Origin of the sequence: Rhizobium mongolense subsp. loessense, assembly GCF_900099775.1 — a bacterium.
Classification (GTDB): Bacteria; Pseudomonadota; Alphaproteobacteria; order Rhizobiales; family Rhizobiaceae; genus Rhizobium; species Rhizobium loessense.
This window is the reverse complement of the sequence record NZ_FMTM01000008.1, coordinates 56,407-113,027: the sequence shown is the minus strand read 5'-3', so window position 1 is coordinate 113,027 and position 56,621 is coordinate 56,407. Positions and strand designations below refer to the sequence as shown.

55 protein-coding genes, 1 tRNA gene and 2 pseudogenes (2 of these 58 only partly in view) are annotated in these 56,621 nt (G+C 59.6%); 44 read left to right on the top strand and 14 right to left on the bottom strand.

Annotated elements, in window-relative coordinates; translation table 11 throughout:
• The 9 genes from BLP23_RS23360 to lpxB form a co-directional block, all read left to right on the top strand.
• Positions 1-681, top strand: partial view of an isoprenyl transferase gene (locus tag BLP23_RS23360; RefSeq protein ID WP_092587155.1) — the 3' portion only. The gene continues 63 nt to the left of window position 1, outside the view; only the last 681 of its 744 coding nucleotides appear in the window; its start codon lies off the left edge, out of view; its stop codon occupies positions 679-681.
• Positions 682-684: 3 nt separating this feature from the next.
• Positions 685-1,521: a phosphatidate cytidylyltransferase gene (locus BLP23_RS23355; protein WP_092587154.1), complete on the top strand. Its 837-nt coding sequence runs from the start codon at positions 685-687 to the stop codon at positions 1,519-1,521.
• A 29-nt stretch (positions 1,522-1,550) separates the two neighbouring features.
• Positions 1,551-2,684, top strand: a complete 1,134-nt coding sequence (gene rseP / locus BLP23_RS23350; RefSeq protein WP_092587153.1) for an RIP metalloprotease RseP — start codon at positions 1,551-1,553, stop codon at positions 2,682-2,684.
• A 194-nt stretch (positions 2,685-2,878) separates the two neighbouring features.
• Positions 2,879-5,221, top strand: coding sequence for an outer membrane protein assembly factor BamA (gene bamA / locus BLP23_RS23345; RefSeq protein WP_092587345.1), 2,343 nt, complete (start codon positions 2,879-2,881; stop codon positions 5,219-5,221).
• Positions 5,222-5,258: 37 nt separating this feature from the next.
• A complete protein-coding gene (lpxD, locus tag BLP23_RS23340; protein ID WP_092587344.1) occupies positions 5,259-6,320 on the top strand; it encodes a UDP-3-O-(3-hydroxymyristoyl)glucosamine N-acyltransferase in 1,062 nt (353 codons plus the stop codon).
• Complete coding sequence (gene fabZ / locus BLP23_RS23335) at positions 6,317-6,784, top strand: 3-hydroxyacyl-ACP dehydratase FabZ (protein WP_022715492.1); 468 nt, start codon at positions 6,317-6,319, stop codon at positions 6,782-6,784. Before lpxD ends, fabZ begins: the two co-directional genes overlap by 4 nt.
• Positions 6,781-7,599 carry an acyl-ACP--UDP-N-acetylglucosamine O-acyltransferase gene (gene lpxA / locus BLP23_RS23330; RefSeq protein ID WP_092587152.1) on the top strand — a complete coding sequence of 273 codons (819 nt, stop codon included), beginning with the start codon at positions 6,781-6,783 and terminating at the stop codon, positions 7,597-7,599. The genes fabZ and lpxA overlap by 4 nt, the downstream gene beginning before the upstream one ends.
• A gap of 2 nt (positions 7,600-7,601) precedes the next feature.
• Positions 7,602-8,483, top strand: a complete 882-nt coding sequence (locus BLP23_RS23325) for an LpxI family protein (protein WP_092587151.1) — start codon at positions 7,602-7,604, stop codon at positions 8,481-8,483.
• Positions 8,468-9,643, top strand: coding sequence for a lipid-A-disaccharide synthase (lpxB, locus tag BLP23_RS23320; RefSeq protein WP_092587150.1), 1,176 nt, complete (start codon positions 8,468-8,470; stop codon positions 9,641-9,643). The genes BLP23_RS23325 and lpxB overlap by 16 nt, the downstream gene beginning before the upstream one ends.
• Positions 9,644-9,670: 27 nt before the next feature.
• On the opposite strand, the gene gltA is transcribed toward lpxB, so the two are convergent.
• Positions 9,671-10,960, bottom strand: coding sequence for a citrate synthase (gltA, locus tag BLP23_RS23315; RefSeq protein ID WP_022715495.1), 1,290 nt, complete (start codon positions 10,958-10,960; stop codon positions 9,671-9,673).
• A 763-nt stretch (positions 10,961-11,723) separates the two neighbouring features.
• On the bottom strand, positions 11,724-12,440 hold the full coding sequence (gene lexA, locus BLP23_RS23305; RefSeq protein WP_092587148.1) for a transcriptional repressor LexA: 717 nt from the start codon (positions 12,438-12,440) through the stop codon (positions 11,724-11,726).
• Positions 12,441-12,645: 205 nt separating this feature from the next.
• On the opposite strand from lexA, the gene BLP23_RS23300 reads away from it, so the two are divergent.
• Together BLP23_RS23300 and kdsA are read left to right on the top strand one after the other, a co-directional pair.
• Complete coding sequence (locus BLP23_RS23300; protein ID WP_092587147.1) at positions 12,646-13,524, top strand: VOC family protein; 879 nt, start codon at positions 12,646-12,648, stop codon at positions 13,522-13,524.
• Positions 13,521-14,366 carry a 3-deoxy-8-phosphooctulonate synthase gene (gene kdsA, locus BLP23_RS23295; protein WP_092587146.1) on the top strand — a complete coding sequence of 282 codons (846 nt, stop codon included), beginning with the start codon at positions 13,521-13,523 and terminating at the stop codon, positions 14,364-14,366. Before BLP23_RS23300 ends, kdsA begins: the two co-directional genes overlap by 4 nt.
• Positions 14,367-14,388: 22 nt before the next feature.
• Here the strand turns inward: kdsA and BLP23_RS23290 are convergent, their stop codons facing one another.
• The gene (locus tag BLP23_RS23290; protein WP_092587145.1) at positions 14,389-16,224 is read right to left on the bottom strand and encodes a methyl-accepting chemotaxis protein; all 1,836 of its coding nucleotides are present in this window, start codon (positions 16,222-16,224) and stop codon (positions 14,389-14,391) included.
• Between the two features lie 443 nt (positions 16,225-16,667).
• Between BLP23_RS23290 and eno the strand changes: the two genes are divergently transcribed.
• The 13 genes from eno (at position 16,668) to BLP23_RS23225 (ending at position 27,822) form a co-directional block, all read left to right on the top strand.
• On the top strand, positions 16,668-17,942 hold the full coding sequence (eno, locus tag BLP23_RS23285) for a phosphopyruvate hydratase (RefSeq protein WP_092587144.1): 1,275 nt from the start codon (positions 16,668-16,670) through the stop codon (positions 17,940-17,942).
• Positions 17,943-18,080: 138 nt separating this feature from the next.
• Complete coding sequence (locus BLP23_RS23280) at positions 18,081-18,401, top strand: FtsB family cell division protein (protein WP_092587143.1); 321 nt, start codon at positions 18,081-18,083, stop codon at positions 18,399-18,401.
• Between the two features lie 145 nt (positions 18,402-18,546).
• A complete protein-coding gene (pdhA, locus tag BLP23_RS23275) occupies positions 18,547-19,593 on the top strand; it encodes a pyruvate dehydrogenase (acetyl-transferring) E1 component subunit alpha (protein ID WP_092587142.1) in 1,047 nt (348 codons plus the stop codon).
• A 15-nt stretch (positions 19,594-19,608) separates the two neighbouring features.
• Complete coding sequence (locus tag BLP23_RS23270; RefSeq protein WP_092587141.1) at positions 19,609-20,982, top strand: pyruvate dehydrogenase complex E1 component subunit beta; 1,374 nt, start codon at positions 19,609-19,611, stop codon at positions 20,980-20,982.
• 18 nt (positions 20,983-21,000) lie between these two features.
• On the top strand, positions 21,001-22,386 hold the full coding sequence (locus BLP23_RS23265; protein ID WP_092587140.1) for a pyruvate dehydrogenase complex dihydrolipoamide acetyltransferase: 1,386 nt from the start codon (positions 21,001-21,003) through the stop codon (positions 22,384-22,386).
• A 19-nt stretch (positions 22,387-22,405) separates the two neighbouring features.
• Entirely contained in the window at positions 22,406-23,047 is a 642-nt protein-coding gene (locus BLP23_RS23260) for an SGNH/GDSL hydrolase family protein (RefSeq protein WP_092587139.1), read from the top strand.
• A gap of 2 nt (positions 23,048-23,049) precedes the next feature.
• Positions 23,050-23,631, top strand: coding sequence for a GNAT family N-acetyltransferase (locus BLP23_RS23255; RefSeq protein ID WP_092587138.1), 582 nt, complete (start codon positions 23,050-23,052; stop codon positions 23,629-23,631).
• Positions 23,632-23,646: 15 nt separating this feature from the next.
• Positions 23,647-25,095: a dihydrolipoyl dehydrogenase gene (gene lpdA / locus BLP23_RS23250; RefSeq protein WP_092587137.1), complete on the top strand. Its 1,449-nt coding sequence runs from the start codon at positions 23,647-23,649 to the stop codon at positions 25,093-25,095.
• A gap of 54 nt (positions 25,096-25,149) precedes the next feature.
• Positions 25,150-25,404 (top strand): GlsB/YeaQ/YmgE family stress response membrane protein, encoded by a 255-nt coding sequence (locus tag BLP23_RS23245; protein ID WP_092587136.1) that lies wholly within the window; start codon positions 25,150-25,152, stop codon positions 25,402-25,404.
• A 14-nt stretch (positions 25,405-25,418) separates the two neighbouring features.
• A complete protein-coding gene (locus BLP23_RS23240) occupies positions 25,419-25,667 on the top strand; it encodes a GlsB/YeaQ/YmgE family stress response membrane protein (RefSeq protein ID WP_092587135.1) in 249 nt (82 codons plus the stop codon).
• Between the two features lie 94 nt (positions 25,668-25,761).
• A complete protein-coding gene (gene lipA, locus BLP23_RS23235; protein WP_022715512.1) occupies positions 25,762-26,733 on the top strand; it encodes a lipoyl synthase in 972 nt (323 codons plus the stop codon).
• A gap of 66 nt (positions 26,734-26,799) precedes the next feature.
• A complete protein-coding gene (locus BLP23_RS23230) occupies positions 26,800-27,366 on the top strand; it encodes an AAA family ATPase (protein WP_092587134.1) in 567 nt (188 codons plus the stop codon).
• Between the two features lie 9 nt (positions 27,367-27,375).
• Positions 27,376-27,822 carry a type II toxin-antitoxin system RatA family toxin gene (locus tag BLP23_RS23225; RefSeq protein WP_092587133.1) on the top strand — a complete coding sequence of 149 codons (447 nt, stop codon included), beginning with the start codon at positions 27,376-27,378 and terminating at the stop codon, positions 27,820-27,822.
• A 27-nt stretch (positions 27,823-27,849) separates the two neighbouring features.
• Here the strand turns inward: BLP23_RS23225 and BLP23_RS34685 are convergent, their stop codons facing one another.
• The 3 genes from BLP23_RS34685 to BLP23_RS23210 all read right to left on the bottom strand — a co-directional run bounded on the left by BLP23_RS34685 (position 27,850) and on the right by BLP23_RS23210 (position 29,953).
• Positions 27,850-28,158, bottom strand: a complete 309-nt coding sequence (locus tag BLP23_RS34685) for a hypothetical protein (protein ID WP_092587343.1) — start codon at positions 28,156-28,158, stop codon at positions 27,850-27,852.
• A 71-nt stretch (positions 28,159-28,229) separates the two neighbouring features.
• A complete protein-coding gene (locus BLP23_RS23215; protein WP_092587132.1) occupies positions 28,230-28,730 on the bottom strand; it encodes a CinA family protein in 501 nt (166 codons plus the stop codon).
• Between the two features lie 2 nt (positions 28,731-28,732).
• Complete coding sequence (locus BLP23_RS23210) at positions 28,733-29,953, bottom strand: bifunctional 2-C-methyl-D-erythritol 4-phosphate cytidylyltransferase/2-C-methyl-D-erythritol 2,4-cyclodiphosphate synthase (RefSeq protein ID WP_092587131.1); 1,221 nt, start codon at positions 29,951-29,953, stop codon at positions 28,733-28,735.
• 145 nt (positions 29,954-30,098) lie between these two features.
• Here BLP23_RS23210 and dusB point away from each other — a divergent pair, with 145 nt between their 5' ends.
• The 8 genes from dusB to hflX all read left to right on the top strand — a co-directional run bounded on the left by dusB (position 30,099) and on the right by hflX (position 40,240).
• Positions 30,099-31,121, top strand: a complete 1,023-nt coding sequence (dusB, locus tag BLP23_RS23205) for a tRNA dihydrouridine synthase DusB (RefSeq protein WP_208603186.1) — start codon at positions 30,099-30,101, stop codon at positions 31,119-31,121.
• Positions 31,118-32,263 carry a two-component system sensor histidine kinase NtrB gene (locus tag BLP23_RS23200; protein ID WP_092587129.1) on the top strand — a complete coding sequence of 382 codons (1,146 nt, stop codon included), beginning with the start codon at positions 31,118-31,120 and terminating at the stop codon, positions 32,261-32,263. Before dusB ends, BLP23_RS23200 begins: the two co-directional genes overlap by 4 nt.
• On the top strand, positions 32,260-33,711 hold the full coding sequence (gene ntrC / locus BLP23_RS23195; protein WP_092587128.1) for a nitrogen regulation protein NR(I): 1,452 nt from the start codon (positions 32,260-32,262) through the stop codon (positions 33,709-33,711). The genes BLP23_RS23200 and ntrC overlap by 4 nt, the downstream gene beginning before the upstream one ends.
• A gap of 223 nt (positions 33,712-33,934) precedes the next feature.
• A complete protein-coding gene (locus BLP23_RS23190; protein ID WP_092587342.1) occupies positions 33,935-36,205 on the top strand; it encodes a sensor histidine kinase NtrY-like in 2,271 nt (756 codons plus the stop codon).
• A complete protein-coding gene (ntrX, locus tag BLP23_RS23185) occupies positions 36,195-37,559 on the top strand; it encodes a nitrogen assimilation response regulator NtrX (protein WP_022715522.1) in 1,365 nt (454 codons plus the stop codon). The genes BLP23_RS23190 and ntrX overlap by 11 nt, the downstream gene beginning before the upstream one ends.
• A gap of 61 nt (positions 37,560-37,620) precedes the next feature.
• Positions 37,621-38,484, top strand: coding sequence for a D-amino-acid transaminase (locus BLP23_RS23180; protein WP_092587127.1), 864 nt, complete (start codon positions 37,621-37,623; stop codon positions 38,482-38,484).
• 110 nt (positions 38,485-38,594) lie between these two features.
• Positions 38,595-38,837, top strand: a complete 243-nt coding sequence (gene hfq, locus BLP23_RS23175) for an RNA chaperone Hfq (RefSeq protein WP_003539403.1) — start codon at positions 38,595-38,597, stop codon at positions 38,835-38,837.
• A 77-nt stretch (positions 38,838-38,914) separates the two neighbouring features.
• Positions 38,915-40,240, top strand: coding sequence for a GTPase HflX (gene hflX / locus BLP23_RS23170; protein WP_092587126.1), 1,326 nt, complete (start codon positions 38,915-38,917; stop codon positions 40,238-40,240).
• Between the two features lie 431 nt (positions 40,241-40,671).
• On the opposite strand, the pseudogene BLP23_RS23165 reads toward hflX, so the two are convergent.
• Positions 40,672-41,143, bottom strand: a pseudogene (locus BLP23_RS23165) (LysR substrate-binding domain-containing protein); the annotation flags it as partial.
• Positions 41,144-41,145: 2 nt separating this feature from the next.
• On the opposite strand from BLP23_RS23165, the pseudogene BLP23_RS23160 reads away from it, so the two are divergent.
• Positions 41,146-41,519 (top strand): annotated as a pseudogene (locus BLP23_RS23160) (transposase); the annotation flags it as partial.
• Here BLP23_RS23160 and mazG read toward each other — a convergent pair.
• Positions 41,504-42,385: a nucleoside triphosphate pyrophosphohydrolase gene (mazG, locus tag BLP23_RS23155; RefSeq protein WP_092587124.1), complete on the bottom strand. Its 882-nt coding sequence runs from the start codon at positions 42,383-42,385 to the stop codon at positions 41,504-41,506. The pseudogene BLP23_RS23160 and the gene mazG sit on opposite strands and share 16 nt — an antisense overlap.
• Before the next feature lie 6 nt (positions 42,386-42,391).
• On the bottom strand, positions 42,392-42,979 hold the full coding sequence (locus BLP23_RS23150; RefSeq protein WP_092587341.1) for a nucleoside deaminase: 588 nt from the start codon (positions 42,977-42,979) through the stop codon (positions 42,392-42,394).
• 248 nt (positions 42,980-43,227) lie between these two features.
• On the opposite strand from BLP23_RS23150, the gene cysG reads away from it, so the two are divergent.
• The 5 genes from cysG to BLP23_RS23125 are packed head-to-tail and all read left to right on the top strand — an operon-like array spanning position 43,228 to position 48,428.
• The gene (cysG, locus tag BLP23_RS23145) at positions 43,228-44,664 is read left to right on the top strand and encodes a siroheme synthase CysG (protein ID WP_092587123.1); all 1,437 of its coding nucleotides are present in this window, start codon (positions 43,228-43,230) and stop codon (positions 44,662-44,664) included.
• A gap of 2 nt (positions 44,665-44,666) precedes the next feature.
• Positions 44,667-44,981: a DUF2849 domain-containing protein gene (locus BLP23_RS23140; RefSeq protein WP_092587122.1), complete on the top strand. Its 315-nt coding sequence runs from the start codon at positions 44,667-44,669 to the stop codon at positions 44,979-44,981.
• An 8-nt stretch (positions 44,982-44,989) separates the two neighbouring features.
• A complete protein-coding gene (locus BLP23_RS23135; protein ID WP_092587121.1) occupies positions 44,990-46,660 on the top strand; it encodes a nitrite/sulfite reductase in 1,671 nt (556 codons plus the stop codon).
• A gap of 10 nt (positions 46,661-46,670) precedes the next feature.
• Complete coding sequence (locus BLP23_RS23130; RefSeq protein ID WP_092587340.1) at positions 46,671-47,183, top strand: DUF934 domain-containing protein; 513 nt, start codon at positions 46,671-46,673, stop codon at positions 47,181-47,183.
• Between the two features lie 36 nt (positions 47,184-47,219).
• Positions 47,220-48,428: a UbiH/UbiF family hydroxylase gene (locus BLP23_RS23125; protein WP_092587120.1), complete on the top strand. Its 1,209-nt coding sequence runs from the start codon at positions 47,220-47,222 to the stop codon at positions 48,426-48,428.
• Positions 48,429-48,487: 59 nt separating this feature from the next.
• On the opposite strand, the gene BLP23_RS23120 is transcribed toward BLP23_RS23125, so the two are convergent.
• Positions 48,488-49,237, bottom strand: a complete 750-nt coding sequence (locus tag BLP23_RS23120) for a cytochrome c biogenesis CcdA family protein (RefSeq protein WP_092587119.1) — start codon at positions 49,235-49,237, stop codon at positions 48,488-48,490.
• A gap of 194 nt (positions 49,238-49,431) precedes the next feature.
• Here BLP23_RS23120 and BLP23_RS23115 point away from each other — a divergent pair.
• Positions 49,432-49,507 (top strand) — tRNA-Lys (locus BLP23_RS23115).
• An 817-nt stretch (positions 49,508-50,324) separates the two neighbouring features.
• On the opposite strand, the gene BLP23_RS34680 is transcribed toward BLP23_RS23115, so the two are convergent.
• Together BLP23_RS34680 and BLP23_RS23100 are read right to left on the bottom strand one after the other, a co-directional pair.
• Positions 50,325-50,510, bottom strand: a complete 186-nt coding sequence (locus BLP23_RS34680; RefSeq protein ID WP_092587117.1) for a hypothetical protein — start codon at positions 50,508-50,510, stop codon at positions 50,325-50,327.
• A 179-nt stretch (positions 50,511-50,689) separates the two neighbouring features.
• A complete protein-coding gene (locus tag BLP23_RS23100) occupies positions 50,690-50,872 on the bottom strand; it encodes a DUF3606 domain-containing protein (protein WP_092587116.1) in 183 nt (60 codons plus the stop codon).
• Positions 50,873-50,905: 33 nt separating this feature from the next.
• Here BLP23_RS23100 and BLP23_RS23095 point away from each other — a divergent pair, with 33 nt between their 5' ends.
• Both BLP23_RS23095 and BLP23_RS34095 read left to right on the top strand, forming a co-directional pair.
• Positions 50,906-51,247 carry a hypothetical protein gene (locus BLP23_RS23095; protein WP_092587115.1) on the top strand — a complete coding sequence of 114 codons (342 nt, stop codon included), beginning with the start codon at positions 50,906-50,908 and terminating at the stop codon, positions 51,245-51,247.
• Positions 51,244-51,600 carry a hypothetical protein gene (locus tag BLP23_RS34095; RefSeq protein WP_208603185.1) on the top strand — a complete coding sequence of 119 codons (357 nt, stop codon included), beginning with the start codon at positions 51,244-51,246 and terminating at the stop codon, positions 51,598-51,600. Before BLP23_RS23095 ends, BLP23_RS34095 begins: the two co-directional genes overlap by 4 nt.
• Before the next feature lie 649 nt (positions 51,601-52,249).
• Here BLP23_RS34095 and BLP23_RS23085 read toward each other — a convergent pair.
• Together BLP23_RS23085 and BLP23_RS23080 are read right to left on the bottom strand one after the other, a co-directional pair.
• Complete coding sequence (locus BLP23_RS23085) at positions 52,250-52,453, bottom strand: hypothetical protein (protein ID WP_022715545.1); 204 nt, start codon at positions 52,451-52,453, stop codon at positions 52,250-52,252.
• Between the two features lie 454 nt (positions 52,454-52,907).
• Positions 52,908-53,093 (bottom strand): hypothetical protein, encoded by a 186-nt coding sequence (locus tag BLP23_RS23080; RefSeq protein ID WP_092587113.1) that lies wholly within the window; start codon positions 53,091-53,093, stop codon positions 52,908-52,910.
• Between the two features lie 1,702 nt (positions 53,094-54,795).
• Here BLP23_RS23080 and BLP23_RS23065 point away from each other — a divergent pair.
• From BLP23_RS23065 to BLP23_RS23055, 3 genes are all read left to right on the top strand, one after another.
• Positions 54,796-55,005, top strand: coding sequence for a hypothetical protein (locus tag BLP23_RS23065; protein WP_022715550.1), 210 nt, complete (start codon positions 54,796-54,798; stop codon positions 55,003-55,005).
• Positions 55,005-55,379: a GFA family protein gene (locus BLP23_RS23060; protein ID WP_092587110.1), complete on the top strand. Its 375-nt coding sequence runs from the start codon at positions 55,005-55,007 to the stop codon at positions 55,377-55,379. The genes BLP23_RS23065 and BLP23_RS23060 overlap by 1 nt, the downstream gene beginning before the upstream one ends.
• A 146-nt stretch (positions 55,380-55,525) precedes the next feature.
• Positions 55,526-56,621 carry the 5' portion of an efflux RND transporter periplasmic adaptor subunit gene (locus BLP23_RS23055; RefSeq protein WP_092587109.1) on the top strand. It continues 200 nt past the right edge of the window, so only the first 1,096 of its 1,296 coding nucleotides appear in the window; it begins with the start codon at positions 55,526-55,528; its stop codon lies off the right edge, out of view.

The following is a 56,621-nucleotide window of genomic DNA, read 5'->3' as shown; positions in this document are numbered from 1 at the left end:
CGTTGGGCAAAGCAGCGAGGGCTGCCGCGCGCGATGGGTCACCGCAAAGGTGTTGAAGCCGTTCGCGAGACCGTGCGCGCCGCAGGCGATGCCGGCATCAAGTACCTGACGCTTTTTGCCTTTTCTTCGGAAAACTGGCGCCGGCCGGAAGCGGAGGTCTCGGACCTCATGGGATTGCTTAAGGCCTTCATCCGGCGCGACCTCGCCGAGCTGCATGCGCAGAATGTGCGGATCAGGATCATCGGCGACCGGCATGGTCTTCGCAGCGATATCCTCAACCTCCTGCTCGAAGCCGAAGAGACGACGCGGGACAATACCGCGCTGACGCTGGTCATCGCCTTCAACTACGGCTCGCGCGACGAAATCGCCAGAGCAATGGTGAGCCTTGCCGAGGATGTCGAGGCCGGACGGCTGCGAGCCCAGGAGATCACACCCGAGCTCGTCAATACCCGGCTGGATACGGCCGGCATTCCCGATCCCGATCTAATCATTCGCACCAGCGGCGAGGAGCGCCTTTCGAACTTCCTTTTGTGGCAGGCCGCTTATTCCGAGTTCGTCTTTGTGCCGGAATTCTGGCCGGATTTCGGTCGGGAGCTCTTCTATGCCGCGCTCGAGAAGTTCGCGGCGCGCGACCGTCGATTCGGCGGCCTGTCGCCGCAGGCCGCGGCAGTAGGCACCTGATTGATGCAGCAGGAATTGAAACTCCGCATTTTCTCCGGTGTCATTCTGGCGATCGTCGTGCTCGCGGTGACCTGGTACGGCGGCTTCGCCTTCCGCCTGCTCTCGGCGGCAATTACCCTGCTTGTCTATTATGAATGGTCGACAATCACGCGGCTGCAAACCGAACAGCCGATCGCGAATGTGGCAGGCTGGGTGGGGCAGGCGGCCATCGCGGCCGCAATCCTGCTCGGGCGCTTCGATTTTGCCTTGAGCCTGCTTGTCTTCTTTTTTGCGATTGCTGTCGGCTTCGTGGCGGCGCAGAGCGCCAGCCGATGGTTTCCGGCAGGCATCGTCTATGCCGGACTGACCGGCATCGCACTTGCCGAAATCCGGGGCGGGGACGCTGCAGGGCTGCAAGCCATGCTCTTTGTCTTCGCGGTGGTCTGGGCAACCGACATCCTTGCCTATTTCGTCGGCCGAGCGGTCGGCGGGCCGAAGCTCGCACCGAGGATTTCACCGGGAAAGACGCAATCCGGTGCTTTGGGCGGCGCAGTTTCGGCTGTGATTGCGGGCAGTGTCATCGCCTACTTCTTCATTCCCGAGGCGGACTGGCTGATGGCGGCGGCCGTCGCCTTCATTCTTTCCGTCTGCAGCCAGGCAGGCGATCTCTTCGAATCCTTCATCAAGCGGCGATTCGGCGTGAAGGATTCCAGTCATCTCATTCCAGGACACGGTGGCGTGATGGATCGCGTCGACGGGCTGATATTCGCTTGTTTTGCAGCCTTCTTGCTCGCGACACTATTTTCCCTGATAAAGGGTGACGGCATGGCGCCGCTTGGCGCCGCTTTGTTCGGGTTCTGATATCTGCGCTGGGCGCAGCGGAAGGATTTATGGAAGGCATGACCGGTATATTCGGCTTTCTGACGGGTTATATCATTCCGTTCGTTCTGGTCCTCTCGCTGCTCGTTTTCGTGCACGAGATGGGTCACTATCTGGTCGGCCGCTGGAGCGGCATCCGCGTGCTCGCTTTTTCTGTCGGCTTCGGACCAGAGCTTGCGGGCTTTACCGATCGGCATGGAACGCGCTGGAAGATCTCGGCGATCCCGCTTGGCGGCTATGTGCGGTTCTTCGGCGACGAGGATGCCTCGAGCAAGCCGGACATGGATAAGCTCGAAGCGATGTCGGAAGCGGATCGGGCGCGCTCATTTGCCGGCGCAAAGCTCTGGAAGCGCGCAGCGACGGTGGCCGCAGGTCCCATCGCCAACTTTCTGCTTGCGATCATCATCTTTGCGGTTCTTTTCTCGATCTACGGCCGCTCGATCGCCGATCCGGTCGTCGCCGAAGTGAAGCCGGAGAGCGCTGCCGCTGAGGCCGGAATCCTGCCCGGTGACCTGCTGATCGCAATCGACGGCGGGAAGGTCGATACGTTCGACGATGTGCGCCGCTATGTAAGCGTTCGCCCTGAGCAGCGGATCGTCGTTACCATCGAGCGGAACGGCGAGAAGATGGACCTGCCGATGGTGCCAAAGCGCACCGACATGACGGACCAGTTCGGCAACAAGATGGAGATCGGTCTGATTGGCATCGTGACGAACCAGGAGGTCGGCCATTTCCGCGTGCAGACATACACGCCGCTCGCAGCCTTGGAGGAAGGCGCCGTCCAGACCTGGCATATCGTCACCGGCACCTTCAAATATATCGGCAATCTTTTCGCGGGCTACATGAAACCCGATCAGCTCGGGGGACCCATCCGCGTGGCCCAGGCATCCGGCCAGATGGCAACGCTCGGTGTTGCAGCCCTGCTTCAGCTTGCCGCGGTGTTGTCCGTTTCCATCGGATTACTGAATTTGATGCCTGTTCCGGTACTTGATGGCGGGCATTTGATGTTCTATGCGATTGAGGCGGTGAGGGGTAAACCTCTGGGGGCATCGGCCCAGGAAATTGCATTTCGCATTGGTCTGGCTATGGTCCTTTCGCTGATGGTTTTTGCTACCTGGAATGACATTAGCGCGTTGATAGGTTAACACGCGCGGTGAGGGGAAATTACCGTTTATTTACGATGTTTCAAAGCTGTAGTGGCGAATGGGTCACGCTTCGAAATGAAGTAAACAGAAATTAACTTGCTGCCTTGCTTGTAGGGCAAAAGCGGGTAAAACGACACACGTGCCGGAATCGGGTTCGCCTGGCGACGGGGACGAGAAAAAAGGTAATGGGTGAAATGAAGGCTGGTTCAAGATTTTTGAACGCAGTATCGGCGGTTGCGCTGTCTGCAGGTATTGTTGCTTCGGGCGCAAGCGCAATTACTATCGTCTCTGCGACGGCTGCGGAAGCAGCCGTTATTCAGCGGATCGATGTGCGTGGAGCAAGCCGCGTTGGCGCTGAGGCAGTCCGGTCCAATCTCACCATTGCCCCAGGCAGGAACTTCTCGAATACCGACATCGATGACTCGGTAAAGCAGCTGTACGGCACGGGGTACTTCTCCGATGTCAAGATCTCCGTCTCCGGCAGCACGCTGGTAGTGACTGTCGAGGAAGCCCAGCTCGTCAACCAGGTCGTTTTCAACGGCAACCGCAAGGTCAAGGACGACAAGCTGGCCTCGGTTGTGCAGACGCATGCCTCCGGTCCCTACAACGATGCGCTGATCCAGGCCGATATCGCAGCGATCAAGGAAGCTTACGCGGCAACGGGCCGCAGCGAAGTGCAGGTCACGACGCAGGTCGTTCCGCTTGGCGAAGGCCGCGTCAACCTCGCTTTCGTCATAGATGAGGGCGATCGCACGAAGATCGCAGCCATCAATTTCGTGGGCAACAATGCCTACAGTACCGGTCGTCTAGCTGCCGTCATTAGCACCAAGCGCTCGAACTTCCTCTCGTTCCTGACCCGCAAGGACGTTTACAGCGAAGATCGCCTGCATGCCGACGAAGAGGCGCTGCGCCAGTTCTATTTCAACCGCGGCTATGCCGACTTCAAGATCATCTCTTCGGATGCTACTTTTGACGAAGCCACGAATAAGTACACGCTGACCTTCAATATCGAGGAAGGCCCGCGTTACGACTTCGGTCCGGTAACCGTACAGTCGACCGTAGAAGGCGTGTCCGGCGAGCAGCTTCAAGGCCTAGTGGAGACGCGTGAAGGCGAAGTCTACAGCGCCAAGGACGTCCAGAGGTCCATGGAAGCCATTTCGGATCAGGTGGCTTCGGCAGGATATCCGTTCGCCCGCGTGACGCCGCGCGGTAACCGCGACCTCGGCAACAATACGATCGGTGTCGAATACCTCGTCGACCAGGGTGAGCGTGCCTACATCGAGCGCATCGAAATCCGCGGCAACAGCCGCACGCGCGATTACGTCATCCGCCGCGAATTCGACATGAGCGAAGGCGACGCCTTCAATCAGCAGATGATCACCAAGGCGAAGCGCCGTCTCGAAGCGCTCGGCTTCTTCTCGTCGGTGAATATCTCGACCGCGCCCGGCAGCTCGGCTGACCGCGTCGTTGTCATCGTAGATGTTCAGGATCAGTCGACGGGTTCGTTCGGTATCGGTGCCGGTTACGCCGCAGGCGGCGACGGTCTGATCCTGGAAGCGTCCATCGAAGAAAAGAACTTCCTGGGTCGCGGCCAGTATATCAGGGTTTCTGCCGGTGGCGGTGTCGAAGGCTCGCAGAGTTATGGTTTGAGCTTCACCGAGCCTTACTTCCTCGGTTATCGCCTTGCGACCGGTTTCGACCTCAATCACAGCGAAACCTCGAGCAACGACAATTACGACTATACCGAAGATAGCGTCGTTCTCCGCGCGACCGCGCCGATCACCGAGGACCTGGCGACGACGTTCCGCTACAACTTCAAGCGGATGGACTACGACGCCGATGGCAACGATCTGTCCGATCTTTCGACGCCCTACCAGGACCTTGTGAACGATGGGCCTTGGATCCGTTCATCGATTTCCAATACGCTGACCTATAACACGCTCGATGACATGACGCTCCCGCGCGAGGGTATATACGCGACGTTGACGCAGGAGATTGCGGGCTTGGGTGGCGACTCGCAGTTTTACAAGATCTACGGGAAGGCGCGTTATTATCATCTGCTGGCTGACGATGCCGATATCATTGGTTCTGTTGCGGCCGGCGCGGGCCATGTTGTCGGTATCGGCAAGGACCTAAACATCTTCGACCAGTTCACATTGGGCAACAACGACATCCGCGGCTTCGAAAACAAGGGTATCGGTCCTCGCGTTGGTGGCGGACCGGATGATCCGCTCGGAGGAACGACTTATTTTACCGTGTCGGCGGAAGCGACCTTCCCGATGCCCGGATTCCCGCGTGACTTTGGCCTTCGTGGCGCGGTCTTCGCTGATGCGGGAACATTGTTTGGAAATGATGTTGACGTGAGTTCGCCAGAATTCGTGCGAGGCGATAGCGCGGCACTTCGTGCGTCCGTCGGTGTTGGCCTTGTCTGGCAGTCGCCGTTCGGCGCGCTGCGCGTCGACTACGCGATTCCAGTCGTGAAGGAAGATTACGACCAAACGCAGTACTTCAAGTTTGGCATCAACAACCAATTCTGATATCGGCAATCCAGAATCGAAGACTGGAGCTTTGCCGGTGGAGCAGAACAATTTCTTTCCGCCCCGCGACGGCGTCAAACTTTCGGAGTTGGCGCAATATCTCGGGGCGGAACTTGCCGATCCCGAAAATGGCGACATCCTTATCCGATCGGTGTCGCCGGTCAGCCGTGCGAAGGCCGGTGATCTTTGCTATATCATCTCACGCAGGAGCCGTGCCGAGCTTGAAACCTGTCGGGCGTCGGCAGTTCTTTGCGAGCCCGCGATAAGGTCGGCGGTACCTCCTCATATTCCGGTTCTCTTGTCGAAGAATCCCCATGCCGCTTTTGCGATGGCAGGCGGGCATCTCCATCCAACTGCTCTGCAGCCGCTGCCAACAATGTCTTCGACAGCAGAGATCGCGGCGACTGCGGCTGTCGATCCGACGGCGCGGCTGGAATCGGGCGTGATCGTCGAGCCTTTTGCTGTCATCGGCGCGAATGCGGAAATCGGTCAAGGAACACGGATCGGTGCCGGCGCGCTTATCGGTCCCGGTGTCAAGATCGGCCGCGATTGCACGATCGCCGGCGGTGCCAGCGTGATATGCGCGCTTTTGGGCAATGGCGTGATCGTGCACAACGGTGCGCGTATTGGCCAGGATGGTTTCGGATATGCGCCAGGCCCCAGAGGAATGATCAAGATCGTTCAGATCGGCCGGGTCATCATCCAGGACAATGTCGAGATCGGCGCGAACACGACGATCGATCGCGGCACGATGGACGACACGGTTGTCGGCGAGGGAACGAAGATCGACAACCAGGTGCAGATAGGCCACAACGTCAGGATCGGGCGTCATTGCGCGATCGTTTCGCAGGTCGGTATCGCCGGCAGTGCGGTTATTGGAAATGGCGTGCAGATCGGCGGCCAGACAGGTATTAATGGCCATATTACGATTGGCGATGGCGTACAGATCGCGGCAAAGAGCGGCGTCATTCAGAGCATTCCTGCCGGTGAGCGTTATGGCGGCATTCCAGCGCGTCCGGTAAAGGATTTTCTTCGAGAGTCGGCGGAGATAATGGCGCGGGCGAGCGCTCGGGCTCATAAAACGGGAGATCAAGAATGACTGAAGGGGTCAAGGAGACGCTTGCTTCGGCGGACATCATGGAGATCATGAAGCTTCTGCCGCACCGCTATCCGTTTTTGCTGGTCGACCGGATTATTGAGATCGACGGCGATGATTCCGCGATCGGCATCAAGAACGTCACTGCCAACGAGCCTCATTTCACCGGCCACTTTCCCGAGTCGCCGATCATGCCGGGTGTGCTGCTGATCGAAGGCATGGCGCAGACGGCGGGTGCGATCTGCGCGCGCAAGGATGGAACGAGCGGTAACCTCGTCTATTTCATGACCATCGACAATGCACGTTTCCGCAAACCCGTCATCCCGGGCGATAGGGTCGAATTTCATGTGAAGAAGCAGAAGCAACGCGGTAATATCTGGAAGTTCCATTGCGACGCCAAGGTCGACGGCGCATTGGCCGCGGAAGCTGATATCGGCGCGATGATTCTTCGTAAGGACGAGGCATGAGCACGATCGCAGGGAGCGCCCGCATCCATGCCATGGCCGTTGTCGAGGATGGCGCCGTCATCGGGGAAGGCGTGACCGTCGGTCCGTTCTGCCATGTCGGTCCGAAGGTTGTTCTTCATGACAATGCCGAACTGCTAGCGCATGTCGTGGTGACGGGTAGAACCGAGATCGGCAAAGGCACCCGGATTTTCCCGATGGCGGTCATCGGCGGCGACCCCCAGAGCGTCCACCATGGCGGCGAGGAGACGACGCTGACGGTGGGCGAGAATTGTACCATCCGCGAAGGCGTGACGATGAATACCGGCACCGCCGATTTCGGCGGCAAGACAATCGTAGGCGACAACAACCTGTTTCTCGCCAATTCTCATGTCGCCCATGACTGCCGCGTCGGCAATCATGTCATCATGTCGAACAATGTCATGCTCGCCGGGCATGTGACGATCGAGGATCGGGTCATTCTCGGCGGCGGATCGGCCGTGCATCAGTTCACGCGCGTCGGCCGCCAGGCCTTCGTCGGCGGCCTTTCGGCTGTCAGCTACGATGTCATTCCGTATGGGATGCTCAATGGAAATCCCGGTTTGCTGGGTGGTCTTAACGTCGTCGGCATGACGCGCGCCGGGATTGATCGCGCTGTCATCCATACGGTGCGGCGCGCTTACAAGGCGATTTTTGAAGGATCAGGCTCGATCCGCGACAACGCGTCAGCGATCCGCGACGAATACGCCGATTGCGAGCCGGTGATGCAGATCCTCGATTTCATTGCCGCGGAAAGCGACCGCGCGCTGTCATCGCCGACGCGAGGGCAGAAAGGCTGACCTTGTCTCCCGCCGATGATACCGACAAAGGCCGTCTGGCGATCATTGCGGGAAACGGTCTTCTGCCCTCTTATGTCGCCGAGGCGGCGCGGGCAGCTGGCGAGGATCCATTCGTGATTTCGCTGAAGGGCGAGCTCGACCGGTCATGGGAGGGCTATGACCATGCAGTCATCGGCGTCGGTGATTTGTCGGCGCTGGCAGAACTTTTCAAGCGCAACAACATCACCCGCGTCGTCATGTCCGGCGGCGTTCGCCGTCGCCCCGAATGGCGGGAAGTGCGGCCAACCTGGCGGACGGTCGTAAAGATGCCGGGTGTGGTGCGCACGCTGCTTTCGGGCGGCGACGATACGGTGTTGCAGATGGTCATCAAGCTTATCGAGGATGACGGCCGCCGCGTCATCGGCGCGCAGGATATTGCCCCCGACCTGCTGGCGGCCGTCGGGCCGATCGGCACCATGTCGCCGGGGAACGACGACAAGATCGATATCCTGAAGGCGGCAGCAGCCGCCGAAGCGCTTGGTGCGCTCGATGTCGGGCAGGGCGCAGTCTCCGTGGGGGGGCGCATCGTGGCGCTCGAAGGCGCGGAAGGGACCGACGGCATGCTTGAGCGCGTCGCATCACTGCGGGCCGCCGGGCGTATATCTCCGCGCCGCCGTGGCGTGCTGGTCAAGCTCTGCAAGCCGCAGCAGGATGTCCGCGCCGACCTTCCGTCGATCGGCCTCTCCACGGTGACGAATGCCAAGGCGGCGGGCTTGGCGGGAATTGCCATCGAGGCGGGACGTGCTCTCGTGCTGGATCGCCGGGCTGTAATCAAGGCAGCCGACCAAGCCGGGCTTTTTGTCTGCGGGCTCGATCGCGGCCTGCCGTCATGGGGGCTGAGATGAAGATCGCGATCGTGGCAGGCGAGGTTTCCGGAGACCTTCTCGGCGCCGATCTCGTGGCTGCACTAAAGCGCAGGCATGCCGGGATTGAACTTGTGGGTGTCGGCGGCGACGCGCTGGAGGCACAGGGGCTGAAATCGCTCTTCGACTTCTCCGAGCTTTCGATCATGGGCATCACGCAGGTGCTTGGAAAATTGCCGAAGCTTGTCACCCGCATCAGGCAGACGACGGCTGCAATCATTGCGGCAAGGCCCGATATTCTGGTCGTCATCGACAGCCCGGATTTCACCCATCGCGTTGCCAAACGTGTTCGCGAAGCCCTGCCGGAACTCCCAGTCGTCAATTACGTCTGTCCCAGCGTTTGGGCGTGGAAGGAATATCGCGCCCAGCAGATGCTCGGTTATGTCGACCATGTGCTGGCCGTTCTGCCGTTCGAACCGGCGGTGATGGAGCAGCTCGGTGGACCGCAAACGACCTATGTCGGTCACCGGCTAACGGCGGATGCGGATTTGATTGCCGCCAGGCGCGGCCGGGCAGAAAGGCTCAAGACCGACGCGGAGGGCGGGAAAACGATCATGCTGCTCCCCGGCTCGCGCTCGTCGGAGATCACAAAACTGCTTCCCTATTTTCGCGATGCCGTCAATGAGCTCGTCGCCCGCAGTGGCACAATGCGGTTTCTCATGCCGACCGTCAGCCGCAGGGAATCGATGGTTCGCAACCTCGTGAAGGACTGGGAAACCAAACCTGAGATCCTGACCGGCAATGAACAGAAATGGCGGGCTTTCGCAGAGGCCGATGCGGCAATGGCTGCCTCGGGGACTGTGATCCTCGAGCTTGCACTTACAGGCGTGCCGACTGTCTCAGTCTATAAGACAGACTGGATCATTACGATGATGACGCGGCGCATCAAGACGTGGACAGGCGCAATCCCGAATCTGATCGCCGACTATGCCGTCGTCCCGGAATATATTAACGAGGTCGTTCGTGGCGCGAGCCTGGCGCGCTGGATGGAGCGCCTTTCCAGCGACACGCTTCAGCGGCGCGCAATGCTCGAAGGTTTCGAGCTTGTCTGGCAGCGCATGCAGACGGAAAAGCCGCCGGGCGAGAAAGCGGCGGATATCGTTTCCGACATACTGGACAAGAAAAAACCCGGCCGTTTCTGACCGGGTTTCTTTTCGGGCGGAAGCGGCTTAGCGCTTCGAAACCGGAACGTAGTCGCGCAACGGTTCGCCGATATAGAGCTGGCGCGGACGGCCGATGCGCTGCTGGGGGTCCTCGATCATCTCGTTCCACTGGGCGATCCAGCCGACCGTGCGGGCCAGCGCAAAGAGCACCGTGAACATCGTCGTGGGGAAGCCCAGCGCCTTCAGCGTGATGCCGGAATAAAAGTCGATGTTCGGGTAGAGCTTCTTTTCGATGAAGTATTCGTCGGTCAGCGCGATGCGTTCCAGCTCCATCGCGACTTCGAGAAGCGGATCGTCCTTGTGACCGAGCTCGGCGAGAACCTCATGCGTCGTCTTCTGCATGATCTTGGCGCGCGGATCGTAGTTCTTGTAGACACGGTGACCGAAGCCCATCAGGCGGAACGGGTCATTCTTGTCCTTGGCGCGGGCGATATATTCCGGAATGCGCTCGACCGAGCCGATTTCCGAAAGCATGTTGAGCGCCGCCTCGTTGGCACCGCCATGTGCCGGGCCCCAGAGGCAGGCAATGCCGGCCGCGATGCAGGCGAACGGGTTGGCACCCGAAGAGCCGGCGAGACGAACTGTCGAGGTCGAGGCGTTCTGCTCGTGATCGGCGTGCAGGATGAAGATACGGTCCATGGCGCGCGAGAGGACCGGGTTCACGACATATTCTTCGCACGGTACGGCAAAGCACATGCGCAGGAAGTTCGAGGCGTAGTCGAGATCGTTCTTCGGATAAACGAAAGGCTGGCCGATATAGTACTTGTAGGCCATGGCCGCGATAGTCGGCATCTTGGCGATCATGCGCAGGCTTGCGACCATACGCTGATGCGGATCGGTGATGTCTGTCGAGTCGTGGTAGAAGGCAGACAGAGCGCCGACACAGCCGCACATGACGGCCATCGGATGGGCGTCGCGGCGGAAGCCGGTGAAGAAGCGAGACATCTGCTCGTGCACCATAGTGTGATGCGTGACGCGGTAGTCGAAATCCTTCTTCTGGGCAGCCGTTGGCAATTCGCCGTAAAGCAGTAGATAGCAGACTTCGAGGAAGTCGCCATGTTCGGCAAGCTGTTCGATCGGGTAGCCGCGATGCAGCAGAATGCCTTCATCGCCGTCGATATAGGTGATCTTCGATTCACAGGAAGCGGTCGAGGTGAAACCAGGATCGTACGTGAAGGAGCCGGTGTTTTTATAGAGTGCACCAATATCGATGACATCCGGTCCGATCGTTCCGCTTTTCACGGAAAGATTGGCGGTTTTGTCGCCGATTTTGATTGTTGCGCTTTGATCCGTCATGCTGATCCTCCAAACTGGCGGCGGCGCCATAAAAGCGCCATAGGGTTAAGCGTCCTCTCCGATAGCTATATGATCACGGCGCCAATGCCAAGTTACCGTGGCGCCATTTTGTGCATCGCAGTATCAACTTTTAGACACTCCTGCGATGCCGGAGGCGCATAGCGGAAGCCAATGATTTAATTCGGCTTTTTGCAATCCATTTTTTTGCTCTGTTTTCAATCGATTATTGTTGCTGAAACGCCCTTAGGGCTGCATTCTGGTTGTATTCAGAGGGTTGTCGGCGGGCTGGGTGCATGCCGGAGTTGAAAACGATGAGCTTCGCATTTCCGCGGCATTCCCAGGCTTTCGGCCTGCAAGTGGTGAGCGGCCGTGAGGCTGCTGCAACCTGCGAAAGACGAAAGGAAAGCGAAATTACTCACCGCGGCAGCGGAGAGGCAAGAAATGCGATGCGGAACGGTGCCGCGGCCGGCCATTTCTCCTGCGTCAAGAAAGCCTAGTGTACGGCAAACTCAAACGGTTCCGCGCTGACGGTGCTCGAAAATGCCGCCTATCTTAACTCGTGCGATACCTCGGACATCGTCGTCACGCGGGTAAGGCTTAGGTTCGGCGCCCTGCCGATCCGGCGCCGTGCATTTCGCAGATCAAACCCTGCGGAAAACCGGCGTCGTCGAACCGCGCTTTGAACAACCGCTTCGAGAAACGCAATCGCCCCGTCACGCCTATGATTGGCGCAGCGGCGCCTTGGGCGGCGACGCGCTGCCGCTCAATGGTAGCGGCGGATAAGGCCAACGAGCTTACCCTGAACCTTTACGCGATCCGGTCCGAAGATGCGCGTCTCATAGGCCGGGTTTGCCGCTTCAAGGGCGATGGACGCACCCTTGCGGCGGAACCGCTTCAGCGTCGCTTCCTCGTCATCGACCAGTGCCACGACAATGTCGCCGGGATTGGCGGTGCTGGTGTTGCGGATGATGACCGTGTCGCCATCGAAGATGCCAGCCTCGATCATCGAATCGCCCTTCACCTCAAGCGCGTAGTGTTCGCCGGAGCCGAGCATATCGGCCGGAACGTTGATGTCGTGGGTGTTGTTCTGGATCGCCGAGATCGGCACGCCTGCCGCAATACGGCCCATAACGGGAACCGAAATAGAGCTGTTGCTATCTTCGTTCGCCGGCTTCGGCGCGGCGGCCGCAGGCTGTGGCTTGCCGAGGCTGCCCTCGATGACGCTCGGCGAAAAGCCGCGGCGGGGCTGGATGCTCGGGCTATAGGCCTCCGGCAGCTTGATCACTTCAAGGGCTCGGGCGCGGTTCGGTAGGCGACGAATGAAACCGCGCTCTTCCAGGGCGGTAATCAGCCGGTGGATGCCGGACTTGGACGCGAGATCCAGCGCATCCTTCATTTCGTCGAAGGACGGCGGAACGCCGGACTCCTTCATACGCTCATGAATGAAGAGGAGAAGCTCCTGTTGTTTGCGTGTCAGCATCGAAGTTTAACCTCAGATTCGTGAAACAAAGCCAGAACAGACACTATATGTTCCATATGTGTTCCGCAAGTACCTAAATTTTCGTAAAACTTCATCTCAACTGCGTTCATTTTCGGAAACTTTTGTTTGCCGGATCAGCGCTTTCAGCTTGCATTGACCACATAGCGGCACACATCTTCAGCACAGGAAATGGAGACCTGACGCCATGCTGCATCCGTTGGATCATCTTGTTCTACCGGTCACCAACATCGATCTCGCGCGGGAGCGGCTGGGACGATTGGGGTTCACGGTTGCCGCCGAGGGTCGTCATCCTTTCGGCACGGTGAACGCTTGTGTTTTCTTCGCCGACAAGACCTATCTCGAGCCGCTTGGCGTCGCGAGCGCGAAAGAATGTGAAGAGTCAGTGCGGCACGGAAACGTCTTTGTGGCGCGCGACCAGGCCTTTCGTTTCCGGTGCGGCAATGACGGGTTCTCTGCGGCAGCATTCAGCACGGAGGACGCCGACGCCGATCATGCTCATTTCGTGCGTGCGAGAAAGAGCGGCGGCGCCATGCTGGAGTTTTCGCGCCTGATCAAGATGCCGGACGGGTCGCAATCGACAGGCACTTTCAAGCTTGCCTTTGCCGCCGATCTTCGGGCGCCGGATTTCTTCCTCTTTGACTGCCAGCGCATCAACGCCTTTCCAGCTGATCGCAGCGCGCTGGAAAAGCATGGGAACGGTGCAACCGGCATCTCGGAGATCGCGCTGAGCGCGCCGGAGCCCGAAGCCTTCGGCTCGTTCCTTCAGTTGGCCGCGTCTACGACGGAAATGGAGCGGACACCATTTGGCGTGGCGATCGCGGCAGCGAACGCCAGGATCAGTCTGCTGTCGCCGGAAGGGATGGAGGCTTATTTCGATTCGCTGCCGTTAACCGTGGATAAGGGACTGAGAGGCAGCGCTATCGTTTTCCACACCACCGATCTTGCCGTGACAGAAGCGCTTTTGGCTGATAACGGGATGCCCTATACACGCAAGAACAACAGAATCCTGGTGAAGCCCGCGCCCGGCCAAGGTGCAATCTTCGCCTTCGAGGAGACCCAATGAGCAATACGAATTCCGAAGTCGCAGTCGGTGAAGGTGCCGGACGCGTCGTATTTTCCAATAATGGCAGGCTGTCGCTGATCGCCGGCGCATGCGAAATGGAGAGCCGCGACCATGCCTTTATGGTTGCGGGCACGCTCAAGGAGCTTTGTGGCAATCTCGGCATCGGGCTTGTCTACAAGACTTCCTTCGACAAGGCGAACCGCTCTTCGCTGTCGAGCAAACGCGGTATCGGTCTAGAGAAGGGCTTGGAAGTCTTCGCCGACCTCAAGAAGGAACTCGGCATTCCGGTTCTGACAGATATCCATTCGGAAGAGCAATGCGCGCTGGTCGCAGAGGTCGTGGACATCTTGCAGATCCCGGCCTTCCTCTCCCGTCAGACGGACCTGCTTGTGGCAGCCGCGAAGACCGGCCGTGTCATCAACGTCAAAAAGGGCCAGTTTCTCGCTCCCTGGGACATGAAGAATGTTCTCGCCAAGCTAAATCAGAGCGGCAATCCGAATGTTCTGCTTTGTGAGCGTGGCGCGTCCTTCGGATATAATACGCTGGTCTCGGACATGCGCTCGCTGCCGATCATGGCGGCCATGGGGGCTCCGGTCATCTTCGATGCGACCCATTCCGTACAGCAGCCCGGCGGCCAGGGCACGACGTCGGGCGGGGAGCGCCAGTTCGTCGAGACGCTGGCGCGGGCGTCGGTTGCAGTCGGTGTTGCAGGTGTCTTCATCGAGACCCACCAGGATCCGGACAATGCTCCCTGCGACGGCCCCAACATGGTGTATTTGAACGACATGCCGCGGCTTCTGGAAAAGCTGCTGGCCATCGACGCCGTTGCCAAGGCGGCCTGAAACTGGCGGAAGGTGCCCGCCGTCAACCGGCGAGCGCCATCCCTTGGCTTGAGTACGCGGCGGATGCCGATACGTCGTCGAGAAGGAAACGGGCCAGCAGGTGGTTGAGGTTTATCGCCTCGTCACCGAGCTCGCGGCAGGCGGCACTTGTCTGTTCAACCATCGCCGCGTTCTGCTGCGTGACGCTGTCCATAGTGTTGACGGCGGCGTTGACTTCCAGAAGAGCGGTCGTTTGTTCGGCAGAGGAACGCACGATCGACTCGATCAGCGCGGTGACCTTCAGAACCTGTTGATCGATATTGCTGAGCGCTTCACCGGTGCGGTTGACCAAGGCAACGCCGGCTGAAACCTGGCTGGAAGACGTCTCGATCAACTGCTTGATTTCCTTCGCCAGATTGGCGGAGCGGCCGGCTAGGTCGCGCACTTCCTGTGCAACGACCGCAAATCCCTTTCCGGCCTCGCCCGCTCGGGCGGCTTCCACGCCCGCGTTGAGCGCGAGCAGGTTGGTCTGGAAGGCGATTTCGTCGATGACGTTGATGATCTCGCCGATCTGCGTAGATGATGTCTCGATCTTCTCCATCGCAGCGACCGCCTCGTGCACGACGGTTGCCGAATAGCTGGCGCTTTCCTTCGTCGCCGCCATCATCGCGTTGGCTTCATTTGCCCGTTCCGACGAGTTCTTGACGGTGACCGTGATCTGGTCGAGCGCCGAGGCCGCCTGCTCCAGTGAGGCGGCTTGATGCTCGGTTCGCCGGGCCAGATCGTCGGTGCTCGATGCGATTTCGCCCGAACCGGTCCTTACTGCATTCGTCACGGTCGAGATTTCCTTCATCGCTCCGGAAAGCGTGCGGACGCTCGAATTGAACTGCTCGCGCAGCTTCTCGTAGGCGGCGTCGAAAGGCTCGCTAAGCTGGACCGTGAGATCGCCGCCGGAGAGCCGTTCCAGACCACGGCTCAGGCTGGCGATGACACCCTCGCGTAGGGCTTCCTCGTCTGCCTTGGCAGCGGCAAGCGCCGCATCGCGCTGTGCTTGGGCCTGACGTTCGGCATCCTGGCGGGCGCGGATATTGTTCCGCTCTTCGGCGGATTCGCGGAAGACGGTGACGGCACGCGCCATCTCCCCGATCTCGTCGGCCCGGCGGCTGAAGGGCACATCCTTCGAATAGTCGCCGCCGGCAAGGATCGCCATATAGTCGCGCATCGCCGAGAGCGGCACGATGGCGCGGCGGCGGAAGACGTAAAGGCCGCCAAGAAGCAGGCAAAGCGAGACTGCGGCAGCCGCGAGCGTAATAGCCGAAAGGATGCGCGTTTGTTCGGCGGCGTCCTTTTCAGCGGACGCCAGGAAGGCGTTCGCCATATCGACGAGTTCGTTGACGGCGTTTTCGTGGATATGGAAATTGGTCGCAAGCTTTTCGAAGGAGGCCGGAATGACTGCGGAGTCATTCTTGACGATGGCCGGCGCGAGTTCCTCCTGCATCACCTTCCAGAACACGTCGCCTTTGACAAGGACATCGTTCAGGAGCTTCTCCTTAAGGTCCGAGCTGAGCGCGGTCGCCTGCCAATATTTGCGGCGGTCCTCGTAGGCGGGCTTCAGGACATGTTCGATGCGGTCGACGTTCTTCTTGGCAACGTCAGGGCGCTGCACCGCTTCGAGCGCAAGCATGTAAGACTCAACGAGGTAGAGAGGCGGCGGCAAAATATCGGCGACGAGATCCTTGCCGTAGATGATTTGCTTGTACATCTCGCCGTTCACCCGCAGCTTATTGAAGGCATAATTCTGTATGCCGATCGAAGCGATCAATCCCGCGGCGACGACCATCGCGAAGATAGCAAGACTGCGTGCAATATTGAGTTTCATCCTGCGCCCCATGGATTGAATAGCGAACAGATGCTGTTCGTTCGAAATTATTCTGGAAATTCCGAGGGACCTGAAATTGGGAAGGTCCGCATTATCAGGCGGATTTGGACCGCACGAGGAAGCGCATCATGCAATACTACTTGCCGGAAAGCGGGGCAGTATTTCCTCGCTGAGTATTAATTGTAATATTGATTGGTTACTGACCGATAAATTTACAACCAGATCGAAAGGGACAGGTGTTATTTTCAAAACCAGAGGTTCCGAAACGCCGGAGCAAGTTCGCGGGCAGGGGAGCGATGGGGTGGCGAGTGGCCTTCAAAAGCCTGACATATTCGGGTTATAGGCCATGCCATGCCGTGTGTCGTCGGTGTGGCATTGTAATTTGCGTGCCTTCGATTAAACAGGCTTCGAACGATTTATCACCCACCGAGCAGGAAGAGATCATGACTGCAATTACCGACATTATCGCCCGCGAGATTCTCGACAGCCGTGGCAATCCGACCGTTGAAGTCGATGTCTATCTCGAAGACGGCAGTATGGGCCGCGCGGCGGTGCCCTCTGGCGCCTCGACCGGTGCGCACGAGGCCGTCGAAGTTCGCGACGGCGGCAAGCGCTATCTCGGCAAAGGTGTTGAAAAGGCTGTCGAAGCTGCCAACACGGAAATCTTCGACGCGATCGGTGGCATCGATGCCGAGAACCAGATCCAGATCGACAACATCATGATCGAACTGGACGGCACGCCGAACAAGTCCCGCCTCGGCGCCAATGCCATCCTCGGCGTGTCGCTCGCCGTCGCCAAGGCTGCCGCCCAGGCTGCCGGCCTGCCGCTCTATCGCTACGTTGGTGGTGCGAGCGCCCATCTGCTGCCGGTTCCGATGATGAACATCATCAACGGCGGCGCGCATGCCGACAACCCGATCGACTTCCAGGAATTCATGATCATGCCGGTCGGCGCCGATTCGATCCGCGAAGCGGTTCGCATGGGCTCGGAAGTCTTCCACGTCCTCAAGAAGGAGCTTTCGGCCCAGGGACACAACACCAATGTCGGCGACGAGGGCGGCTTCGCGCCGGGCCTCAAGAGCGCCCCCGAAGCGCTCGACTTCATCATGAAGTCGATCGAGAAAGCCGGCTACAAGCCGGGCGATGACATCTGCCTCGGTCTCGATTGCGCTTCGACGGAATTCTTCAAGGACGGAAAGTATGTTCTCGAAGGAGAGGGCCGCACGCTTGAACCGGGCGCCATGGCTGAATACCTCGCCGATCTCGCCGGAAAGTACCCGATCATCTCGATCGAGGACGGCATGGCTGAAGACGATTGGGACGGCTGGAAGGCCCTGACGGATCTCGCAGGCCAGAAGGTGCAGCTGGTGGGCGACGATCTTTTCGTCACCAACTCGGAGCGCCTTCGCGACGGCATCCGCATGGGCGTCGCCAACTCGATCCTCGTGAAGGTCAACCAGATCGGATCGCTGACGGAAACGCTCGACGCCGTCAACACCGCGCACAAGGCAGCCTACACCGCCGTCATGTCGCACCGCTCGGGCGAGACCGAAGACTCCACGATCGCCGATCTCGCTGTCGCGACCAACTGCGGTCAGATCAAGACCGGCTCGCTGTCGCGTTCCGACCGTCTGGCGAAGTACAACCAGCTGATCCGCATCGAAGAGGGCCTTGGTCCGCAGGCTCGCTACGCCGGCCGCTCGATCATCCGTGGCTGATAGCCTTTAAAAATCAGTTCCTTGAACCCGCGCTTTGCCGGCGCGGGTTTTTTGTTGCTCTAAATTCATAGTCAACGGACGGTTAATCTCTCAGGCGTAAGCTCGTTAAATAAGTAATGCGTTTGAGAGCGTGTGCGAATGTGGACAAAGCATCATAAGAAGAGAAAGATCGGCCGGTTCGTCATTCCGGCCATGACTGTCGCTTTTCTCTCCTATTTCGGCTATCACTGCATTCACGGCGACTATGGTCTCCGGGCCACGGAAGGCTTCGAGAAGCGCCGAATTGCCCGTGAGCGTGAGCTTGCGGTGTTGAGGACGAAACGCGAACATCTGGAGCAGCAAGTCGCGCTGTTGAGCGATGGCTCGCTCGACAAGGACATGCTGGACGAAAAAGCCCGCTATCAATTGAACATGTCGCGGGCCGACGAAATTGTCATATTCAATTCCTATGCCAATTAACCGAAAATAGGTTAATCGGCAATTCTGTAGTTTTATCAATTATTTAAAGCAGAATACGTGCCATGCATTTATGGCATTGCTGTGGCCAAATTTCTTCCCTATGGTACGCCCACCTAAGAAACGACAAACCCATAGGGAGGGTTGAATGGCGCCGCGAAAGACCGCGACCGTTTCCAGCCGCAAAACCAGCGCAAAACCTCAGAGCAAGCAATCGAATGGCGGGGCTATCGCCGATTTCGACCGCGATACCGAACTTAAGGCCTATCGCGAAATGCTGCTCATCCGCCGTTTCGAGGAAAAGGCAGGCCAGCTGTACGGCATGGGCTTCATCGGCGGTTTCTGTCACCTTTACATCGGCCAGGAAGCCGTTGTCGTCGGCATGCAGTTCGCGCTGAAGGAAGGCGACCAGGTCATCACCGGCTACCGCGATCACGGCCATATGCTGGCGACCGGCATGAGCGCGCGCGGCGTGATGGCTGAGCTTACGGGACGCAGGGGCGGCTATTCCAAGGGGAAGGGCGGCTCCATGCACATGTTTTCCAAGGAGAAGCATTTCTACGGCGGCCACGGCATCGTCGGCGCCCAGGTTTCGCTCGGCACCGGCCTCGCGTTCGCCAACAAGTATCGCGGCAATGACAATGTTAGCGTCGCCTATTTCGGCGACGGCGCGGCCAACCAGGGCCAGGTCTACGAAAGCTTCAATATGGCGCAGCTCTGGAAGCTGCCCGTCATCTACGTGATAGAGAATAACCGCTACGCCATGGGTACGTCGACCGCCCGCGCGACCGCGCAGGCCGATTTCTCCAAGCGCGGCGCGTCCTTCGGCATTCCGGGCATGCAGGTGGACGGCATGGACGTGCGCGCCGTCAAGGCTGCTGCCGATGAGGCGATCGAGTACTGCCGTTCCGGCAAGGGTCCGATGATCCTCGAAATGCTGACCTATCGCTATCGCGGCCATTCGATGTCCGACCCGGCGAAGTATCGTTCGAAGGATGAAGTGCAGAAGATGCGCTCTGAATCCGATCCGATCGAGCAGGTGCGCCTGCGCCTTATCGAGAAGGGCTGGGCGTCGGAAGAAGACTTGAAGTCCATCGACAAGGACGTGCGCGATATCGTCGCCGACAGCGCCGATTTTGCCCAGGCCGATCCAGAGCCGGATGTATCCGAGCTCTACACCGACATTCTGCTCTAATCGGGGAGGGAACCCATGCCTATCGATATCCTCATGCCCGCCCTCTCTCCGACGATGGAAGAAGGCACGCTGTCCAAATGGCTCAAGAAGGAAGGCGACAAGGTCACTTCCGGTGATGTGATTGCCGAAATCGAAACCGACAAGGCGACGATGGAAGTCGAAGCTGTCGACGAAGGCGTGATCGGCAAGCTGCTGGTCCCGGCCGGCACCGAAAATGTCAAGGTGAACGCCAAGATCGCCGTGCTGCTGCAGGATGGCGAATCGGCTTCAGACATCTCCGCGGCAGCTCCCGCCGCACAGCCGGCTCCGGCTCCACAGGCCGAGGAAAAACCGGCGGCCCAGGCGCCCGTTCCGGCCGAGCCTAAGGCGTTCGTTCCGAACGATCCGGAAATCCCGGCAGGCACCGAGATGGTGTCGATGACCGTTCGCGAAGCGCTTCGCGACGCCATGGCCGAAGAAATGCGGGCCGACGAAAGCGTCTTCGTCATGGGCGAGGAAGTTGCCGAATACCAGGGCGCCTACAAGGTAACCCAGGGCCTCTTGCAGGAGTTCGGCTCGCGCCGCGTGGTCGATACCCCGATCACCGAACACGGCTTTGCCGGCATCGGCGTCGGTGCTGCTATGGCCGGCCTACGACCGATCGTCGAATTCATGACTTTCAACTTCGCCATGCAGGCGATAGACCAGATCATCAATTCCGCCGCCAAGACGCTCTACATGTCAGGCGGCCAGATGGGCGCACCGATGGTCTTCCGCGGCCCGAACGGCGCGGCTGCCCGCGTTGCCGCCCAGCACAGCCAGGACTACGCTGCGTGGTACTCGAGCATTCCGGGCCTCAAGGTTGTCATGCCGTACACGGCGTCGGACGCCAAGGGACTGCTAAAGGCCGCCATCCGCGATCCGAACCCGGTCATTTTCCTCGAGAACGAAATCCTCTACGGCCAGCACTTCGACGTGCCGAAGCTCGATAACTTCGTACTGCCGATTGGCAAGGCCCGTATCCACCGTCCAGGTAAGGATGCGACCGTCGTTTCATGGGGCATTGGCATGACCTATGCCACGAAGGCCGCCGCCGAACTCGAAAAACTCGGCATCGACGTCGAACTGATCGACCTTCGCACCATCCGTCCGATGGATCTGCCGAGCGTCATCGAATCGGTCAAGAAGACGGGCCGCTTGGTCACGGTCGAGGAAGGCTATCCGCAGTCGTCCGTCGGCACGGAAATCGCCACCCGCGTCATGCAGCAGGCCTTCGACTATCTCGATGCACCGATCCTGACGATTGCCGGCAAGGACGTTCCAATGCCCTATGCCGCCAACCTCGAGAAGCTGGCTCTGCCGAATGTCGGCGAAGTCGTCGATGCGGTGAAGGCTGTCTGCTACAAATAACAAGGGGAGGGTATTTCGATGCCTATCAACATCACGATGCCAGCCCTTTCTCCGACGATGGAAGAAGGCAATCTGGCCAAGTGGCTCGTCAAGGAAGGCGACACCGTCAAGTCCGGCGATGTGATCGCCGAGATCGAGACAGACAAGGCGACAATGGAAGTCGAAGCCGTCGATGAGGGCACGATTGCCAAAATCGTCGTTCCGGCCGGTACGGAAGGCGTCAAGGTCAATGCGCTGATTGCGGTTCTTGCCGGCGAAGGCGAGGACGTTGCTGCCGCTGCAAGCGGCGCGGGTTCGGCTGCTGCCTCGTCCTTCGAGGTGAAAGCCCAAAGCGCTTCTTCCCCTCGGGATGAGGCAGGGAAAGGCACCGCGCCCGCCGCTGCCCTGCTTGCCGCAAATGCCAATGTGAGCCCTCACCCTGAGGTGCCGCTGCAGTCGGCCCCGAAGGGCGAGGGCGGCACACGCACCTTCTCCTCGCCGCTCGCGCGGCGTCTGGCCAAGGAAGCCGGTATAGATCTTTCCGCAATTGCCGGTTCCGGCCCGCGCGGCCGTGTGGTTAAGAGCGATGTCGAGGCCGCCGTCGCCGGTGGTGGCGCTAAAGCGGCTCCCGCTGCTGCTGCGGCGGCGCAGCAGGTTGCTGCGGCCCCTGCGCCTGCAGCCAAGGGGGCACCGGAAGAGGCTGTCCTCAAGCTCTTCGAGCCGGGCTCCTACGAGCTGGTGCCGCATGACGGCATGCGCAAGACGATTGCCCGCCGTCTGGTGGAATCCAAGCAGACCATCCCGCACTTCTACGTCACCGTCGATTGCGAACTGGATGCGCTTCTGGCGCTTCGTGCCCAGCTCAACGATTCCGCCCCTCGCAAGGATGGTTCTCCGGCCTACAAGCTTTCCGTCAACGACATGGTCATCAAGGCGATGGCGCTCGCGCTGCGAGACGTTCCGGACGCGAATGTGTCCTGGACCGAAAACAACATGGTCAAGCACAAGCATGCCGATGTCGGCGTCGCCGTCTCCATTCCAGGCGGGCTGATCACCCCGATCGTCCGCAAGGCTGAAGAAAAGACGCTGTCCGCCATCTCCAACGAGATGCGTGATCTCGGCAAGCGCGCCAAGGACCGCAAGCTCAAACCTGAGGAATACCAGGGCGGCACGACCTCGGTCTCGAACATGGGCATGATGGGCGTGAAGGACTTCGCAGCCGTCGTCAACCCGCCACACGCGACGATCCTTGCGGTTGGCGCCGGCGAGCAGCGCGTCGTTGTCAAGAAGGGCGAAATGGCGATCGCGACCGTGATGAGCATCACGCTTTCGACCGACCACCGTTGCGTTGACGGTGCACTCGGCGCCGAGTTGCTGCAGGCCTTCAAGGGCTATATCGAAAACCCGATGAGCATGCTTGTCTGATCATTGAGCGGAGACGGAAATGACCAAGACCGTTCTTTGCTATGGCGATTCGCTGACCTGGGGCTACGATCCGGTTTCGCTGAGGCGGCATGCCTATGAGGACCGCTGGCCGAGCGTGCTCCAGGCAGCGCTTGGCGGTGCGGCGCATGTTATTCCGGAAGGACTGAACGGCCGGACGACCGCTTTCGACGACCATCTCGCCGATTGCGACCGCAACGGTGCCCGCGTCCTGCCGACGATCCTGCAGACGCATGCGCCGCTCGATCTCGTCATCATCATGCTCGGAACCAATGACATGAAGTCGGTCGTGGCGGGCTCGGCTTTTGCCGCCTGCCAGGGCATCGGCCGTCTGGTGCGCCTGATCCGCAATCATGCCTGGCCCTTCGAATTCGATGGGCCGGACATCCTAATCATAGCACCGCCGGCGATCTGCGCGACTGGGAATGTGCCTTTTGCCGCTTCATTCCCGGGCGGTATCGAGGAATCGGCAAAACTCGCAACGCTTTATCGTGACCTTGCCGACGAACTCGGTTGCGGCTTCTTCGACGCCAACTCCGTCGCGAAGACGACACCGGCCGACGGCATCCATCTCGATGCGGAAAATACCCGCGCTCTCGGGCGCGGGCTGGAATCAACTGTACGGATGATGCTGGGGCTCTGAATATGGCCTCCTTCGCCGCGCTGCGGCCGGCAGAACGGCGGGACGCGGCGGAGCTGGCCATCCTCGTGGACATCGGCTCGCACGGCTTTGCTTCGTGGCTTTGGTTCACGGAGGTGGCGGGCAGCAGCGCCGACACGCCGCTGGAGCGGGGCCGAATGAAGATGAGCCGCGATGGCGCATGGGGAAATTGGCAGTACGCGGTGATTGCCGAGGCTTATGGCGAGATTGCCGGAACGGCGGTGGGCTATGCGCTCGGCGAAGAGATCAGAGCGATCGCGGCGGATCGTCCTGCGCTGGAGCCGGTAATAGCGCTGCAGAAGCAGGCGGTCGGAAACTGGTTCATCGGCACACTGGCCGTCTACCGCCATCTGCGCGGTATTGGAATCGGAAAGCGATTGCTGGGCGACCAGATCGAGAAAGCGGGAGAGCGGGCTGTCAGCCTGATCACCGCAAGTGATAATGAGGCAGCGCTCGCGCTGTACGAGAAGAATGGGTTTTCGCAAGCCGCCCGCGCAGAGGCCGCGGCGATTTTCGAAAACAGCAGGAAACACGAGTGGGTGCTTTTGACCCGCCTCGCCGGTTAAAAAAGGCAGGAAAACATGGCTGAGAATTACGACGTCATCATCATCGGCTCCGGTCCGGGCGGCTATGTCGCCGCCGTGCGTGCCGGCCAGCTCGGTCTGAAGACCGCGATCGTCGAACGCGAGCACCTGGGCGGCATCTGCCTGAACTGGGGCTGCATCCCGACCAAGGCGTTGCTGCGCTCCGCCGAAATTCTCGACCATTCCAATCATTTGAAAGATTACGGCCTCGTTCTCGAAGGCAAGGTCAGTGCCGATGTGAAGGCCGTTGTTTCGCGTTCGCGTGGCGTCTCAGCACGCCTCAATAGCGGTGTCGGCTTCCTGATGAAGAAAAACAAGGTGGATGTGATCTGGGGCGAGGCCAAGATCACCAAGCCCGGCGAGATCGTAGTCTCCAAGTCTTCCAAGCCGGTTGTTGAGCCGCAGCATCCGCTGCCTAAGAACATCAAGAGCCAGGAAGGTACTTACACAGCCAAGCATATCATTATTGCGACCGGCGCCCGTCCGCGCGCGCTGCCGGGCATCGAGCCGGACGGCAAGCTGATCTGGACCTATTTCGAGGCGCTGAAGCCGGATTTCCTGCCGAAATCCTTGATCGTCATGGGCTCGGGCGCCATCGGCATCGAATTCGCGAGCTTCTACCGCTCGATGGGGGTCGATGTGACCGTCGTCGAAGTCCTGCCAACGATCATGCCCGTCGAGGATGCGGAAGTGACCGCCATCGCCCGCAAGCAGCTGGAAAAGCGTGGCATGAAGATCTTCACGAGCGCCAAGGTGGCGAAGGTCGAGAAGGGCGCCGGCAGCATCACGGCCCATGTCGAGACGGCTGACGGCAAGATCCAGCAGATCACCGCGGACCGTATGATCTCAGCCGTCGGCGTGCAGGGCAATATCGAGAGTCTCGGTCTCGAAACACTCGGCGTGAAGACGGACCGCGGCTGCGTGGTAACTGACGGCTATGGCAAGACCAACGTCCCCGGCATCTACGCGATCGGCGATGTCGCCGGCCCACCGATGCTGGCTCACAAGGCCGAACATGAAGGCGTTGTCTGCGTCGAAAAGCTCGCCGGCCTGCCGAATGTTCATCCGACCGACAAGACCAAGGTTCCGGGCTGCACCTATTGCCAGCCGCAGGTTGCCTCTGTTGGCCTGACGGAAGCAAGGGCCAAGGAACTGGGCCGCGACATCCGCGTCGGCCGCTTCTCCTTCGCCGCAAACGGCAAGGCGATCGCGCTCGGCGAGGACCAGGGCCTCTGCAAGGTAATCTTCGACAAGAAGACCGGCGAACTCCTCGGAGCGCATATGGTTGGCGCTGAGGTAACCGAGCTGATCCAGGGCTTTGTCGTCGCGATGAACCTCGAGACGACCGAAGAAGAACTGATGCACACGATCTTCCCGCATCCGACCGTCTCCGAATCGATGAAGGAAGCCGTGCTGGATGCTTACGGCCGGGTGTTGAACGCTTGATAATTTCCCTTTCCACCCTCTATCCGAAGGTAGAAAAAACGAAAGGAAATCATCATGTCCATGGAGACGCAGGCATGGCTTGTCTTCCTCCTGATTGGCCTCGTTGCGGGCTTCCTCGCGAGCTTGGTCGTCGGCGGAGGTGGATTGATACGCTGCCTGCTCAGCGGCATCATCGGCGCGTTCGTGGGCGGGTTTCTGTTCAATGCGCTGGGTATATCGCTCGGCATTGAAAATGCGTTGGTCGTGCAGATCATTCACGCCACAGTGGGCGCCATTATCGTGGTGTTGATTGCAAGGGCGATAGCTTAGGGAAAACGACAATCATGGAAGGCGTCGGCTGGATAGCGGCAATCATCATCGGCGGTTTCGCGGGCTGGCTCGCCGGCAAGCTGATGGAAGCGCGATATGGTATTGTGCTGAACATCGTGCTCGGCATCGTCGGTTCGGTGGTCGCGACCGCCATCCTGGCGCAATTCCACATCGAGGTGGCCGCAGGACGGCTCGGCTATTTCGTCACTGGCTTCCTCGGCGCATGCCTGCTGATATTCATCGCCCGGCTCGTGCGGCGATAATGCCCATCACGACTCGAATTGTAAGGTTCGAGCAAAACGCTTATGTGCAGACGGATGACGAAGCCGCATGGGGCGGCGGAAAGTTGATACTGCAATGGTAACGATTCTCGACACGATCAATCCCGACGCCAAGCGCGTGCGGCATCCGGAAAAGGCGAACCGCCCCGATACGGAAGTCATGCGCAAGCCGGACTGGATCCGCGTCAAGGCCCCGACCTCGAAGGGCTATGCCGAAACGCGCGCGATCGTGAAGGAAAACAAGCTCGTCACCGTCTGCGAAGAAGCCGGATGTCCAAATATCGGCGAGTGCTGGGACAAGAAGCACGCGACCTTCATGATCATGGGCGAGATCTGTACCCGTGCCTGCGCCTTCTGCAACGTCTCGACCGGCAAGCCGAACGCGCTCGACATGGCAGAGCCTGAAAACGTCGCCAAGGCCGTGAAGGAGATGGGCCTCTCCCACGTCGTCATCACCTCGGTCGACCGCGACGATCTGGAAGACGGTGGTGCTGAGCATTTCGAGAGAGTGATCTGGGCGATCCGCGCCGCATCTCCGGCAACCACAATCGAAATCCTGACGCCGGACTTCCTGCGCAAGCCGGGCGCCCTGGAGCGCGTCGTCGCCGCCAAGCCGGACGTCTTCAATCACAATCTGGAAACCGTGCCGTCGAACTACCTTACGGTCCGTCCAGGCGCTCGCTATTTCCACTCCATTCGCCTGCTGCAGCGCGTGAAGGAACTGGACCCGACGATGTTCACCAAGTCCGGCATCATGGTGGGTCTTGGCGAAGAGCGCAACGAAGTGCTCCAATTGATGGACGACCTGCGCACCGCCGACGTCGATTTCCTGACGATCGGCCAGTACCTGCAACCGACCCGCAAGCACCACAAAATCGAGAAGTTCGTGACGCCGGATGAATTCAAGTCCTACGAAACCGTCGCCTACACCAAGGGCTTCCTAATGGTGGCATCGAGCCCGCTCACCCGCTCCTCGCACCACGCCGGCGACGACTTCACCCGATTGAGGGCGGCGCGCGAAAAGAAGCTGCTGATGGCGGCGGAATAATCAACGAAGGCTTGCATTTTCTGAAAGCCGCGGCGATCCTCCCGCGGCTTTTCCTTGGAGGATGCCATGGCCTGGTTGAGCGATGTCAGGGATGCCGCCCATCGGCTGAAGACGGCTGATCGCGTACTCGTCATCGGCTGCTCAGGCGGCGGCAAGACCACGCTTGCGCGGAAAATCGCAACGCGCTTCAACCTGCCCTTCATTTCCATGGATCGCGAGTTCTTCTGGCTGCCGGGCTGGGTCGAACGCGCAAGGCCGGAGCAGCGGGCGTTGATAGCCGAACGGATCAAGCGAGATCGCTGGATCATGGACGGAACGAACACGTCGAGCTTTGATCTCCGGCTGCCGCGGACCGATATTGTCCTGTGGGTCCGCATGCCACGTCTGATATGCGTTTGGGGCGCCGTCAGCCGCTGGCTGAAGTGGATTGGGCGTACACGGCCGGAAATGACGCCGGGCTGTCGGGAGAAGGTCGATCTCGAATTCCTGCGCTACATCTGGGATTTCGAAAAGAAGCATTCGCCCATGGTTCTCGCGGCCATAGCCGCCCACGGCCCCGATGTCCCGGTTCTCCAGCTAAAATCACGCCGTCAGATGCGCGAGCTTCTTGATCTTCTCGGTTCTCCCGCTTAACTGCCGATCATGCCGCAATTTGAAACGCATCACCGCGTCCCGCACTCCGCCGATCAGATGTTCGACCTCGTGGCCGATGTGGAGCGCTATCCGGAATTCCTGCCACTCTGCGAAGGCCTGAGCATACGCAGCAGCAAGGAGCGCGACGGCAAGATTTTGCTGATTGCCGACATGACCGTCGGCTACAAGGCGATCCGCGAGACCTTCACGACGCAGGTGCTGCTCAACAAGGGGGAGCGTTTCATCGACGTCAAATATATCGACGGGCCGTTCCGGTATCTCGACAATCGCTGGCGCTTCGAGGAGGCCGCCGGTGACGGCTGCACCATCCATTTCTTCATCGACTACGAGTTCAAGAGTCGGATCCTCGGTGCGCTGATGGGCTCGATGTTCGACCGCGCCTTCCGCATGTTTTCCGAGGCTTTCGAAAAGAGGGCGGAAGCGATCTACCGGTAGCCGTCAGACGGCCGTGTCCTGACAGCCTTACCGATCGAAGAAGTGATCGAAGTATCGATTTGCCGGATAGGCATATGCCCCCCGATCAATAAAGTTTCGCCGGGACAAGCAACTTCTCAGGGCCGCGTTGTAAACGAGGCTGTACGGATTGGGCGACCCTCTTCGCCACGACAACGCCTCGTACCGGCAATATCCAAGCGCCCGGTCGTATTTCGCCAGCAAGACCGGGTCGGAATCGACGCGGATCCCATGATATGTCTGATAGTTTGACGGGGCCTCGGCAGCCGATACGCAGCCCAGGCTCAAAGCAACTCCCATTGCGGCCAGATATCTCATCGACGTAACCCCTTGCGGAATGAAATCCGGCATAGGAACGGGCGCCAGTGCTCTTTGTTCCAAGCGCAAGATTAGGCCCGGTTTTCCTGGAGTTCGATCAGCATTTCCAGCGCGGTCTGTACGGATGCAAGACGGACCTTTTCGCGGCCAATATCTCCATAGAGCATCTTGCGGCGGATGAGGGGGCCGGTGCGCGATTTCGCCACCAGATGAACCAGTCCGACCGGCTTTTGTGGCGAGCCCCCGCTCGGCCCGGCAATCCCCGTCACGGCGACCGCGACGTCGGCGCGGGAACGGAAAAGGGCGCCGTGCGCCATCTGCAGCGCAGTCTCCTCGGAAACGGCGCCGAAGCTTTCGAGGGTGCGTTCCTGAACGCCGAGCATCTCGATCTTAGCGGTATTGGTATAGGTGACGAAACCGCGATCGACAACTGCCGAGGAGCCGGAGATTTCGGTGAGCGCGCCGGCGATCAGCCCCCCGGTGCAGGATTCAGCAGTTGAGATCATTCTCTTTGCCGTCGTGAAATCGCGGACGATGTTCTCCGCGAGCGAGAGAATGTCGGCGGTGAACATGTTTACCCCTTTGCTCCGCGATAGACGACGGTCACGGTTGCGATCGCCGCAATGCCCTCGCGGCGGCCGACAAAGCCGATCGTCTCGTTCGTCGTGGCCTTCACTGAGCAGCGGTCGATCGAGATACCCAGAAATTCGGAGAGATTGGTCCGCATCGCGTCGCGGTGCGGGCCGACTTTCGGCGCTTCGGCAATCAGCGAGACGTCGGCATTCATGATCGTGCCGCCGCGATCGCGCACGATCTTCGCCGCATGTTCGAGGAAGATGCGCGACGCGGCCCCCTTCCATTGTGGATCCGAAGGCGGGAAGTGATCGCCGATATCGCCTGCGCCGCAGGTCGCAAGCAGCGCGTCCGTCAGGGCATGCAGCGCGACGTCCGCATCCGAATGGCCCTTGAGCCGCTGGTCGTGCGGGATGAAGACGCCGCAGAGCGTGACCCCATCGCCGGCTTCCAATTGATGCACATCGTAGCCGTTGCCGGTGCGCACGTCGGGCAGATGCGACGACGAAAGCCGGTCGTCGGCAAGGGCGATATCCCGTTTGACCGTCAGTTTCACGTTGTCGGCAGCACCTTCGACGATCGTCACGGGAATCCCCGCCCATTCGGCGATTGATGCATCGTCTGTGAAATCCGTGCGGCCGATCTCGCTTGCCCTTTCATGCGCCGAGAGGATGGTGTCGTAGACGAAAGATTGCGGCGTCTGGGCTGCGAAAAGATGCTCGCGCGACACCGTTTCCAGAACCGTGCCCGTACTGTCAGCCCGCTTCAGCGTGTCGGCAACAGGCATTGCGGGCAGGACCGCCGGCGCACCGCCGGCCAAGGCATCGGCAATGCGATCGAGAAGCTGGTGGTCGAAGAAGGGGCGAACGGCGTCATGAATGAGGACATGCGTAATGCCTTTGTTTTTCAGGTGCCTCAGTCCGGCGAGAACAGACTGCTGTCGCGTCGCACCGCCGTGAACGGCTTCGATCGGCGTGGCGGACAACACTTCGCTAAATGCCTTTGCGACCAGCGCGTCGTCGTCAGGATGGGTGACGACGACGATTTGGGCGGCGTGCTCCCATGTCATGAAGTTTTCAAGCGTATGCGTGATAACCGGCTTTCCGCCGATCAAGCGGTATTGCTTCGGACCTTCCTCGAGCGAGCCCGCCCGCTCGCCGCGGCCGGCGGCAACGATGACAATTCCAGCCGAGATCGGTTGCTTCGAATGCATTTGCGGCATAAATCCCTAAAAATGTGCGGAAAGCGGCATGACTGCTCTATCGCCTTCGCAGTTTGCTTTCCAGCATCTGCCCAAAAAATATCAATTCTCACCGAAGCCTCTTGGCAAGCCCCTTTAGTATGGCTAAAAATAGTGCAGCAGTATCGTGTGCCTGAAAGATAATCAATTGCATCCTATAAATCTTGCGGCGCCCTTGCAGATCGGAAATGTCTCCGTGCGCAACCGCGTTGTGCTGGCGCCGATGTCCGGCGTCACCGACATGCCTTTCAGGCAACTCGCCTGGCGCCACGGCGCGGGCCTTGTTGTAACCGAGATGGTAGCGAGCAGGGAGCTCGTGAACAACACGGCCGAATCATGGTCTCGCCTGAGGGCTGCCGGCTTCAGGCCGCATATGGTGCAGCTCGCCGGCCGTGAGGCGCATTGGATGGCGCTGGCGGCCAAGATCGCCGCCGATAGCGGCGCCGACATCATAGACATCAACATGGGTTGCCCGGCCAAGAAGGTGATCGGCGGGTATTCCGGCTCGGCGCTGATGCGCGATCCGGATCATGCGCTGAGCCTTATCGAGGCAACCGTGAAGGCGGTCGATATTCCGGTGACGCTGAAGATGCGGCTCGGCTGGGACGACAATTCGATTAATGCACCAGAGATCGCCAAGCGTGCCGAAGATGCAGGGGTAAAGCTGATCACCATTCATGGCCGCACGCGCATGCAGTTTTACGAAGGCAAGGCGGATTGGGACGCGATCCGCGCCGTTCGAAACGCAATTTCGGTTCCACTGATCGCAAACGGCGATGTCGACACACAGGCAGATGCGCAGGAGATCCTTCGCCGCTCGGGCGCTGATGCGGTGATGATCGGTCGGGGTTGTCAGGGGCGGCCATGGCATGCAGGCGTGCTGGCTGGCGCAGCCGCGCCGTCGCCGGAGAAAATTCCGGATATTGTGGTCGAGCACTACGAAATGATGCTGGATTTCTATGGCGAAGCGATGGCTATCCGCCATGCCCGCAAACACTTGGGCTGGTATCTGGAGCGTTTCGCACCGTTGCTGCCGGTTTCGCAGAAGGCGGCAATCATGACATCGCATACACGGGCAGAAGTTGTCTCGCGCCTTCGCGATGCGCTGGCGGCCGGTGTGGAAATTTCAAGAAGCCGGGAGGCGGCATGATGGACAAGGTTCAAGCCGATCATACCGGTGGCGTTGCGATGGCAGTGCTGAACGCGATCCAGAATCCCGTGGTGATGGTCGACGAGGCGGGCTTGATCGCCTTCGCGAATTGGGAGGCGGAATCGTTTTTCGGCGCCAGCGCGTCGCACCTCGCCCGCTACAAGATTTCCACCTTCATTCCGTTTGGAAGCCCACTACTGGCCCTCATCGATCAGGTGCGGGAGCGCAGGGCGCCGGTCAATGAATACCGCGTCGACCTGAGTTCGCCCCGTCTTGGCCAGGACAAGTTGGTCGATATCTACGTCGCGCCGGTGATCAGCGAGCCCGGCTCCGTCGTCGTGGTGTTCCAGGAGCGTTCGATGGCCGACAAGATCGACCGTCAGCTGACGCACCGAGCGGCCGCCCGGTCGGTGACGGGCCTTGCATCCATGCTCGCCCACGAAATCAAGAATCCGCTCTCCGGCATTCGTGGAGCCGCCCAGCTTCTCGAGCAGTCGGTCGTCGATGAGGACCGCGCGCTGACGAGGCTCATCTGCGACGAGACCGACCGCATCGTATCGCTGGTCGATCGCATGGAGGTCTTCTCAGACGAACGCCCTGTCGATCGTCTGCCCGTCAACATCCATTCGGTGCTCGACCATGTGAAGGCGGTGGCAAAGGCAGGCTTTGCCCGGCACATCCGCATCACCGAGAACTACGACCCGTCGCTGCCAGCAGTTTACGCCAACCGCGATCAACTCGTGCAGGTCTTCCTCAACCTCGTGAAGAATGCAGCCGAAGCAGTCGGAGACCGGCAGGACGGCGAGATCATGCTGACGACGGCCTATCGCCCCGGCATCCGCCTTTCTGTCGCCGGAACGCGCGAGAAAATCTCTCTGCCGCTGGAGTTCTGCGTGCAGGACAACGGTCCCGGCGTGCCGTCCGACTTGCTGCCGCATCTCTTCGATCCGTTCATCACCACGAAGACGAACGGCAGCGGCCTCGGCCTTGCACTTGTGGCCAAGATCATCGGCGATCACGGCGGCATCATCGAATGCGACAGCCAGAACAACAAGACGACGTTCCGCGTCCTTATGCCGGCTTCCAAGGATGCTTCGGCCGATGATGCGGCAATTGCAAACCCAACAGGAACTTCTCGATGACAGCAACGATCCTCGTCGCGGATGATGACGCGGCCATCCGTACCGTGCTAAACCAGGCGCTCAGCCGTGCAGGTTATGATGTTCGCATCACCTCCAATGCCGCCACGCTCTGGCGCTGGGTTTCGGCTGGCGAGGGCGATCTGGTCGTGACTGACGTGGTGATGCCGGACGAGAATGCCTTCGATCTGCTGCCGAGAATCAAGAAGGCTCGTCCCGAGTTGCCGGTGCTCGTCATGAGCGCGCAGAACACCTTCATGACGGCCATCAAAGCCTCTGAGAAGGGCGCTTACGACTATCTTCCAAAGCCCTTCGACCTGACTGAACTCATCGGGATTATCGGTCGCGCGCTCGCGGAGCCGAAGAAGAAGCCAGCAAAGCTCGACGAAGACATGCAGGACGGCATGCCGCTTGTCGGCCGTTCCGCGGCCATGCAGGAAATCTATCGCGTCCTCGCCCGCCTGATGCAGACCGACCTGACGCTGATGATCACGGGCGAATCCGGCACCGGCAAAGAGCTTGTGGCCCGCGCGCTGCACGATTACGGCAAGCGCCGCAACGGACCGTTTGTGGCGATCAACATGGCGGCCATCCCTCGTGACCTCATCGAATCCGAGCTCTTCGGCCACGAAAAGGGCGCCTTTACCGGGGCTCAGACCCGTTCCACCGGCCGCTTCGAGCAGGCCGAAGGCGGCACGCTCTTCCTCGATGAAATCGGCGATATGCCGATGGACGCACAAACGCGTCTTTTGCGCGTCCTGCAGCAGGGCGAATATACGACTGTCGGCGGGCGTACGCCGATCCGCACGGACGTCCGCATCGTCGCAGCGACCAACAAGGATCTGAAGCAGGCGATCAACCAGGGGCTCTTCCGCGAGGACCTCTATTACCGCTTGAACGTCGTGCCGCTGCGGCTTCCGCCGTTGCGCGACCGCGCCGAGGATATTCCGGACCTGGTTCGGCACTTCATCCAGCAGGCCGAAAAGGAAGGGCTCGGTACCAAGCGGTTTGACCAGGAAGCAATCGAGCTGATGAAGGCCTACGCATGGCCGGGCAACGTGCGCGAGTTGGAGAACCTTATCCGCCGCTTGGTGGCACTTTATCCACAGGATGTGATCACCCGAGAGATAATCGAATCCGAGCTTCGTTCCGACGTACCGGACAGCCCGATCGACAAGGGGCCGATCCGTGCGGGATCGATGTCGATTGCCCAGGCAGTCGAAGAAAACATGCGGACTTATTTCGCAAGTTTCGGCGATAATCTGCCGCCTCCGGGCCTTTACGACCGGGTGCTGACGGAACTGGAATATCCGCTGATCCTCGCCGCATTGACGGCCACGCGCGGCAACCAGATCAAAGCGGCGGATTTGCTCGGACTCAACCGCAATACGCTGCGCAAAAAGATCCGCGAACTCGGCGTCTCCGTTTACAGAAGCTCTCGAACAGCTTGACAGGCTGTGGGCCGCGTTGCATTTTCGCCACAATGCGTTGCTTAAAGGTCACGCATAGGGTTTGGACTTCGCCATCGCATTGAGGCTGCTGAAGCTCATGTTTCAGGCTGTCCGGCGCCGTTTCAGCAGAAGGCTGAGACGCCGGGGGCTTTGCATGCATGGCGATCATATCCAATCGATGAACCGTGACATACCGGCTTCTGCCGCTTGGAGTGATGACTTTATGAAGCAGGATGCGGCACCGCCTGCGGCAGATAGCGATACGGTCTCGACCGTTACCGATCGCCGGGCGCTGTTTGCGCTGCCGGGTCTTGTCCTGGCCGGCGGCGCGTTGCTCTGCGCGACGCTGACGCTATTCATTCTGCTGGGTGTGACGCCGATCGACCCGACGACCCGGGTCGTCATCACGTCAGTCGTGGTAAATTCCTTCTTCGTGCTTGCACTGATAGCGCTGATCGGACGCGAAGTTGCGCGGTTGCTCAAAGCTCGCACGCGCGGCCGCGCCGCTGCCCGTTTGCACATTCGGATCGTCGTCCTGTTCTCTATCGTCGCCATCACGCCGGCGATCCTGGTGGCGATCTTTGCAAGTATCACGCTGAACGCCGGGCTCGACCGCTGGTTCGCGCTGCGCACGCAATCCATCGTCAGTTCGTCGCGCAATATCGGCCAGGCCTACATGATGGAGAACGCCAGTTATCTGCAGGGCCAGACCATCTCCATGGCGAACGACCTGGAACGCAACCGGGTGCTTTACAACCTCGACCGCACGGGCTTTGGCGAGTTGATGACGCGTCAGGCGCGGGGCCGCGGGCTGCTGGGCGCATTCCTAGTTGAAAGCGACGGCACGGTCATCGTTCAGGCGGATATCAAGACCGAGAAGCCGTTACCCGCGATCCCGCAGGATGCCCTGCAGAAAGCCGCCGCCGGCCAGCCGACGCTCATTCCGCCGGGCGTTACCAACCTTGTCGGCGCCATCATCAAACTCGAGCAGATTCCAAGCGCGTTCCTCTACACCGTGCGCGCCGTCGATCCGAAGGTCATGGGCGCAATGCGCATGATGGAGGAGAATGCGACGGAATATCGCTCGATGGAGGCGGGCCGCGTCTCGCTGCAGATTGCGTTCGCGGTTCTCTATATCGGTTTTGCCCTGATCGTGCTGCTTGCGGCGATCTGGACAGCTATTGCCGTTGCCGACCGGATCGTCCGCCCGATCCGCCTGCTGATCACGGCGGCCGACAGCGTGGCGTCCGGCAACATGGATATCGTCGTGCCGGTTCATGCGGTCGATGGCGACGTTGCAAACCTGTCCCGCACGTTCAACAAGATGATTTCGGAAATCCGCACGCAGCGTGACGAGATTTTGGAGGCGAAGGACGAGGTCGACGACCGCCGCCGCTTCATCGAGGCCGTGCTGTCGGGTGTGACCGCCGCAGTGATTGGCGTCGAGAGCGACCGGCGGATCACCATCGTCAACAGTTCTGCCGAGACGCTGATGTCGCAGCCGGCGCGCGAGATGCTCGGGAAGCAGTTGAATGAAATTGCTCCAGAAGTCGACCAGGTGCTGACCGAAGCCGCATCGCGCTACCGCGGTGATTTCCGCAAACAGATTGCCCTCGTGCGCGGTGGAACGGTGCGAACGCTGAGCGTGCAGGTCACCCGCGAGGAAGTTCGCGATACGAGCGATTCCTACGTGATCACCCTCGACGACATTACCGATCTCGTAATTGCGCAGCGCTCGACGGCCTGGGGCGACGTGGCAAGGCGCATCGCCCATGAGATTAAGAACCCTCTGACGCCGATCCAGCTCTCCGCCGAGCGCATTCAGCGCCGTTACGGAAAGCAAATCAATCAGGAGGATCGCACGGTCTTCGATCAGTGTACCGATACGATTATCCGGCAGGTTGGCGATATCGGCCGCATGGTGGACGAGTTCTCGGCTTTTGCGCGCATGCCCAAGCCGACGAAGGAACAGACCGATCTGCGCAATATTCTTCGCGATGCCATCTTCCTGCGTGAGATGGGCAATACGCATGTGAGCTTCCTGCAGGAATTCGGCGAGAAACCGCTGGAGGGCCAGTTCGACAGCCGCATGCTGGGCCAGGCATTCGGAAACCTAATCAAGAATGCGGTCGAATCCATTGAGGCTGTCCCGAGTGGTGAGCGCGATCAACGGAAAGTTCTCGTAAGGGCGTCGTTGGACGAGAGCCGCGACCGCTTCACGGTCGACGTCATCGACAACGGCCGGGGACTGCCGGTGGAAAACCGGCACAGCATCCTTGAGCCCTACATGACGATGCGGGAGAAGGGCACTGGCCTTGGCCTGGCAATCGTCAAGAAGATCATTGAAGAGCATGGTGGGCAGTTGGAACTGCATGATGCGCCCGCCGATTTCGACCAGGGAAGGGGGGCCATGATCCGCGTGCATCTGCCGCGTCTCGAGCCGGTTCCCGCCGCCCCGGCGTCAAATGACAAGGAAAGTGTGTATGGCCTCTGATATTCTCGTCGTCGATGATGAGCATGATATTCGCGAGATCGTCTCCGGCATCCTCTCTGATGAAGGACACGAGACGCGTACCGCGCATGACAGCGACAGCGCGCTCGCCGCGATTTCCGATCGCGCGCCGCGCCTGATTTTCCTGGATATCTGGATGCAGGGCAGCAAACTCGACGGTCTCTCATTGCTGGACGAGATTAAGACGCGCCATCCCGACATCCCGGTCGTCATGATTTCGGGCCACGGCAATATCGAAACGGCTGTTTCCGCCATCAAACGCGGCGCCTTCGATTTCATCGAAAAGCCCTTCAAGGCTGATCGCCTGATCCTGATTGCCGAACGCGCGCTGGAAAACTCGAAGCTGAAGCGGGAGGTATCCGAGCTGAAGCGGCGCGCAGGCGACGCCGTCGAACTGATCGGCACTTCGGTCGCGGTCTCGCAGCTTCGCCAGACGATCGAAAAGGTCGCGCCGACCAACAGCCGCATCATGATCTTCGGCGCATCCGGCTCCGGCAAGGAGCTGGTTGCGCGGATGATCCACAAGAAGTCGGCGCGCGCTAACGGGCCGTTCGTGGCTTTGAATGCTGCGAACATTACGCCGGACCGCATGGAAGTCGCCCTCTTCGGGACCGAAGGCTCCCCTGGCCAAGCGCGCAAGACCGGGGCGCTGGAAGAGGCCCACCGCGGCATACTCTATCTTGATGAAGTCGGCGAAATGCCGCGCGAGACGCAGAACAAGATCCTACGCGTGCTTGTGGACCAGCAGTTCGAGCGCGTCGGCGGATCGAAGCGCGTGAAGGTGGATGTCCGTATCATCTCTTCGACGGCTTACAATCTGGAAAGCCGCATCGCCGAAGGCTGGTTCCGCGAGGATCTTTACCATCGCCTCGCGGTCGTCCCCGTGCGAGTGCCGGCATTGGCGGAACGTCGGGAGGACATCCCGTTCCTTGTCGATCAGTTGATGCGTCAGATTTCCGAGCAGGCGGGCATCCGCCTGCGCCGTATCGGCGACGATGCAATGGCGGTCCTGCAGGCTCATGACTGGCCAGGCAACATCCGCCAGCTGCGCAACAATATCGAACGCCTGATGATTCTTGCACGCTCAGATGGCCCGGATGCACCGATCACAGCCGACATGCTGCCGACGGACCTCGGCGACATGCTGCCCAAGGTGTCTGCCAAGAACGACTACCACATCATGACGCTTCCGCTGCGCGAAGCACGCGAGATGTTCGAGAAGGATTATCTGATCGCGCAGATCAACCGCTTTGGCGGCAATATCTCGCGCACCGCGGAATTCGTTGGGATGGAGCGCTCGGCGCTTCACCGTAAGCTGAAGTCGCTCGGGGTCTGATTGCTCCGGCGCAGTTTTCTGCGCCGGTTTTCCATCTCATTGCCTTAGATCCAGGTTTTCCATGCCGAGAATTTCCTATGTAAATGGCCGCTACGTGCAGCACGCCGATGCGATGGTACATATCGAAGACCGAGGCTACCAGTTCGCGGACGGCGTCTACGAGGTCTGCGAAATACGTCACGGCTACATAGTTGATATCACGCGCCATCTCGACCGCTTGAACCGCTCGCTTGGCGAGTTGCGTATCGCCTGGCCGATGAGCCGCCAGGCCATGATCCTTGTGATTCGTGAGACGGCGCGCCGCAACAAGGTACGCAACGGCCTGTTCTATCTGCAAGTGACACGCGGCGTGGCGCGCCGCGACCATGTCTTTCCGGCCGAAGGCACCAAGCCTTCGCTGGTCATCACGGCCAAAAGCACCGATCCTGCGGTCATCGCGAAGAAAAACGCAAACGGCATCAAGGCGATTACCGTTCCGGACAATCGCTGGGATCGGGTTGACATCAAGACGGTCGGTCTTCTTTCGAATGCCCTGGTCCGCCAGCAGGCGAAGGAAGCCGGCGCCCAGGAGGCCATCTATGTCGATGCCAACGGCTGCGTGAAAGAAGGTGCCGCGACCAATGTCTGGATGGTCGACGCCGACGGCACCTTGATCACGCGCCCTGCCGAACATGGCATTCTGCGTGGCATCACGCGCACGACGCTGATGGATGTCGCGTTGAAGCTTGACCTCAGGATCGCCGAGCGGAACTTCACCGTCGCCGAAATGCTGGCGGCACGCGAGGTGTTCATCACGGCTGCCACAAGCATTTGTTTTCCCGTCGTTTCCATCGACGGGCAGACGATCGCCAACGGTCACCCCGGTACGATCTCGCAGAATATTCGAGAAGCATTTTTCGACGTTGCGGAAAAGATTGCGATTTGATACCAAGATTTGCTGGACGGAAGGGATGAGGGTTACCATCCGTCTTTCAGGAGAGGTTGATTAATATTCACCGGCTAGATCAAGCCGGCAATAAAGAAAGAAGCGGCGCGATGGCGGAACGTTCTCAGAATTTGCAGGACTTATTTCTCAATACTGTTCGCAAACAAAAGATTTCTCTCACAATTTTTCTCATTAACGGCGTAAAGCTCACGGGCGTTGTCACTTCTTTCGACAATTTCTGCGTTCTTCTTCGCCGTGACGGCCATTCGCAACTCGTGTATAAACACGCGATCTCAACGATCATGCCGGGTCAGCCCATGCAGATGTTCGAGAGCGAAGAAGCAGCGTCCTAACAGGGTCAGCAGTCATTTCGACACGCGATACCAGGAATGATTCCATCATCCCGGAGGCTCAGAGACTTCGGGATGATATGCGGGCGACCGTCGTCGTGCCTGTGCTCAGGCAGGCGCGGAGTAAGAGTGCGCCCATCGAAGGAGCTGCGACCCGCTCACCGGAGAGCCGCCTTGAGGAAGCGACCGGTCTCGCAGAGGCAATCGATCTGGATGTGGTCAACGGCGCGATCGTACCGATCTCAGAACCGCGTCCGGCCACGCTGCTCGGCACCGGCAAGATCGAGGAAATCAAGGTGCAGCTCGATGAGGATGATTCCGGCCTGGTAATCGTCGATCACCCGCTGACGCCGGTGCAGCAGCGCAATCTCGAGAAGGAGTGGAATGCCAAGGTCATCGACCGCACGGGGCTGATCCTAGAAATCTTCGGCCGCCGCGCCTCCACGAAGGAAGGCACGCTGCAGGTTGATCTCGCGCATCTGAACTATCAGAAGGGCCGTCTGGTCCGCAGCTGGACCCACCTTGAACGCCAGCGCGGCGGCGGCGGCTTCATGGGCGGCCCGGGCGAAACGCAGATCGAAGCCGACCGTCGTCTGCTGCAGGATCGGATCATCAAGCTGGAGCGCGAGCTGGAGCAGGTTGTGCGCACCCGTCAGTTGCATCGAGCCAAGCGCAAGAAGGTACCGCATCCGATCGTGGCACTGGTGGGCTACACCAATGCCGGCAAGTCGACGCTCTTCAACCGCATTACCGGCGCAGGCGTGCTTGCAGAGGACATGCTCTTCGCAACGCTCGACCCGACGCTTCGCCGCATGAAGCTGCCGCATGGCCGGACTGTTATCCTGTCGGACACCGTCGGCTTCATCTCCGACCTGCCGACGCATCTTGTCGCCGCCTTCCGCGCAACGCTCGAAGAGGTGCTGGAAGCCGATCTGATCCTCCACGTCCGCGATATGTCGGATGCCGACAATCAGGCGCAGAGCGCAGACGTGATGCGCATCCTGAATGATCTCGGTATCGACGATGCCGAAGGCGCACGACGCATCATCGAAGTCTGGAACAAGATCGACCTTCTCGAACCGGAAACGCATGACGCGATGGTGCAGAAGGTTGCAGGCGCCGAAAACGTGATCGCTGTTTCGGCCATCAGCGGCGAGGGCATCGATCACCTGATGCAGGAAATCAGCAAGCGCCTTTCCGGGGTGATGACCGCGACGACGATTAAGCTGCCTTTGGGCAAGTTGGCGCTGCTACCCTGGCTTTACGAACATTCGATCGTCGACGGCCGAGAAGACAATGAAGACGGCACGGTGACGCTCGATGTAAGGCTCGCCGAAAGCGAAGCCGCCGAATTGGAACGGCGCATGGGCGACGGCCCGAAGCCGCAGAAGGAAGACTGGGAATAGCAAAAAGCCTGACAGCTGATCACTTCTAGGCAAATTCGAGACCCGGTGTCCGTTGCGGATGAAAAGACGGTTCGGCGCTGTTTGGTGTCGCCTTGTATCCTTGCCCTCATTCCTACGCCTGTCGATGGGATCCAGCGCTCAAGTCTCTGGTGCAGGAGACACTTGTCTCGTGGCATGTGAGTCATTTGCCGCGCACCGGTGGCTGGCTGCCTGTGAGGAGAGTATGATGGACGCTGGTGGCAAAGGGCAGGCATTCAGCAGATCCATCCCGCAAAGGCGACGTCCTTCAGGCCCCTGCGGCTTTGCCTTCGCGCAGCTATGCCGAAGGCGGCAGATTCGACGAATGAGCGTCGACCCTCGACGCTAGAGCATCTTCGATGAACACGGAGTCGGTTTGAGGAGTTGTGCGACAGATGGCCCGCTTTGTGGCCTCAGCTTCCAACTTCAATCACCGATGACATATCCATCGCCGCCGTGACAATGGCACGTCTCAACCAGATGTGCCTGGGCGCGTCTTGGTGGCGCGTGCCAAACGAGGCTCATCGCGAAACTCCCAAGATCGAGGGGCGGCGGCAACGATACGAAGCGCCTCATGTTGGTGGCCGCTCGTGCCAGGCTCGACGGCAGGGTCATGATGAGGTCGGAGCGAGCGGCGATCTCGACCGCCGCGAAGAAGTTCGGCACGCGCAGCTTCATCCGTCGCTTTCGCCCCATCCGCGCAAGCACCTCATCGACAGGTGCAGGCCCGACGCCGGTGACGCTCACCACGATATGCTCAAGCGCCAGAAAGCGGTCGAGCGTGAGTTTTCCGGCGAGCGCAGGGTGATGCACCCGCATGAGCGTCACGAGTTCTTCGTCATAGAGGCGGCGTCGGTGGATGCCGGCCGGCGCTTCGTCGATCAGAGCTGTCGGGCATGACCGCGCCGATGGTGCTCGACGGGCCGATGAACGGTGCAGCCTTCCTCGCCTATGCAGAGCAGGTGCTCGCTCCCGAAATTCGCCCTGGCGACATCGTGGTCATGGACAACCTGCCGGCCCACAAGATCAGCGGCGTGCGCGAGGCGGTCGAGAACGTCGGAGCGCAGATCCTGTTCCTGCCGCCATGCTCGCCGGACTTCAACCCCATCGAGATGGCCTTCTCAAAGCTCAAGGCCCTCCTGAGAAGGGCCGCGGCCAGAACCATCGATGAACTCTGGTCCGTCGTCGCCGATTGCCTCTCTGCGTTCGCCACCGAGGAATCCGACATTATTTCGAAGCGTCCGGTTATGACCCGGAATAAGTCGAATCTGCTCTAGCCGCGGAGATGTCATTCCCCGCGACCGACCGCTCGATCGCCTTGGCGGCCTGCCAGATTTCCTCCATGCGCTCCAGCGTAGCCGCTTCCAGCGTTTCGCCATCTGCTTCAAGTGTTTTCTCGATGTGATTGAATCGCCGCCTGAATTTGGTGTTCGTACCGCGAAGCGCCTGCTCGGGATCGGCCTGTACATGCCGGCCGATATTCGCAATGGCGAAGATCAGATCGCCGAGTTCATCGCTGACCTTCGCGTGATTGCCCTCTTTGAGTGCGACACGAAGCTCGCCGATCTCTTCCTCGATCTTGTCGAGGATGGGCTCTGGAGCCGACCAGTCGAAGCCGACCTTTGCGGCGCGTTCCTGTAGTTTCAGCGCTTCTGTGAGCGCGGGGAAGCTCCGCTGCACGGAGCCAAGAAAACCTGCTTTGAAATCTTCGGAAACGCCGCGCCTTACGCGCCTTTCGGCACGCTCGTGTTTCTCCGCCTGCTTGATCTCGTCCCACTGCTTCTTGACGAGTTCCGGCGTGTCTGCATCGGATCGCGCGAAGACATGCGGATGGCGGCGGATCATCTTGCGCGTGATGGCTTCGACGACGTCGCCGAAGGTGAATTCGCCGGCTTCCTCGGCCATACGGGCATGGAAAACGACTTGGAGCAACAGGTCGCCAAGCTCCTCGCAAAGATCGTCCATGTCGTTGCGTTCGATCGCATCGGAGACCTCGTAGGCTTCCTCAATCGTATAGGGCTTGATCGTTTCGAAGGTTTGGACGGTGTCCCAGGGGCAGCCGGTTTCCGGATCGCGCAGTGCAGCCATGATCTCGATCAGGCGCGAAATATCTTTTGAAGCTTCCATGATATCTCAGTTCAACGGGATGGCATTAGCGTCTTTGGACGCCTGATAGGTGTCGGACAGCGCATCGTAGCGGGCCTTGATGCTGGCGGCCTGCGTTTTCAGATTGGTTTTCAGCGGTTCGTCCTCGGCTTCGATGAGATCGGCGATCGCAAAACTGTTCCAGAACGCGTTGTGACGCCGGTATCCGCCTGGTTCGAGGCCGAAGACCTCCTTCAGAATCTTCAGATCATGTGGGATGGCAAAGCTGTCGCGTGAATCCACATGGCTGAAGAAATAATAGAAATTATCGAAACCCGCCCAGGTGATCGCCGACATGCACATGCTGCAGGGCTCGTGCGTCGAGATAAAGATGAGCTCCTTAGTCGAAGGCTTGTCGGAGAGCTCGTAAAAGCGCTTCAGTGTGTGGACTTCGCCATGCCATAGCGGATTTTCGAGTTCGTTGTTCGTTTCCGCGACGACCAGCGCTAGGTCGGATTTACGCAGGATTGCCGCGCCGAAGACCTTGTTGCCCTCGGAAACGCCGAGTTCCGTGATCGGCAGGATATGCTCCTCGATGACTTCGAGAAGACGGGAGGCAATCGTCTTTTCCGGCATGGTGTTCTCCTGTTTCTTGCAGTTTACCGTTTGCCACCGAGAAGCGAAATGCATGATCCCGCCGATTCTGCGCATTTGTCACCACCTTTGATGCCCTGCAGCAGCATTTTCAAACGACCGGGCGACTTTTCTCAAATCCTTGAGAAGGCGAGCAAAAGAATACGCGCTCAGCGGGGCTTTCGAATTTCTGTTTCTTCAATCCGTTGACCTTAAAAGGCATAGTCGGCCAACTTCGAAGTGGAATGATAATGCCTTCCAGCAGCGAACAGCTATCGGTGTTTCCCGCATTCTTCCGTGTGGAAGGGCGGATCGCAGCCGTTTTCGGCAATGGAGACGAGGCCTTCGCAAAGGTGCGCCTCCTGCTGAACACGCGCGCTCGCGTTGTTGCTTATGCCGACCATCCCGAGGCTGATTATCATTCGTTCCTGATTTCCAATCGCATCGAAACGGTTCGTGGTGCTTTCTCGCCCCAGCAGGTGGACGGTGCGACTCTTGTTTTTGCTGCAACCGGCAATGCTGCCGAAGATCGCGCGGTCGTGGAAGCTGCCCGGGCGGTCAGAATTCCGGCCAACGCAGTAGACCAGCCGGACTATTGCGATTTCTTCACCCCCGCTCTCGTCAATCGCGCGCCGGTCGCCGTTGCGATCGGCACGGAAGGTGCAGGTCCGGTGCTCGCCCAGATGATCCGTGCGCAGGTCGATCAGTTGCTTTCTCCGTCGCTCGGCCGCCTGGCCGATCTTGCGACGAGCTACCGCAGGACCGTCGAACATTGCGTTCCGCGCGGCGTGGCCAGAAGGGTCTTCTGGCGCCGCTTCTTCTCTGGTCGAGTGGCGGACGCCGTTGCAAACGGCAATCTTCCCGAAGCGCGGCGTGCCGCAAACGGCCTCCTGCGCCCGACGAAAAGGGTTGACGGCCGCGTCTGGCTCGTCGGTGCCGGTCCTGGAGCGGAAGATCTGCTGACCTTGCGCGCCCAGCGCGTGATGATGGAAGCCGACGTCATCGTTTTCGATGCACTGGTGCCGCAGGCGATCGTCGATATGGGCCGCCGCGATGCCGAGCGCCTTGCGGTCGGCAAGCGCAAGGGTTGCCATTCGAAATCGCAGGAAGAGATCAACGATCTGCTTGTCCAGCTTGGACGCCAGGGCAAGCGCGTCGTGCGCCTGAAATCCGGCGATCCGCTGGTCTATGGGCGGGCAGGGGAAGAGATGGCGGCGCTGCGTGCCGCGGGCATCGGCTACGAGGTCGTTCCGGGCATCACTTCCGCTTTCGCCGCTGCGGCCGATTTCGAGCTGCCGCTGACGCTGCGCGGCGTTGCCTCGTCGCTGGTCTTCACGACCGGGCATGATCTGACCGGTGACGTGCTGCCCGATTGGGCAAGCCTTGCCGTGTCCGGCGCGACGATCGCCGTCTATATGGGACGTACCGTCGCAGCCTCGGTCTCCGAGCGGCTGATGAGCGCTGGGCTTCCTGCCGAGACGACCGTTGCCGTCGTCGAGAATGCCAGCCGTGCGGACCGTCGCCTACTGCACGGCATTCTGCGCGATCTTCCCGACTTGCAGCATCGTGACGAGTTGACCGGGCCGGTCATGGTCATTATCGGCGATGCTGTCGCAGGCGCTAATTTCGAACTGTCCGAGCCACTGGTGCGCCATAAGGCGACCGCGCCGGAATTTGCAAGGAGCTGAACATGGTCGACAAGGTTCTGACCGCAAACAGGCTGACGGACGGCGTGGCCGTCTGGCTTGACGCCAGCGGCGAATGGGTAACCTCGCTGCAGAATGCGCTCGTCGCCCGCCATGCCGAGGCCGTGACGGCTCTGGAAGAGATCGGCAAGAAATCCTATGCCGACAACAAGGTCGTTGACGTGGCCGTCATCGAAGTTCAGGAAAACAACGGAGTTCTATGGCCACTGCGCCTTCGCGAGCGCATCCGCGCCCAGGGCCCGACCATGGATTATGCGCCGGGCTATAAGCCGGCCGATCCCGAATTCATTGCAGTCTGAGGAAGCTGATGTACCGTTACGACGAATTTGACCACGCCTTTGTCGCCGAGCGCGTCGAGCAGTTTCGCGACCAGGTCCAGCGCCGTCTGTCCGGTGAGCTTGCCGAGGATGCGTTCAAGCCGCTGCGCCTGATGAACGGTGTCTATTTGCAGCTCCATGCCTACATGCTGCGCATCGCCATCCCCTACGGCACGCTCTCCTCGCGTCAGATGCGCATGCTCGCCCATATCGCCCGCACCTACGACCGCGGCTACGGCCACTTCACGACCCGCCAGAACCTGCAGTTCAACTGGCCGAAGCTCTCCGACATGCCGGATGTGCTTGCCGAACTTGCGACGGTTGAGATGCATGCCATGCAGACCTCCGGCAACTGCATTCGCAATGTCACGGCGGATCATTTCGCCGGTGCCGCGGCGGACGAAGTCGCCGACCCGCGTCCCTATGCGGAAATCCTGCGCCAGTGGTCGTCTGTGCATCCGGAATTCTCGTTCCTGCCGCGCAAGTTCAAGATCGCCGTCACCGGCGCCGAGCGCGACCGCGCGGCGATCCAGGTCCACGATATTGGCCTGCATCTGAAGAAGAACGACAAGGACGAGATCGGCTTTGCCGTTTACGTCGGCGGCGGCCAGGGCCGCACGCCAATGGTCGCCAAGCTGATCCGCGACTTCCTGCCGGAAGAGGACCTGCTGTCCTACACGACCGCGATCATGCGCGTTTACAATCTGCACGGCCGCCGCGACAACAAGTACAAGGCGCGCATCAAGATACTCGTGCACGAGACCGGTGCCGAGGAACTGGCGCGTCAGGTCGAGGCTGAGTTCGTGCAGCTCAAGGATACCGAGCTCAAGCTGCCGGAGAAGGACGTCCAGGCGATCGCCGCCTATTTCGCGCCGCCCGCGCTGCCGGAACGCGCCGAAGGCTGGGAGAACCTTGCCCGCTGGAAGAAGGCCGATCCGGCATTTGCCCGCTGGGTGCAGCAGAATGTAGCGCCCCACAAGAACCCCGATTACGGCATGGTGACGATCTCACTGAAGCCGATCGGCGGCATCCCGGGTGATGCCTCTGACGCGCAGATGGATGCCGTTGCCGAAATCGCCGAGGAATATGCCTTCGACGAAATCCGCGTGAGCCACGAACAGAACCTCATCCTGCCGCACGTGGCGCTGGGCGATCTGGAAGCAGTCTATCGCGGCCTGGTCACGGCTGGCCTGGAAACTGCCAATGCCGGCCTCATCACGGATATCATTGCCTGTCCGGGGCTGGACTATTGCGCGCTCGCCAATGCGCGCTCCATTCCGGTTGCCCAGGAGATTTCCAAGCGATTTGGCGATCCGGCGCGTCAGGCGGAGATCGGTGAACTGAAGATCAAGATCTCAGGCTGCATCAACGCCTGCGGGCATCACCATGTCGGCCATATTGGCCTGCTCGGCGTCGAGAAGAAGGGCGCCGAACTCTATCAGATCACGCTTGGCGGCTCCGGCGACGAACACACCTCGATCGGCGAGATCATCGGCCGCGGGTTCGAACCGGACAAGGTGACGGACGCGATCGAGACGATCGTCGATACCTATCTAGGCATCCGCCGGGACCAGTCTGAAACCTTTCTTGCAGCTTATCGCCGCGTCGGTCCGCAGCCTTTCAAGGATGCGCTCTATGGCGCGGCTGCGGAAGCGGCATAAGGAGGGGATGATGACGAAGATTTGGAGAGAAGCCGGTTTCGTCGCCAACGATCCCTGGGTGATCGAGAGCGATGAGGTGAAAGCGACCGAAGATCAGAAACCTCTGCTCGGCCTCGACGATCTGATCGCCAGGGCCGGAGAGAGCAACGATGTCGGGTTTGGTGTGCTCATCAAGCCCGCCGACGACGTTCGCAAGCTCGAGCCTTACCTCGATCGTCTCGATATCGTCGCCGTTGCTTTTCCGGCATTCAGCGACGGCCGTGCTTTCAGCCATGCTTCGCTGCTGCGCGAGCGACTGGGTTATGCCAACGAATTGCGGGCGGTAGGTGATGTGCTGATCGACCAGATCCCGTTGATGCTGCGCGTCGGGATCGACAGCTTCGCCGTGACCAATGAAACGGCGATCAAGCGGCTTTCCGAGAACCGGCTGCCCGGAATTCCCCATCATTATCAGCCGGCTGTGCGTGACGCGGAGGTCGGCAAGGGCTATAGTTGGCGCCGTCAGGCGAAGCCGGCGGCATAATGCCGGCTCGCCGTCTCTGATGACGGAAGCGATGCAATGAAACATTTCGAAGTGGCGGTGATCGGTGGCGGTCTCGCCGGCATGGTGGCTGCGATCGCACTGGCCCGCGGCGGCCGCGGCGTGGCGCTGATTGCCCCTCCCGCCGCGACCGAGGACCGGCGCACGACGGCGCTGATGGATCAGTCAATCCGCTTCCTCGATCGCCTGGCGCTCTGGGAAAAACTGAAGCCCGAGACCGCGCCGCTGAAAAGCATGCGCATCATCGACGGCACACATCGCCTGCTGCGTGCACCGACCACGACGTTCCGCTCGGTTGAAGTCGGGCTTGACGCCTTCGGCTACAACTTCCCGAACAAGGCGTTGACCGACGTGCTCGAGGCGGCGGTCGCCATCGAAGGCAATATCACGCGCTTCACTGCTTTTGCTGACAGCATTGATATCGGCGTGAATGTTTCGATTATGCTGGCGGGCGGCGAGATGTTGTCTGCAGATTTTGCTGTTGGCGCCGACGGTCGCAAATCGAAGCTTAGGGAAAAAGCCGGCATTGGCGCACGCAACTGGTCCTATCCGCAGTCGGCCATGGTACTGAATTTCAGCCATTCGCTGCCGCACGAGAACACCTCGACGGAATTTCACACCGAATGTGGCCCCTTTACCCAGGTGCCCTTGCGCGGCAACCGCTCTAGCCTGGTCTGGGTACAGAATCCGTCGGATGCCGCCGCTGGCCTCGAATTGTCGCTTGCCGAATTGAGCAACGTCGTCGAAGAGCGGATGCAGTCGCTGCTCGGAAAGGTGAGTGTCGAGGAAGGCGTCCAGATTTGGCCCCTTTCGGGCATGATGGCGCACCGCTTCGGCAAGGGCCGGATGGCGCTGATCGGGGAGGCCGCGCACGTCTTCCCGCCGATCGGGGCCCAGGGCCTCAATCTCAGCCTGCGCGATATAATGGCGCTGACGGACATTCTCTGCGACCGGGCCGAACTGCCGATACCAGCCGATTCGGGCGATCGCTTCGACCGCAGGCGCCGCGCCGACATCATGACGCGAACGGTCAGCGTCGATTTGCTGAACCGCTCGCTTCTTTCGGGTTTCCTGCCGGTGCAGATGCTGCGCGCCGCGGGCCTCCACATCCTCTCGGCGTTTCCGCCGCTACGCAGCGTTGTCATGCGCGAAGGCATCGAGCCTGGCCGCGGATTGCGGGATATTCCTACTGCCTTGCGGGAAAGGTTCAGCCGGAAGAAAGGCTGATCTGATTGCGACCTGTACGGCGGCTTACTCTTTGCAAGGCAGGCTATGATGTGCTGCCTTTAGCCAATCCGCATCAGGATCGGAAAGGTCTGCTGGAACCAAATGGCAGTATCGCTGACGAAACCGAAGATGAAGGCGAGCCCCGTGAGCACGAGGAAGCCCCCCATGATCTTTTCGATTGTGCCGAGATGGCGGCGGAAGCGCGCCAGAAACTTCATGAATGCACCGGAAAAGCCGGCGGCGATCCAAAACGGAATAGCGAGGCCGAGCGAATAGACGGCGAGGAGCCCTGCGCCGGAGCCAACGGTCTCGCGCGATGCCGCAACCCCCAGAATGGCGCCGAGCACCGGCCCGATGCAGGGCGTCCAGCCGAAGGCGAAGGCAAGTCCCATGATATAGGCGCCGGTCAGCGTCGCCGGCTTGCCACCGCTTTGGAAACGGGCCTCGCGCGCGAAAAGCCCGATTCGGAAGACGCCGAGGAAGTTCAGTCCCATGATGATGATGATGAGGCCGCCGACCTTTGCCAGAAGATCCAAATGCTGGCGCAGCAGCATTCCGATGCTGGAAGCGCCGGCGCCGAGCGCGACGAAGACCGTGGCGAACCCGAGCGTGAAGAACAGCGCCGAAAACAGCACCCCGCGCCGAACATCGGGCGCAACCGCAACAGCATTGCCGCCCCGGAACTGCTCGACGGATATGCCTGCCATGTAGCAGAGATAGGGCGGAACGAGGGGAAGCACGCAGGGAGAGAGAAAGGAGAGGGCACCCGCAAGCAGGGCGCTCAACAGGGAAATATCGGCAATCGACACGCATTCTCTCCGGCTGCAATCTGGCGGATGTTTAGCGCCGCAATCCACCGAATGCCAATCACCTTTTCGAGCCGCGGCAAGAAATATGCCTAACGCCGCGAAAAAGGGCGATTTTTCGGTTGACCGCAATAAGTCGCCTGCATATGTTCCGCGCACTTCCGGCCGGGGCTGTTTTTGAGTTCAAGGCGTCAAGGGAGAGCGTAGCTCAGCTGGTAGAGCAACTGACTTTTAATCAGTAGGTCATGGGTTCGAGCCCCATCGCTCTCACCAAGCCTTTCAATATCTTGGTGGAAATTCAGATCTTTTATGATTGCTCCACTCGCCACCGAATAGCCACGCGGTGGGTTTTTCGAGTCCGCCAGTAATAAAATTGCATGTTTCTAACAGCGGGAATCGGCCGATCCGAATGATGTTTCCTAAATGGTTCAATATCCTGTCCAAGATATTCTTCTAATAAATCGCGTAACGATAGAAGGTTGATCCGATCGAGAATCAGGAGCCTTGAAGTTCCAACTTCATTCGCAACGACCGCCGCTCTGGCGACAAGCTTCGCCATTTTGGTGGAGGGCCGACCTACTTCAAGACTCGACCGCGGCTCTCGATGCTTGGATGGCGGAGTGCGCGCGTACCCGAGCGTGCCATTCATTGGACATCGCCGTGCCAGACACCGACAATAAGCAATCGCATTCACTGATTCATGCGCATTTCAATGGCAGTCGAGGGGCCTGACGTTGGCCGAAGTTCGCGCTTTCACAATGATCAAGAAACCTGACCACGTAGCGCGCGTTTGAGCGCTCGGCGGCCAACCGCATGGCAGCAGTCCGGGGCTGGGTCGGCTGGCGCGTCATGGACATTGATGTCCACGATGATGCCGACGAACTCAGTGCGACTGACAGTGCAAGCTGAACCCGTTTGGGGCTGGCTTGGCCAGAGGATCTGTCGGCGCTGTCCGGTCGCACGGTTTACGTCCTCGCAGACAACGACGCCGCAGGCGAAAGAGGCCGCCATTGCGCGGCCTTCTCCATTTGGGCAGCTGTCGATCCGCGGACGTTCAAACTCGCGTGGATCGCTGGGACTGTCCCGAACCCTACCGCCACCGCGGCTCTCGTGGTGCGTTGTGCAGCAATTCGCTGGCGGACGCGAATGGTCCAAACAATTTTAGCAATCGAGCCTCTTCCTCCTCCTTAAGTCGGCGCCGTTTGGAGAAATCCTTGACCGACCAAACACGGGTCGTGGTTCCGGTGCCGACGTTATTCGGTTCAACTCGCTGCATACGTTACTCCTCCCATACAGTTGGGGAGACCTATACCAAAGTATAATTTAGAAATAAATAAAATAAGATGTGTTGGCGCGCCTTTTTTTGCGTCGTACACCCATCGCCTGGCGCGCCTCCTCCGCGATAGGTGATCTGCGGCAAGTCGAGCTTGTAACGCAGGCTCCCTGCCGCTTTTGCTATTTTATCTTTTCTGCCGCCTTGTTTGCGGCCTCACGATCACGCCCGTGTTTCTTCACTATCTTCTCAGCCTGTTCCTTTGAGATGCGGTGCTTTCGGGCAAAATAATTCACCTCGTACGGCTCACCAGCCGCTACTCGGCTCCGGTCAGGCTTGCCACGCTTGCTCTTGTCGTCTGCCATTGGGGTCCTCCTTCCACTGCAGGTGCTGAACGTGTGACCGAATCCAAGGTTCCGGACCACAGGTCGACTAAGGCAAAGAAGTATCGCAAATGCTACGGCCTCAAGGCCTGGAAGGCTGCTCGTACTACTCAGTTCGCTAGGCACCGGCTTTGCGAACGCTGTCTCCAATCGGAGACCGTCGCAGAGGCAACGGTCGTGAACCATCACACGCCTCACAGAGGAGATTGGGCGCTGTTCATCGATCCGAACAATCATGAGAGCGTCTGCGCACTACATCACGATGGCCTGATCCAGCGCGAGGAGAAGCGCGGCTATGTCATCGGATGCGACGTCAACGGCCGCCCTCTCGACCCGGCCCACCCCTGGAACCAATGACGGGAGGGGTGGAGTGCGAGCAACGGCGGTTCGACCTCCGTACCTGTGGCCACCCGCGTACGCACCGCGAGCCGGACTGGTCGCTGACCTACGTTGATGGCGAGGATTTCGAAGAAACCAGCAGGCAATGGCACGCTGTTATGGCAGGTCTGTCGGCGGCCGGTACGCTCGCCGATGCAAACGGTCACACTGTCGTCCGCTTTGTTGAATTTCGCGTGCAATATCGCACCGCAAAGCATGTAGCCGAATCCGGCGCCATTCTATCGGCAAGCGAGCAAAAGTCGGCCAATGGAATTCATATTGGAGCGCGGTGCAGCAAGCTGATGCCCGCATTGTCGACGACAGTTTATTGAAGGCCCAGAACAGCGGATCGAGCAGCGTCGCGACGGCAGGACCGAAGGTCGAGCGCAGGCCATTGATATGGTGATGACGCTGGAGGAATTGCGATCTAATTAGAGGCTTTACGTGTACCTGTGCCGAATCCTCGCTTGTCACACGATACTCGATGAACTGCGGGTGAGCGATGATCAGCTTTCCATCTCGAGAGCCGCATGCGCGGTGTGAACGCAAGCTAAGATAACTGTCTTATGGCGCGCCCTGATGCGTCGACCCGTTCCAACGAATCTGACCGTGCCGGTTTAACCAAAGTCCTTATTTGCGCGCGTTTCACCTCCTTTCCGGGCATCAGCTCTGATGCCGCGAACACTCATGTGAAAGAAACCGCGTTCTATGCCGGCCTGTCGAAATCCACGCTAGACAAGCTTCGTCATTTCGGGCCTCGCTATCATGCGCGGGCGCGTGAACCCTTACGCTGTTCGATTTGAGCTGAGCGCGGACGCGCGGCTTTACGGCCCGCGGGTGATGAAAACATCCGACGGAAGGCGCTTTCACGAGCGCGGCGCAGGCCGGGAAGGTGGATGACACGCTCTACGAAAGTGCAACGTGGCGTCGGGAAGAGGTGCGCATCAGCCACCCCGGAGCACCGTGGGCCGCGAACGACAATCACTCCGCAGCGAAAGGTGCTGCATAGCGGCTCGAATCTCGTTCGATAGCGTCCAGAGAGTTCATCAAGTCGACAAAGTCACAGGCCTCGGCCCAAGACATGCCACTCACCTTCACGTCACCGAGCGTGGCAGGCTCCATCGTGAGCCCATCCACAACAAGCCACTTGTCATCGACTTCATGTCGAAGATTGAAACGTCGCATCGCAAAGTCTCCAAACGGTGAACCGCGGTACCATATTTTAGGAGAGATGAATATGGGAAAGTTAGCGGCTGTTAACGATAGTGTCGCGACCAGCAAAGCCACCGGCCCAACCTCTTGCTGAGCGCACCCCAGAAGAACGTGCGGAAGGAGACGCCAAGGTCATTTGCCAGGATCGATGGAGTCAAAAGGCTGGCGGAGTTTGATTCTTGGGCCATTGGTAGCGCGGTTCGAAGAAGCAGCCATTCGCGGTTCCACACTCGAGGAGGTCGGGACGATGTCGGGCGCTACAAGCTCGCGTTCGGCAATGGCTGTCACATGGCGCTGGTGACGATCCGATATAGGCCAGATTCACAAGCCGTTATCGAGCGGCCTTCTCCTTTTGGGGCATCCCGTCGCGCTCAAGGTAAACCAAGCAAAATGACGCAGGACGCGCCCCACACCCATGTCGCACGGACTACCGCCACTTCGGTGCCCGTTTGGCGTTATGCATGAGTTCGAATGCAGTCGCGAATGGACCAAACAGCTGAAGTAGTCTCGTTTCTTCTTCCTCGTCCAATCGATGCCGCGCGCAAAACTCCGTTACCGACCAGACCTTCGTTGCCATAATGGAATCTGCATTTTCCGGCTCAACGCGTTCCATGGAAATCCTCCCGCCTCATGGGGGAACACTACCGAAGTCTAATTTAGAAGCAAATGAAATGATGATGCAGCGAGATTTTTGTTGCGCCGCATGCCATCACCTGGCGCGCCTCAAGCCTGTGCTCGGCGCTGGCAGCGTATCACCAAGATCTGTTAGCATTGCGCCGGTCAAACCTCCACAGTATTGGCGCTGTCGGACAGCGTGTTACTGCGTCTGTGCGCTCGGCCTCTCGATATCGGCAAGAATCCACTGGCGCAGGCACAACTCAAGGACTTCTGGATCACTAACGGATCTGCAGCTCGTTGAGACTGCGCTTCGAACATTAGGAAGATCCAACCTGCGAAGACCATTGTGCGGCGACATTTGTCGACCGCGGAGACAACCCTGTGCCCAGCACTGGACAGCTCTGACGGCACGGCCGGTGAGGGAAGATCCATTCAATCAGTTCAGCCGTGTTGCCTATCTCGCAAGCCGGCAAGGGCATCGAATGCTCAAACCAGCTTGACGGAGACAACCAGCGCACATGGTCTCGACCGCCCGCGACAGCAATGTCTTCAAGGCTGACTACCGCGTCGGCGACATCTGCATATCAATTGGGCGAACGGCACGGCTAAGGTGGCAATGTTGACCGGGTCCAAGTCGTTCAGGAGATAGGATATCCAACGATCTGACCGAACAGGCGTCGTGCCGATCTCAATATTACATCACCTAGCGAAGGTTGAGGGCCGTGAAGGAACTCTACACCAGCGCGGGTCAATGAGAAATGCATGCAGCCGTCGAAGCCGGAACTGTTTTCCTCAACTAGATCCATCTCCCACGCCTCACTGAGACCCGGCAAGTTGGCGTCCATTTCCTCAGAGTCGGACACCGGGTATCGCGCCCATGCCTCAACGGTCAGAAGTGCATTTCGAATTTGTGTCATGCAAGTATCGCGAGTCCTAGAAAGTTGATTAGCTGAGCAATGAATACTCAACATACTTGACGTTTATTGTCGAGTGACTTGGAAGTGACATATGGACTATTTTTTGGGGGGTGCGGTTAGCAAGGCGATGAAAAAATGGCCAGCCAGCAAATCATTTGCGAAGTGCTGTTCTTCTTTTCCTTGTTCGGCTTACTCTTCGGAACCTGGAAGTACTTAGACAGTAACTTAACTGCAGGGCGAAAGGAGACTGAGAAGGTTGCGGAAGTCCCTGCGGCACATAAGCTACCGACTGCTGAGCACTATGTTGCCAAGAGGGACTTCGAGAAACCACCCATGAAATCATGGACGCGATGCGGATCGGCTAAATAGCAGCAGGACAGTGAGGCCTGCCGTCGAGCGGCCTTTCTTTTCCGGATCCGAGAACCGGTAAAGGCGGAGACCCAGCCGCGAACCTCCTGTAGCCCGATTGCCAGGTCTCCTGCCGTAGCGGGGAGGGGTGTTCTACGGCCCGATAACGTTGATCGGCTTTCGTTGAGTCGGTCCATTTCAATGAACCGGTAAGGATAACAGCCGGTAAATATCCACCGTATGCGTTCCGATCCGAGGCATCATTAAAGGGGTCTCCTACACCAACTGGCGGCGGGTGTTTCGCTCTGCGCTGCGGAGGGCATGGCATCCTTCTCAACGATTCGAACCTTCAGTCTGTCGCTTTTCGGGCTTCCGCAAGCTTCCCAACGGCCCTGAACGCCCTAACTTCCGAGTTGTAAGAAGGAGGTTGCCATGGCCGACTCTGCCAATCAGACGGTGCCGACGCGCAGAGTGTTGCGCGGCCGGCCTTACAGCATAAGCGAATTCGCCCGGAAATACCGTTTGGATGAAAAGGAGGCCAAGCGGCTCTATGAAAAATTCGGACCGTCGGCGACCGAACTCGATCTCCTGATGGCCGCCAAGCGCAAGCCGCCGACGCTGCCCCTGGATTTTGACGCCTGATGAGAATGCGCACTGGGGGCTGCCTTTGCGGCGCCGTCAGATATGAAGTGAAGGGCGAGCCGCTTCGCGCCGGGCTCTGCCACTGTGCGGACTGCCGGAAGGAGAGCGGCTCGGCCTTCGTCACGTTCGCCGTGTGGCCGCTCGCAGCATTCGAGCACTCCGGTTCGGTCGCGACATATGAAGGCCGCAGCTTCTGTGCGGCATGCGGCAGTCGGCTGTTTTGTCTTACCGAGAAGGAGGCGGAGCTCCGGCTTGGATCTCTCGATGATGCACCGATGGAAATCGCGCCGCTCTACGAGGTCTGGATCAAACGCCGCGAAAGCTGGCTGCATCCGCTGCAGGGGACCGACCAGTATCATGAAGATGCCGGCTAAAAGCGGACTTTCATTACCAAGATTTAATTGCACTTTTTCGTCATTCCGTGCGAATGCGCCCCTAACGCTAATTTCCGGTTCATCTTCGCTATGACTATCTGGATGGTAAACGGAGCAGGCGCTTCTATTTTCGATTTGAGGGTTTTATGGACGATTCCGGAACCGGCAGGAAGGCTGCAGCAGCCAATACCGATCTTGCTGCCATCCTTTCGGCCTCCGCCAAGCGCGGCAATGGCCGCCGCTGGCGCGGCCGCCTAATCGCCGCTGCAGCATTGATCGCGTTCGCGGGGACCGGTACCTATTTTTACACCGGCCGCAGCGGCAACGGATACAGCTATGCGACGCAGCCGGCAAAGCGCGGCGACCTGACGGTTCTAGTGACGGCGACCGGCTCGGTGCAGCCTACGGAGCAGGTCGACATATCGAGCGAACTTTCCGGCACCGTGCGCGACGTCAATGTCGATTACAACAGCGAGGTCAAATCCGGCGAGGTGCTGGCAGTTCTCGATACGAACAAACTGGAGGCTGATGTGAAGAGCTCGCGCGCGAAGCTCGACTCGGCCAAGGCGAATGTGTTGAAGGCGCATGCCGATCTGCTGTCGGCGCAGGTTTCGCTGGAGCGCTTGAGGAGCCTCGTCAAAGGCAGCGTCTCGACGCAGCAGAGCCTTGACGATGCGACCTACAAATACGAATCCGCCGCAGCCACGAAGCAGATCAACGAGGCGGAAGTGCTCTCTGCCGAGGCCGACCTGCGGCTCGCCGAGGTCAACCTTGCCAAGGCAAGGATTGTTTCGCCGGTTGACGGCGTTATCCTGACCCGCTCTGTCGATCCGGGTGCCACCGTCGCCGCGTCGCTTTCCGCGCCAGTTCTCTTCACCATCGCCGGCGATCTCAGGAAGATGGAACTGCAGGTCGATGTGGACGAGGCCGATGTCGGCCAGATTGGCGTCGGGCAGAAGGCGACCTTCACGGTCGACGCCTATCCGAACAAGTCCTTTCCCGCCGAGATTGAGCAGATTCGCTTCGCCTCCGAGACGACCAACAATGTCGTCACCTACAAGGCCGTGCTTTCGGTCGACAACGCTGATCTCCTGCTGCGCCCGGGTATGACGGCAACGGCGGATATTACTGTCGAGGCCGTGAAGGATACCCTGATGGTGCCGAATGCTGCGTTGCGCTATGCACCGCCAGAAACCGAATCGCGCGGCAGCCGTGGCATCTTCGGTCTTTTCCGCCCGCCGC

Coding starts and splice junctions, on each gene's coding strand:
- BLP23_RS23190 (WP_092587342.1), top strand. CDS start 33,935: ATGAAGCAGGATGCGGCACCGCCTGCGGCAGATAGCGATACGGTCTCG.
- BLP23_RS23080 (WP_092587113.1), bottom strand. CDS start 53,093: ATGGAACGCGTTGAGCCGGAAAATGCAGATTCCATTATGGCAACGAAG.
- BLP23_RS23225 (WP_092587133.1), top strand. CDS start 27,376: ATGCCGCAATTTGAAACGCATCACCGCGTCCCGCACTCCGCCGATCAG.
- BLP23_RS23240 (WP_092587135.1), top strand. CDS start 25,419: ATGGAAGGCGTCGGCTGGATAGCGGCAATCATCATCGGCGGTTTCGCG.
- ntrC (WP_092587128.1), top strand. CDS start 32,260: ATGACAGCAACGATCCTCGTCGCGGATGATGACGCGGCCATCCGTACC.
- BLP23_RS23085 (WP_022715545.1), bottom strand. CDS start 52,453: ATGCGACGTTTCAATCTTCGACATGAAGTCGATGACAAGTGGCTTGTT.
- BLP23_RS23290 (WP_092587145.1), bottom strand. CDS start 16,224: ATGAAACTCAATATTGCACGCAGTCTTGCTATCTTCGCGATGGTCGTC.
- BLP23_RS34685 (WP_092587343.1), bottom strand. CDS start 28,158: ATGAGATATCTGGCCGCAATGGGAGTTGCTTTGAGCCTGGGCTGCGTA.
- lpxA (WP_092587152.1), top strand. CDS start 6,781: ATGAGCACGATCGCAGGGAGCGCCCGCATCCATGCCATGGCCGTTGTC.
- BLP23_RS23140 (WP_092587122.1), top strand. CDS start 44,667: ATGGTCGACAAGGTTCTGACCGCAAACAGGCTGACGGACGGCGTGGCC.
- BLP23_RS23300 (WP_092587147.1), top strand. CDS start 12,646: ATGCTGCATCCGTTGGATCATCTTGTTCTACCGGTCACCAACATCGAT.
- BLP23_RS23150 (WP_092587341.1), bottom strand. CDS start 42,979: ATGCCGGAAAAGACGATTGCCTCCCGTCTTCTCGAAGTCATCGAGGAG.
- gltA (WP_022715495.1), bottom strand. CDS start 10,960: ATGACGGATCAAAGCGCAACAATCAAAATCGGCGACAAAACCGCCAAT.
- pdhA (WP_092587142.1), top strand. CDS start 18,547: ATGGCGCCGCGAAAGACCGCGACCGTTTCCAGCCGCAAAACCAGCGCA.
- lpxB (WP_092587150.1), top strand. CDS start 8,468: ATGGGGGCTGAGATGAAGATCGCGATCGTGGCAGGCGAGGTTTCCGGA.
- BLP23_RS23125 (WP_092587120.1), top strand. CDS start 47,220: ATGAAACATTTCGAAGTGGCGGTGATCGGTGGCGGTCTCGCCGGCATG.
- BLP23_RS23270 (WP_092587141.1), top strand. CDS start 19,609: ATGCCTATCGATATCCTCATGCCCGCCCTCTCTCCGACGATGGAAGAA.
- BLP23_RS34095 (WP_208603185.1), top strand. CDS start 51,244: ATGACGGGAGGGGTGGAGTGCGAGCAACGGCGGTTCGACCTCCGTACC.
- bamA (WP_092587345.1), top strand. CDS start 2,879: ATGAAGGCTGGTTCAAGATTTTTGAACGCAGTATCGGCGGTTGCGCTG.
- BLP23_RS23265 (WP_092587140.1), top strand. CDS start 21,001: ATGCCTATCAACATCACGATGCCAGCCCTTTCTCCGACGATGGAAGAA.
- BLP23_RS23100 (WP_092587116.1), bottom strand. CDS start 50,872: ATGGCAGACGACAAGAGCAAGCGTGGCAAGCCTGACCGGAGCCGAGTA.
- BLP23_RS23180 (WP_092587127.1), top strand. CDS start 37,621: ATGCCGAGAATTTCCTATGTAAATGGCCGCTACGTGCAGCACGCCGAT.
- BLP23_RS23065 (WP_022715550.1), top strand. CDS start 54,796: ATGGCCGACTCTGCCAATCAGACGGTGCCGACGCGCAGAGTGTTGCGC.
- rseP (WP_092587153.1), top strand. CDS start 1,551: ATGGAAGGCATGACCGGTATATTCGGCTTTCTGACGGGTTATATCATT.
- cysG (WP_092587123.1), top strand. CDS start 43,228: ATGCCTTCCAGCAGCGAACAGCTATCGGTGTTTCCCGCATTCTTCCGT.
- BLP23_RS23255 (WP_092587138.1), top strand. CDS start 23,050: ATGGCCTCCTTCGCCGCGCTGCGGCCGGCAGAACGGCGGGACGCGGCG.
- kdsA (WP_092587146.1), top strand. CDS start 13,521: ATGAGCAATACGAATTCCGAAGTCGCAGTCGGTGAAGGTGCCGGACGC.
- BLP23_RS23215 (WP_092587132.1), bottom strand. CDS start 28,730: ATGTTCACCGCCGACATTCTCTCGCTCGCGGAGAACATCGTCCGCGAT.
- BLP23_RS34680 (WP_092587117.1), bottom strand. CDS start 50,510: ATGCAGCGAGTTGAACCGAATAACGTCGGCACCGGAACCACGACCCGT.
- BLP23_RS23135 (WP_092587121.1), top strand. CDS start 44,990: ATGTACCGTTACGACGAATTTGACCACGCCTTTGTCGCCGAGCGCGTC.
- lipA (WP_022715512.1), top strand. CDS start 25,762: ATGGTAACGATTCTCGACACGATCAATCCCGACGCCAAGCGCGTGCGG.
- BLP23_RS23245 (WP_092587136.1), top strand. CDS start 25,150: ATGTCCATGGAGACGCAGGCATGGCTTGTCTTCCTCCTGATTGGCCTC.
- hflX (WP_092587126.1), top strand. CDS start 38,915: ATGCGGGCGACCGTCGTCGTGCCTGTGCTCAGGCAGGCGCGGAGTAAG.
- BLP23_RS23200 (WP_092587129.1), top strand. CDS start 31,118: ATGATGGACAAGGTTCAAGCCGATCATACCGGTGGCGTTGCGATGGCA.
- ntrX (WP_022715522.1), top strand. CDS start 36,195: ATGGCCTCTGATATTCTCGTCGTCGATGATGAGCATGATATTCGCGAG.
- BLP23_RS23260 (WP_092587139.1), top strand. CDS start 22,406: ATGACCAAGACCGTTCTTTGCTATGGCGATTCGCTGACCTGGGGCTAC.
- mazG (WP_092587124.1), bottom strand. CDS start 42,385: ATGGAAGCTTCAAAAGATATTTCGCGCCTGATCGAGATCATGGCTGCA.
- lexA (WP_092587148.1), bottom strand. CDS start 12,440: ATGCTGACACGCAAACAACAGGAGCTTCTCCTCTTCATTCATGAGCGT.
- BLP23_RS23130 (WP_092587340.1), top strand. CDS start 46,671: ATGACGAAGATTTGGAGAGAAGCCGGTTTCGTCGCCAACGATCCCTGG.
- fabZ (WP_022715492.1), top strand. CDS start 6,317: ATGACTGAAGGGGTCAAGGAGACGCTTGCTTCGGCGGACATCATGGAG.
- BLP23_RS23210 (WP_092587131.1), bottom strand. CDS start 29,953: ATGCCGCAAATGCATTCGAAGCAACCGATCTCGGCTGGAATTGTCATC.
- lpdA (WP_092587137.1), top strand. CDS start 23,647: ATGGCTGAGAATTACGACGTCATCATCATCGGCTCCGGTCCGGGCGGC.
- BLP23_RS23060 (WP_092587110.1), top strand. CDS start 55,005: ATGAGAATGCGCACTGGGGGCTGCCTTTGCGGCGCCGTCAGATATGAA.
- hfq (WP_003539403.1), top strand. CDS start 38,595: ATGGCGGAACGTTCTCAGAATTTGCAGGACTTATTTCTCAATACTGTT.
- BLP23_RS23280 (WP_092587143.1), top strand. CDS start 18,081: ATGTGGACAAAGCATCATAAGAAGAGAAAGATCGGCCGGTTCGTCATT.
- BLP23_RS23230 (WP_092587134.1), top strand. CDS start 26,800: ATGGCCTGGTTGAGCGATGTCAGGGATGCCGCCCATCGGCTGAAGACG.
- BLP23_RS23355 (WP_092587154.1), top strand. CDS start 685: ATGCAGCAGGAATTGAAACTCCGCATTTTCTCCGGTGTCATTCTGGCG.
- eno (WP_092587144.1), top strand. CDS start 16,668: ATGACTGCAATTACCGACATTATCGCCCGCGAGATTCTCGACAGCCGT.